Source organism: Fangia hongkongensis FSC776 = DSM 21703 (assembly GCF_000379445.1).
In the GTDB taxonomy this organism is placed as follows: domain Bacteria; phylum Pseudomonadota; class Gammaproteobacteria; order Francisellales; family Francisellaceae; genus Fangia; species Fangia hongkongensis.
The window spans coordinates 1-57,671 of sequence record NZ_KB902245.1 but is presented as its reverse complement, the minus strand read 5'-3'; the positions used below and the strand labels follow the sequence as shown (position 1 = coordinate 57,671).

Annotated in this window: 67 protein-coding genes (1 of these 67 running past the window's edge); 58 read left to right on the top strand and 9 right to left on the bottom strand. The window is 35.9% G+C overall.

What is annotated here, in order from left to right; translation table 11 throughout:
* The 3 genes in view from A37Q_RS0104825 to A37Q_RS0104815 are tightly spaced (at most 42 nt apart) and all read right to left on the bottom strand, a layout consistent with a single transcriptional unit that may run on beyond the window.
* Positions 1–420 carry the 5' portion of a VOC family protein gene (locus A37Q_RS0104825; RefSeq protein ID WP_018299149.1) on the bottom strand. 159 nt of this gene lie to the left of the window's left edge, so 420 of the gene's 579 nt are visible here — the first part of the coding sequence; the start codon lies at positions 418–420; its stop codon lies off the left edge, out of view.
* Between the two features lie 42 nt (positions 421–462).
* Positions 463–1,725 carry an MFS transporter gene (locus A37Q_RS0104820; RefSeq protein WP_083906981.1) on the bottom strand — a complete coding sequence of 421 codons (1,263 nt, stop codon included), beginning with the start codon at positions 1,723–1,725 and terminating at the stop codon, positions 463–465.
* A gap of 32 nt (positions 1,726–1,757) precedes the next feature.
* Positions 1,758–2,246, bottom strand: coding sequence for an autoinducer binding domain-containing protein (locus A37Q_RS0104815; protein ID WP_018299147.1), 489 nt, complete (start codon positions 2,244–2,246; stop codon positions 1,758–1,760).
* Between the two features lie 89 nt (positions 2,247–2,335).
* Here A37Q_RS0104815 and A37Q_RS14645 point away from each other — a divergent pair, with 89 nt between their 5' ends.
* Complete coding sequence (locus tag A37Q_RS14645) at positions 2,336–2,662, top strand: DUF4286 family protein (protein ID WP_169710233.1); 327 nt, start codon at positions 2,336–2,338, stop codon at positions 2,660–2,662.
* Here A37Q_RS14645 and A37Q_RS0104805 read toward each other — a convergent pair.
* Positions 2,655–3,353 carry an SDR family NAD(P)-dependent oxidoreductase gene (locus A37Q_RS0104805; protein ID WP_018299145.1) on the bottom strand — a complete coding sequence of 233 codons (699 nt, stop codon included), beginning with the start codon at positions 3,351–3,353 and terminating at the stop codon, positions 2,655–2,657. The genes A37Q_RS14645 and A37Q_RS0104805 overlap by 8 nt on opposite strands.
* Positions 3,354–3,355: 2 nt before the next feature.
* The gene (locus tag A37Q_RS0104800) at positions 3,356–3,976 is read right to left on the bottom strand and encodes a helix-turn-helix domain-containing protein (protein ID WP_018299144.1); all 621 of its coding nucleotides are present in this window, start codon (positions 3,974–3,976) and stop codon (positions 3,356–3,358) included.
* A gap of 436 nt (positions 3,977–4,412) precedes the next feature.
* Between A37Q_RS0104800 and A37Q_RS0104790 the strand changes: the two genes are divergently transcribed.
* The 25 genes from A37Q_RS0104790 to A37Q_RS0104665 all read left to right on the top strand — a co-directional run bounded on the left by A37Q_RS0104790 (position 4,413) and on the right by A37Q_RS0104665 (position 28,830).
* Positions 4,413–4,649, top strand: a complete 237-nt coding sequence (locus A37Q_RS0104790; RefSeq protein ID WP_018299142.1) for a hypothetical protein — start codon at positions 4,413–4,415, stop codon at positions 4,647–4,649.
* Positions 4,646–4,846, top strand: coding sequence for a hypothetical protein (locus tag A37Q_RS0104785; protein WP_018299141.1), 201 nt, complete (start codon positions 4,646–4,648; stop codon positions 4,844–4,846). The genes A37Q_RS0104790 and A37Q_RS0104785 overlap by 4 nt, the downstream gene beginning before the upstream one ends.
* 298 nt (positions 4,847–5,144) lie before the next feature.
* Positions 5,145–5,456 (top strand): hypothetical protein, encoded by a 312-nt coding sequence (locus A37Q_RS0104775; protein WP_018299139.1) that lies wholly within the window; start codon positions 5,145–5,147, stop codon positions 5,454–5,456.
* Between the two features lie 47 nt (positions 5,457–5,503).
* Positions 5,504–5,902: a hypothetical protein gene (locus A37Q_RS0104770; protein WP_026196529.1), complete on the top strand. Its 399-nt coding sequence runs from the start codon at positions 5,504–5,506 to the stop codon at positions 5,900–5,902.
* Between the two features lie 140 nt (positions 5,903–6,042).
* On the top strand, positions 6,043–7,323 hold the full coding sequence (locus A37Q_RS0104765) for a Kelch repeat-containing protein (protein ID WP_018299137.1): 1,281 nt from the start codon (positions 6,043–6,045) through the stop codon (positions 7,321–7,323).
* A gap of 19 nt (positions 7,324–7,342) precedes the next feature.
* Positions 7,343–8,056 carry a hypothetical protein gene (locus tag A37Q_RS0104760; RefSeq protein ID WP_018299136.1) on the top strand — a complete coding sequence of 238 codons (714 nt, stop codon included), beginning with the start codon at positions 7,343–7,345 and terminating at the stop codon, positions 8,054–8,056.
* A gap of 10 nt (positions 8,057–8,066) precedes the next feature.
* Entirely contained in the window at positions 8,067–8,732 is a 666-nt protein-coding gene (locus A37Q_RS0104755; RefSeq protein ID WP_018299135.1) for a TcpQ domain-containing protein, read from the top strand.
* A complete protein-coding gene (locus A37Q_RS0104750; protein WP_018299134.1) occupies positions 8,732–10,360 on the top strand; it encodes a hypothetical protein in 1,629 nt (542 codons plus the stop codon). Before A37Q_RS0104755 ends, A37Q_RS0104750 begins: the two co-directional genes overlap by 1 nt.
* A gap of 1 nt (position 10,361) precedes the next feature.
* The gene (locus tag A37Q_RS0104745; protein ID WP_018299133.1) at positions 10,362–11,798 is read left to right on the top strand and encodes a hypothetical protein; all 1,437 of its coding nucleotides are present in this window, start codon (positions 10,362–10,364) and stop codon (positions 11,796–11,798) included.
* The gene (pilP, locus tag A37Q_RS0104740; RefSeq protein WP_018299132.1) at positions 11,791–12,378 is read left to right on the top strand and encodes a type IV pilus biogenesis protein PilP; all 588 of its coding nucleotides are present in this window, start codon (positions 11,791–11,793) and stop codon (positions 12,376–12,378) included. Before A37Q_RS0104745 ends, pilP begins: the two co-directional genes overlap by 8 nt.
* Before the next feature lie 15 nt (positions 12,379–12,393).
* Positions 12,394–14,118 carry an ATPase, T2SS/T4P/T4SS family gene (locus tag A37Q_RS0104735; protein ID WP_018299131.1) on the top strand — a complete coding sequence of 575 codons (1,725 nt, stop codon included), beginning with the start codon at positions 12,394–12,396 and terminating at the stop codon, positions 14,116–14,118.
* Positions 14,111–15,337, top strand: coding sequence for a type II secretion system F family protein (locus tag A37Q_RS0104730; protein WP_018299130.1), 1,227 nt, complete (start codon positions 14,111–14,113; stop codon positions 15,335–15,337). The genes A37Q_RS0104735 and A37Q_RS0104730 overlap by 8 nt, the downstream gene beginning before the upstream one ends.
* A gap of 28 nt (positions 15,338–15,365) precedes the next feature.
* Complete coding sequence (locus A37Q_RS0104725) at positions 15,366–15,947, top strand: type 4 pilus major pilin (RefSeq protein ID WP_018299129.1); 582 nt, start codon at positions 15,366–15,368, stop codon at positions 15,945–15,947.
* 16 nt (positions 15,948–15,963) lie between these two features.
* Entirely contained in the window at positions 15,964–17,502 is a 1,539-nt protein-coding gene (locus A37Q_RS0104720; RefSeq protein ID WP_018299128.1) for a prepilin-type N-terminal cleavage/methylation domain-containing protein, read from the top strand.
* Positions 17,503–17,656: 154 nt separating this feature from the next.
* Complete coding sequence (locus tag A37Q_RS0104715; protein WP_018299127.1) at positions 17,657–17,956, top strand: hypothetical protein; 300 nt, start codon at positions 17,657–17,659, stop codon at positions 17,954–17,956.
* 9 nt (positions 17,957–17,965) lie between these two features.
* Positions 17,966–18,709, top strand: coding sequence for a DotI/IcmL family type IV secretion protein (locus tag A37Q_RS0104710; RefSeq protein WP_018299126.1), 744 nt, complete (start codon positions 17,966–17,968; stop codon positions 18,707–18,709).
* 55 nt (positions 18,710–18,764) lie between these two features.
* Positions 18,765–19,406 (top strand): DotI/IcmL/TraM family protein, encoded by a 642-nt coding sequence (locus tag A37Q_RS0104705; protein ID WP_169710232.1) that lies wholly within the window; start codon positions 18,765–18,767, stop codon positions 19,404–19,406.
* Positions 19,396–20,523, top strand: coding sequence for a DotH/IcmK family type IV secretion protein (locus A37Q_RS0104700; RefSeq protein WP_018299124.1), 1,128 nt, complete (start codon positions 19,396–19,398; stop codon positions 20,521–20,523). Before A37Q_RS0104705 ends, A37Q_RS0104700 begins: the two co-directional genes overlap by 11 nt.
* Positions 20,520–21,728 (top strand): DotG/IcmE/VirB10 family type IV secretion system protein, encoded by a 1,209-nt coding sequence (locus tag A37Q_RS0104695; protein WP_018299123.1) that lies wholly within the window; start codon positions 20,520–20,522, stop codon positions 21,726–21,728. The genes A37Q_RS0104700 and A37Q_RS0104695 overlap by 4 nt, the downstream gene beginning before the upstream one ends.
* A 17-nt stretch (positions 21,729–21,745) precedes the next feature.
* Positions 21,746–22,846, top strand: a complete 1,101-nt coding sequence (locus A37Q_RS0104690; RefSeq protein WP_018299122.1) for a thioredoxin fold domain-containing protein — start codon at positions 21,746–21,748, stop codon at positions 22,844–22,846.
* A gap of 2 nt (positions 22,847–22,848) precedes the next feature.
* Positions 22,849–24,051: a hypothetical protein gene (locus A37Q_RS0104685; RefSeq protein WP_018299121.1), complete on the top strand. Its 1,203-nt coding sequence runs from the start codon at positions 22,849–22,851 to the stop codon at positions 24,049–24,051.
* A 9-nt stretch (positions 24,052–24,060) separates the two neighbouring features.
* Positions 24,061–24,852 carry a hypothetical protein gene (locus A37Q_RS0104680; RefSeq protein WP_018299120.1) on the top strand — a complete coding sequence of 264 codons (792 nt, stop codon included), beginning with the start codon at positions 24,061–24,063 and terminating at the stop codon, positions 24,850–24,852.
* On the top strand, positions 24,822–25,448 hold the full coding sequence (locus tag A37Q_RS15800) for a restriction endonuclease (protein WP_018299119.1): 627 nt from the start codon (positions 24,822–24,824) through the stop codon (positions 25,446–25,448). The genes A37Q_RS0104680 and A37Q_RS15800 overlap by 31 nt, the downstream gene beginning before the upstream one ends.
* Before the next feature lie 13 nt (positions 25,449–25,461).
* Positions 25,462–28,020 carry a DotA/TraY family protein gene (locus tag A37Q_RS0104670; protein WP_018299118.1) on the top strand — a complete coding sequence of 853 codons (2,559 nt, stop codon included), beginning with the start codon at positions 25,462–25,464 and terminating at the stop codon, positions 28,018–28,020.
* 93 nt (positions 28,021–28,113) lie between these two features.
* Complete coding sequence (locus A37Q_RS0104665) at positions 28,114–28,830, top strand: hypothetical protein (protein WP_018299117.1); 717 nt, start codon at positions 28,114–28,116, stop codon at positions 28,828–28,830.
* Between the two features lie 46 nt (positions 28,831–28,876).
* Here A37Q_RS0104665 and A37Q_RS0104660 read toward each other — a convergent pair whose 3' ends face one another.
* Positions 28,877–29,500: a hypothetical protein gene (locus tag A37Q_RS0104660; protein WP_018299116.1), complete on the bottom strand. Its 624-nt coding sequence runs from the start codon at positions 29,498–29,500 to the stop codon at positions 28,877–28,879.
* A 143-nt stretch (positions 29,501–29,643) separates the two neighbouring features.
* Between A37Q_RS0104660 and A37Q_RS0104655 the strand changes: the two genes are divergently transcribed.
* The 4 genes from A37Q_RS0104655 to A37Q_RS0104635 all read left to right on the top strand — a co-directional run bounded on the left by A37Q_RS0104655 (position 29,644) and on the right by A37Q_RS0104635 (position 30,868).
* Positions 29,644–29,898: a type II toxin-antitoxin system prevent-host-death family antitoxin gene (locus A37Q_RS0104655; RefSeq protein WP_018299115.1), complete on the top strand. Its 255-nt coding sequence runs from the start codon at positions 29,644–29,646 to the stop codon at positions 29,896–29,898.
* Positions 29,895–30,149: a Txe/YoeB family addiction module toxin gene (locus A37Q_RS0104650; protein WP_018299114.1), complete on the top strand. Its 255-nt coding sequence runs from the start codon at positions 29,895–29,897 to the stop codon at positions 30,147–30,149. The genes A37Q_RS0104655 and A37Q_RS0104650 overlap by 4 nt, the downstream gene beginning before the upstream one ends.
* Before the next feature lie 155 nt (positions 30,150–30,304).
* On the top strand, positions 30,305–30,574 hold the full coding sequence (locus tag A37Q_RS0104640; RefSeq protein ID WP_018299112.1) for a hypothetical protein: 270 nt from the start codon (positions 30,305–30,307) through the stop codon (positions 30,572–30,574).
* 57 nt (positions 30,575–30,631) lie between these two features.
* A complete protein-coding gene (locus tag A37Q_RS0104635; RefSeq protein WP_018299111.1) occupies positions 30,632–30,868 on the top strand; it encodes a hypothetical protein in 237 nt (78 codons plus the stop codon).
* Positions 30,869–30,891: 23 nt separating this feature from the next.
* Here A37Q_RS0104635 and A37Q_RS0104630 read toward each other — a convergent pair whose 3' ends face one another.
* From A37Q_RS0104630 to A37Q_RS0104620, 3 genes are all read right to left on the bottom strand, one after another.
* The gene (locus A37Q_RS0104630; RefSeq protein ID WP_018299110.1) at positions 30,892–32,277 is read right to left on the bottom strand and encodes a replication initiation protein; all 1,386 of its coding nucleotides are present in this window, start codon (positions 32,275–32,277) and stop codon (positions 30,892–30,894) included.
* Positions 32,278–32,814: 537 nt separating this feature from the next.
* Positions 32,815–33,582, bottom strand: coding sequence for a hypothetical protein (locus tag A37Q_RS0104625; RefSeq protein ID WP_018299109.1), 768 nt, complete (start codon positions 33,580–33,582; stop codon positions 32,815–32,817).
* Positions 33,569–33,757, bottom strand: a complete 189-nt coding sequence (locus A37Q_RS0104620; protein WP_018299108.1) for a hypothetical protein — start codon at positions 33,755–33,757, stop codon at positions 33,569–33,571. The genes A37Q_RS0104625 and A37Q_RS0104620 overlap by 14 nt, the downstream gene beginning before the upstream one ends.
* Before the next feature lie 234 nt (positions 33,758–33,991).
* On the opposite strand from A37Q_RS0104620, the gene A37Q_RS0104615 reads away from it, so the two are divergent.
* The 28 genes from A37Q_RS0104615 to A37Q_RS16575 all read left to right on the top strand — a co-directional run.
* On the top strand, positions 33,992–37,117 hold the full coding sequence (locus A37Q_RS0104615) for a hypothetical protein (RefSeq protein ID WP_018299107.1): 3,126 nt from the start codon (positions 33,992–33,994) through the stop codon (positions 37,115–37,117).
* Complete coding sequence (locus A37Q_RS15795) at positions 37,110–37,637, top strand: DotD/TraH family lipoprotein (protein WP_018299106.1); 528 nt, start codon at positions 37,110–37,112, stop codon at positions 37,635–37,637. Before A37Q_RS0104615 ends, A37Q_RS15795 begins: the two co-directional genes overlap by 8 nt.
* A gap of 8 nt (positions 37,638–37,645) precedes the next feature.
* Positions 37,646–38,566, top strand: a complete 921-nt coding sequence (locus tag A37Q_RS0104605; RefSeq protein ID WP_018299105.1) for a type IV secretory system conjugative DNA transfer family protein — start codon at positions 37,646–37,648, stop codon at positions 38,564–38,566.
* A complete protein-coding gene (locus A37Q_RS0104600) occupies positions 38,556–39,722 on the top strand; it encodes a type IV pilus twitching motility protein PilT (RefSeq protein ID WP_018299104.1) in 1,167 nt (388 codons plus the stop codon). The genes A37Q_RS0104605 and A37Q_RS0104600 overlap by 11 nt, the downstream gene beginning before the upstream one ends.
* Complete coding sequence (locus A37Q_RS0104595; RefSeq protein WP_018299103.1) at positions 39,715–40,254, top strand: hypothetical protein; 540 nt, start codon at positions 39,715–39,717, stop codon at positions 40,252–40,254. The genes A37Q_RS0104600 and A37Q_RS0104595 overlap by 8 nt, the downstream gene beginning before the upstream one ends.
* Positions 40,255–40,278: 24 nt before the next feature.
* Complete coding sequence (locus A37Q_RS0104590; protein WP_018299102.1) at positions 40,279–41,364, top strand: hypothetical protein; 1,086 nt, start codon at positions 40,279–40,281, stop codon at positions 41,362–41,364.
* A gap of 14 nt (positions 41,365–41,378) precedes the next feature.
* The gene (locus A37Q_RS0104585) at positions 41,379–42,329 is read left to right on the top strand and encodes a hypothetical protein (protein WP_018299101.1); all 951 of its coding nucleotides are present in this window, start codon (positions 41,379–41,381) and stop codon (positions 42,327–42,329) included.
* Between the two features lie 10 nt (positions 42,330–42,339).
* On the top strand, positions 42,340–42,693 hold the full coding sequence (locus A37Q_RS0104580) for a hypothetical protein (RefSeq protein WP_018299100.1): 354 nt from the start codon (positions 42,340–42,342) through the stop codon (positions 42,691–42,693).
* 19 nt (positions 42,694–42,712) lie between these two features.
* A complete protein-coding gene (locus tag A37Q_RS0104575) occupies positions 42,713–43,147 on the top strand; it encodes a hypothetical protein (protein ID WP_018299099.1) in 435 nt (144 codons plus the stop codon).
* Between the two features lie 20 nt (positions 43,148–43,167).
* A complete protein-coding gene (locus tag A37Q_RS0104570; RefSeq protein ID WP_018299098.1) occupies positions 43,168–43,461 on the top strand; it encodes a hypothetical protein in 294 nt (97 codons plus the stop codon).
* 22 nt (positions 43,462–43,483) lie between these two features.
* Entirely contained in the window at positions 43,484–43,801 is a 318-nt protein-coding gene (locus tag A37Q_RS0104565; protein ID WP_018299097.1) for a hypothetical protein, read from the top strand.
* A complete protein-coding gene (locus A37Q_RS0104560; protein WP_018299096.1) occupies positions 43,801–44,613 on the top strand; it encodes a hypothetical protein in 813 nt (270 codons plus the stop codon). The genes A37Q_RS0104565 and A37Q_RS0104560 overlap by 1 nt, the downstream gene beginning before the upstream one ends.
* Positions 44,614–44,635: 22 nt before the next feature.
* Positions 44,636–45,910, top strand: coding sequence for a ParB N-terminal domain-containing protein (locus A37Q_RS0104555; protein ID WP_018299095.1), 1,275 nt, complete (start codon positions 44,636–44,638; stop codon positions 45,908–45,910).
* 8 nt (positions 45,911–45,918) lie between these two features.
* On the top strand, positions 45,919–46,689 hold the full coding sequence (locus tag A37Q_RS0104550; protein WP_018299094.1) for a DUF4400 domain-containing protein: 771 nt from the start codon (positions 45,919–45,921) through the stop codon (positions 46,687–46,689).
* 16 nt (positions 46,690–46,705) lie between these two features.
* The gene (traD, locus tag A37Q_RS0104545; protein WP_018299093.1) at positions 46,706–49,897 is read left to right on the top strand and encodes a conjugative transfer system coupling protein TraD; all 3,192 of its coding nucleotides are present in this window, start codon (positions 46,706–46,708) and stop codon (positions 49,895–49,897) included.
* Positions 49,898–50,573: 676 nt separating this feature from the next.
* Positions 50,574–51,164 carry a hypothetical protein gene (locus tag A37Q_RS0104540; protein ID WP_018299092.1) on the top strand — a complete coding sequence of 197 codons (591 nt, stop codon included), beginning with the start codon at positions 50,574–50,576 and terminating at the stop codon, positions 51,162–51,164.
* 111 nt (positions 51,165–51,275) lie between these two features.
* Complete coding sequence (locus tag A37Q_RS0104535; protein ID WP_018299091.1) at positions 51,276–51,722, top strand: hypothetical protein; 447 nt, start codon at positions 51,276–51,278, stop codon at positions 51,720–51,722.
* Positions 51,723–51,823: 101 nt separating this feature from the next.
* The gene (locus tag A37Q_RS0104530; RefSeq protein ID WP_018299090.1) at positions 51,824–52,132 is read left to right on the top strand and encodes a hypothetical protein; all 309 of its coding nucleotides are present in this window, start codon (positions 51,824–51,826) and stop codon (positions 52,130–52,132) included.
* Positions 52,133–52,217: 85 nt separating this feature from the next.
* Positions 52,218–52,745 carry a hypothetical protein gene (locus A37Q_RS0104525; RefSeq protein ID WP_018299089.1) on the top strand — a complete coding sequence of 176 codons (528 nt, stop codon included), beginning with the start codon at positions 52,218–52,220 and terminating at the stop codon, positions 52,743–52,745.
* Positions 52,736–53,065, top strand: a complete 330-nt coding sequence (locus A37Q_RS0104520; protein WP_154648620.1) for a hypothetical protein — start codon at positions 52,736–52,738, stop codon at positions 53,063–53,065. The genes A37Q_RS0104525 and A37Q_RS0104520 overlap by 10 nt, the downstream gene beginning before the upstream one ends.
* A gap of 107 nt (positions 53,066–53,172) precedes the next feature.
* The gene (locus tag A37Q_RS0104515) at positions 53,173–53,445 is read left to right on the top strand and encodes a hypothetical protein (protein WP_018299087.1); all 273 of its coding nucleotides are present in this window, start codon (positions 53,173–53,175) and stop codon (positions 53,443–53,445) included.
* Between the two features lie 90 nt (positions 53,446–53,535).
* Positions 53,536–53,868: a hypothetical protein gene (locus tag A37Q_RS0104510; RefSeq protein WP_018299086.1), complete on the top strand. Its 333-nt coding sequence runs from the start codon at positions 53,536–53,538 to the stop codon at positions 53,866–53,868.
* 367 nt (positions 53,869–54,235) lie between these two features.
* On the top strand, positions 54,236–54,478 hold the full coding sequence (locus A37Q_RS0104500; protein WP_018299084.1) for a hypothetical protein: 243 nt from the start codon (positions 54,236–54,238) through the stop codon (positions 54,476–54,478).
* Positions 54,479–54,627: 149 nt separating this feature from the next.
* The gene (locus A37Q_RS0104495) at positions 54,628–54,927 is read left to right on the top strand and encodes a hypothetical protein (protein WP_018299083.1); all 300 of its coding nucleotides are present in this window, start codon (positions 54,628–54,630) and stop codon (positions 54,925–54,927) included.
* A gap of 118 nt (positions 54,928–55,045) precedes the next feature.
* The gene (locus A37Q_RS0104490) at positions 55,046–55,849 is read left to right on the top strand and encodes a hypothetical protein (RefSeq protein WP_018299082.1); all 804 of its coding nucleotides are present in this window, start codon (positions 55,046–55,048) and stop codon (positions 55,847–55,849) included.
* Positions 55,846–56,721, top strand: coding sequence for a phage integrase N-terminal domain-containing protein (locus A37Q_RS0104485; protein WP_018299081.1), 876 nt, complete (start codon positions 55,846–55,848; stop codon positions 56,719–56,721). The genes A37Q_RS0104490 and A37Q_RS0104485 overlap by 4 nt, the downstream gene beginning before the upstream one ends.
* A 5-nt stretch (positions 56,722–56,726) precedes the next feature.
* Complete coding sequence (locus A37Q_RS15790) at positions 56,727–57,476, top strand: prepilin peptidase (RefSeq protein WP_018299080.1); 750 nt, start codon at positions 56,727–56,729, stop codon at positions 57,474–57,476.
* 55 nt (positions 57,477–57,531) lie between these two features.
* Positions 57,532–57,671: HU family DNA-binding protein (locus A37Q_RS16575; protein ID WP_018299079.1), on the top strand; the 140-nt coding region annotated here is incomplete at its 3' end.

Sequence of the window (57,671 nt, the reverse complement as noted above, 5' to 3'; positions counted from 1 at the left end):
CGTGATAGCATCTATCTGATACGCATCATAGTTCTGACGGGAACTAATAAGAGTCGCTAACCTACTTGATTTGATATAATTAAACGACTCTTCAATATTGTTAACTTTAAGTGCTATATGACCCACATTCCCAATTTGGTGTGTTTTTTTATTCAAGTCGCGTTTATCAATAGGTTTGGGGGCGTGATACTGCATTAATTCAAGTGTTAAATTTGTATCAGGGATTTGTAAAAATCGTACTGTTACATCAACCTTCTCTGGGTTATCCATAAAACCAGCAGATTTAGAAAACCCAACATTTTTAAAATGTGGAAACGTTTGAAGTGGCTCAGCATTAAAAAGTTTTTTGTAGTATTGTGACGCAAGTTCAGTATCATCAACAACAATATTAATATGACTAAGTCCTGAAAATTTTATCATTACATCTCCATCTATGTTTAACCAATATACTTAATAGCTCTTTTAAATTGGTTGAATATGATTTGACCTATTGGATGATATATCTTTTATCTCTAATCCACCCTCTAATTTACAAATCCCAAGTGCCGATATGATGCAGATAACACCAAAATATATGATGTGCATATATTGAGATAATCCGCTTAGTGCAACTATAACAACGGGCGTTGTAGCGCCAAAGATTACTAAGGCTATATTATATGTAAAACCTAAAAGGTACGACCTATTGTTTATTGCAAAAATCTTTGATAAATAGCTAGGCAGCGCTGCCATATTTATTGATAAGATGGCACCAAAAATAAATTGACCTAAAAATATTAAGGGGTAATTTTTTAAATACATCAAATAAGTGTGAAGAAAACTAAATGCGAACAGCAATACAATTCCATATAGTTGTAGCTTAAATGGATTACCTAAATCATGAATTTTTCCCCAAAAAGGAATGAATATTATCGTTGCTAAAACACCGATACTTGAGATCATTAGTGAGTTTAATGGTGAGTACCCAAGAGAGTTCAATGTAGTAGATGACATTACTGAAAACATATAAAATCCTACTGCTGAAAATGATATATAAGCAACGGTAGCTATAACCGTATACTTTTCACTTTGCAGTACTCTAAATAGACTTATGTTTGGATTATGCTTAGTCACTTGTGTTCTATCATAAGCTTTGACTCTAAATACCCAAGAAGCAAAAAACATACACGCCGAGAATAAAAATATATAGCGCCAAGCATTCGATGTAGGAGTTATAACACCCATATAACTTAAATAATAAATCAATAGTGTGGCAGCTAATACACCAATTGCTAAAGCTGCATTGATTAAAGAGGGGATAAAATATTTCTTATCTGAACTGGCATGATCATACATGATTACGAAGGATAGTGAATACTCAGCACCAATTGAAAATGATTGGAGCATCCGAACAAATAATAGTATAAATAGACATAGTATCCCTATACTGGAGTATGTAGGAACACATGCCATTAATATTGTACTAACAACCATTATTCCAACTGAGTATTTAAAAATATTATATCGATTATATTTATCAGCTAAGATACCCATTACGGTACCACCTAGCGGTCGACATACATAGGAAATTGAAAATACAGAGACTGTTAGCAACAATGATGTGTGAAAATTTATGTCTTGTGGAAAAAATATTTTAGCAAAAAGCGGAGATAGACCTAAAAATATAATATAATCGAACCACTCAATAGCAGTGAATAAAAGTATTGATACTTGTCGTTTTGTCATGATATACACCTAAATATATACGAATAAAAAATCTAAAATACTAGCCGAGATAAAGCTCGGAGGTCTAACAATGACTGGTTTATCAGCTCTATGTTTCTTTGAAAATCGTGACTAACAAACTTTGGGTTGTTTGTTCTACTTCCAAATGCAATCATTTCGTATAAATTTTCATATTGATAAGACAATGTAATGCCATTAGCAATATCATGATCATAACGCGCATCCATAACCATTTTATTACTACGTGTGTTATGTGATAAGGCATTCCATATAATAGTAGCAGTGCCTTGATCTTGACATAACTCACTCAATTGGCATGAGTCACGAAAATTGTTGTCTTTAAACAGTTTATTCCACTCTAAATGAGAAAAAAAGCTCGTCCTTTTTTTTAAATCCCTATCTTCTACAGTGTATGATAAGTAATTACAGTTGATATTGCCAAGAGCCCTTAATATTTTATAAAAACTCATCTGGATATCTTCGCTAAATGGAATGATCTCATCAACTTGATATGTGTTCATTTTTTTATTATGTCAGGGGTATATTAACATATAAGCGAATGGTATCATACCACCATAAATAAAGTAAATAACGATTAAAGGTATTTATTGTGGTAGTTTATGAAGTTAATTTACGAATAAAAGATGAGATATATTCAGCCTTCATGAATTGGTTAGAGTATCATGCTAATGAAATGTTGAATTTTAAAGGATTTAAAAACTTTAAGATACTTCATGATACTGATAATCAATATGGTCTGCATAACGTTACTGTAGTATATGATGTATCTACAATGGACAATTTAAACACTTACTTAAACCATCACTCAGCAGCAATGAGAGATGATGGCATTTCAAAATTTGGTAACAAATTTTCAGCATCTAGAAGAATCTTGGTATCTAGTGATGCATTATGTTCAGAGCGAGCCACTATATAACATGGTCAATATTTTCTATACTGATGGTTGATACTTTTGCATATTTACTAATATTTAACAAATAGTCTATAGTAAGCACAATATCATCCGTTGGTAGTTTTTGTTTTAAAGTATTGTTTTTAGTCATATCAGTATTCACTACAGCAGGGCATATAGCGCTTACCTTAACGCCATATTTTGACAGCTCTTTTTCCATTGCTTGAGAGTACCCAATAACACCAAATTTTGAAGCAGCATAGCCACCTAGGTTTTCCAATGCTCTTACTCCCGACATGGAGGCGCAATTAAATATATACCCAGATTTTTCTTTCATCATAATTTCAGCAACTGTCTTAGCTATCTCATAAGAAGCAATCAAATTTACATTCATGAGATTCTGTAGATCAGATGTCTTTATAAATACTGTTCCCTCATGCAATACTCCTGCATTATTAAAAAGAACATCTATCTTCAGTCCCATAGTAATATTTTTTATAAATTTGGCAACTTTACAAACATCCGATATATCAAACGCATACTCATGAATATCTATATCTGGGTAGTTATGAACTATCTCATGTTTTGCTGCTATTAAATTCACAGAGCTTCTAGATATAAGAATAAGATTATAATTTTTGCTCGCAAGATAATGCGCTACAGCTAAACCTATACCGCGACTTGCACCTGTTACAATTGCGAATTTTTGAGCCATTTTCACACTTTCATTGCAAGTTTTCTATGCCAAATTATAGCATAGGTTAGATTTATATTTGGGTTAACCATATAGGGTTCTTCCGCAGTTGACATTGGATTCACGGGATATAAAACTATATCATCATCACGTATAGCTATTTTTCTAACAACAGTTTTATTATCTAGTTTGATTATAAAATTATAGTCACGGATGATTGACTTATTTATTGAAACCTTTAATCCACCAACATAATCCCCAATATTATAGTATGGAAACATAGAATCATCAGATATTATCGATATATAGCTGTCTTTCATCTTTTCAAATACTGATATTTCCTCATATAGTGTGTCTGAGACTTTAACCAACTTTTCGGGAAAACTCTCTATTGATTTAGAATCGTGGATATATCTTGGGGGTGCACCCAAAGAAAAAAGTAACCATTGCTCAGAGCATATGACTCCAAACGTTTCTACTCCAGAAACAAGCTTTTCAGCCCCTTTTGAAGAAAGAGATGTTTTATTTTGCTCCCATGATTGTATCGTATGTTTACTGATACCAACCTTTAAGGAAAAATCCTCTCTAGACAAACCACACATCATTCTTATTTGTTTTACACGTTCACCTGATTTTTTTTCCATATCTCACCATAAAAATACCAATAATAGGTATTTATTTTCAATTTAATGTTTACAATACCACTTACAGGTATTATAATACCCCACATGAGTCTAATGATAGATGCTGGATTGCTATCTAACAATGCTTTTATTATAGATATTTTATGAATGTGTTGACCAAATAAGGTGCACTCCGACTCTACATGTTGTTGGCTTACTGGGAGGTTAGAAATCCCCAAATATAACATTACATAAAAATCGCAATTTAAAATATCACCTAATTTTGGGGTGTAAAGTAGGACGGGGGCGACATTGCCGCTGATTTCGGTTGGCGGCGGTGTCCGAAAAAAGTTTAAAGATGCCTCCATTTGCAGGGGCAATGCATCCTATGCTGTCATGTGCGGGGTATTTTTAGCGTGACGGTGTAGGCTCTGCTAAAGAGAGGGAGGATTGAGGTTTGTTACAACAACAGAATGCTGAGATCAAAGTAAGCTTAGAGGTTATCGAGAAATTAATCGCACAGAAATTGAGTTCGGTTTTTGGTTATTTGGCTTACCAGACATCGGCTGATGAATCGCGAGCGCTAATAACCGATGGTCAATTTCCAAAAGATGTAGCCAAAGAAATTATTACTTCATATAAGCTCGATAATTTCAAAAAACCGCACGATTTAATAAATGAGGAATACGTATGACTCTCAACGATGCAATAGATCAGCTACAGGCTCTCAAGACTCGATTTGGTAATATAGATGTATTCCTTCAAAGCGAAAAGATGCAGCTTGGATCCAGTGAAATCCAAGAAGAAATAAAAAGCATTTCAGAAAGATATATAGGCGAATCCACCAAGCCATATGTTCTTATTGTTGGCGAAAACGAATTTGTTGTTTAGGTCGAGATATGTTGGAATCAGCGCAAAACCCATTTAAGCCACAAGAGTCAGACAAATATACTGATTCTAAAAATAATAATCAATCATTGGGTTTTCTGTTTTCAGTGTATGTGAATCAAGTTGCAAGAGGGAGAGCTTAAAATGCAGATTTTAAAGCACAGTTTCAATAAAACAGTCAATTTTTGGTTCTATCGAGATAGCAAACTGAAAAGTAATGCAAAGGTAACATTGAAAATAAAAGCTCCGTGTCCCGAGCATGGACTTACTACCAGCAGAAAATCTAAGTAGAGGTTAAGTGATGGCAAATCAGTATTATGACAGTTTTAAGTGTGTTTTAGAGCAAAGATACAAAAAGTCTTACATTGAAGTACTCCAAGATTTTTCATCACAAGGCTTTACGGTTAATAGGCTCTCTAAAACAACAGGGTTTGATGCTGGAACAATTCGTAAATGGATTAGACGTGCAAATGCTGCACTGACTACTTCTGACAAAATAACATTTAAAACAATGCGCCCTCGTAAAGATAAATCTTGTGACGAAACGGTGCAAGATCACCTTCAAGCTAAGGCAATTAACTTGGGGAATTGTTTAAGTCGAAAATGGGGTTAAAGCCAATAAGCTAACTATTTAGTAAAAAAATAAAGGAGCAAAAAGAGATGTCAATGTTTAGTTATAACGCAGTTGAAGCCGATATTCCCATCGAAACTGGCGTTGTTCAATTTAAGGTTATGAAAGTTGAACAAGATACAGTGAAATCTGAAGGGGATAACTTTGGTGAACAAATGATGGTGGCTCATGTTGTTCTTAAAGACAAAAAAGGGAATACAAAACTATTAAAGAAATATTTCATTTTAAATGACGAATATATTCGCAACTTGGCTTATTTTTGTCAATCGATAGGTATTTATGAAAAGTACAAAACTGGTCAGCTAGCTGAAAGTGATCTTATTGGCAAAGTGGGTAAATGTGAAATTGAGCGCGTAGATCAAGAGGTTAATGGTAAAGAGGTTAAAGTCGTGAGAATTGTCAAATTTATAAAGAAAAACGAAAGTTAATTAAGCATAGCATTTCCTAATTAACCTTATTTAATTTTAGCCCTATGTCGATGGGTTGGGTTTTTGTACCCAAAATTCGGCAAAAACATTAAAAAAAAGAACACAGAATGAACAAAAAATTATGAAAACGGAGAGTAACAATGAAACTTCAAAATACAAAAACATTGCACCGAAGGCTGAAAAAAACTGCATTAACATCACTTATTACACTAGTAGCTGTAACTATCGCTGCATGTGGCGGTGGAGGCGGAGGAAGCAGTAGTGATACGGGTGCTGCAAACCTTCAAGCATCAATAACAAGAATTAATTTATCAGTTAGTAGCATTACATTAACAAACAGTGGAGATAAGGCGACAGGAACGCTCAGTATTACAACCCCGACAAGCAGTAACTTTAATTTTTACAATGGTACTGATGACACTTCATGGTGCACGACAAGCAAATGTCCTCAAGTTTGTCAGCCTATGTCTACTTTAGCAGCTGGTGCTAGCTGTAAAATTTATATCGATGCGACTAATACAGTCAATTATGCACAGTCTCCAGTACAAATCACAAATGCAGTTGTGATTACGGATCTAGCTGATTCAAAGACGTATTCCTATTCACTAGAAAACACAGGAATTCTCTATGCTGTCACTAATAGCAATAATATGTATTATCAAACAAACACAGATACCAATTGGTCAATTGGATTTGAATTACCTTCAGGTGAGACAGCCGTGAATGGTTTTGCTGTTGATCATAATGGCATTCCATATGTTGGAGGTGTCAATAAAGTCTATCGATACAACAATATGAACAACCCTCAATGGGATGATTTAGGATCAGTAGCCTCATCTATTACTAGTTTAAAAGCTATTGGGTTTGATAACGCTAATGTATTATACGCAGGCGGTGTTGGATCTAATCAAGTTTACCAGTATTCAAATAATGCTTGGAGTGCCAACACAACACCTGATTCAAGCGCAACAGCGATCACATCAATTGGCTTTAGCTCCACAAATACAATGGTTGCAGCAACACAAAATTCCTCATCAGCAAAGGTTTATATTAACCCAGTGAGTGTCGGTTGGATTGATATTGGGAGTCCTGATGCTGGGGCAAGCGATATTTATGGCTTTGATGTTTCATCAAATGGCACAGTGTCTGTCACGGTGAATAATCAGAATAGCTGCTACAGCAATGCTACTTCAACAACTTCATGGACAGATGACGGTATTGTTCAAGATGGTAATAAAAGCGTTTATTCATTGTTAACTGATAGTTTGGGGAATGTATATGCTGGTATTGGAGATAACGGAGAAGTTAATAAAAAAGAGGCTGGAAGTTCAAACTGGTTTCCTCTTGTCGCCCCAGAAGCAGGAACGCGTGTTACGCATTTATCAAACGGATCAAAATTAACTGTGACCTTAGATAGTTAAGACTACTCAGGAGAAGAGCATGCATTTAATCAAATATTCAAAGCACTTTATCGTAGCTGCGGCGTTAGTCAGTAGTGCATCAATTTCATGGGCAGCATCTAAGCCAGTGACATTGATTGAAGATGTTTCACCACAATACTTTCAACTTTTACAAAGCGAACAAAACAAATGGGTTTATATCAAACTCAGAGAAATTAGCTACAAAGCGAATGCTGCTAGTAAAAATAGTCTTTTAGAGACCGTATCCAAAATGAGAATATTTGACAGTCAATTCTTAAATAAATCGATTGTATCCTCAATTCAATCAGGTGTGATTAGAAATGGATTGGGACAAGGTATATATACTATTAATGGTCGAGAGAGTTTCATGACTGTGAGCACGAGTTTTCCATATATTAAATCAATACAACTGAATAGTGAAAATAACAAGGCAACCTTTGAGCAAGGTAAGGTTGATTATGGACTTTCCGTTACGGTTACTTCTTCTATTTACAACAGTAATTCGTCATCTATTCGCTTAAATCTTGTCGTGAATTACTCGCAATTAATCAATGTTAAAAAGAATAGGATTGCTGGCACAGATTACTACACTGAATTGCCTAATGTGCATAACGTTAGATATGTCAATAGCCTATCAATCAGTCCAACTGAAAGCATTGTTTACAAATTAGGTACTGCTAAAGATTGGACTAAATATCTCATTATTACAGCCGCAACCAAGCAAGCATTTTAAAGGTTAAATTATGCATTTTATCATCTTAAAGAAATACAGAAGTCAAAAAAGGTTCTCCTCTTATCAGATGGCTGTTTCTCCGTTTAATTCAGATACGGTTTTTAATGAAGTTCTCCCTGTATCTGAGCAGCCGCTGGTAAGAGGTTTTATTCGAAAGTTGAGCTATATATTAGCCACTTGTTTAGCCTTTAGCTTTACGCTCTCCAACTTATCGTATGCAGATGTGCTGATACCTGTTCGTTTTTCTGAATCAGTTAAGTTAGAACTTAAAAGCCCAAATACAACTTTTAATCCTGCTTTTAGTTTTAATCCTGAATCAGCAATAATGGCGATAGCTGAAAATGAGAAGTCAGCTAAAGCATTATCTGAAAAAGATCGTGAAGTCTATTATATGTTTGCTGGTGAAAGTGTCAGGCAAACGATAAATCGTTGGGCTGCTGTTAATGAGTACAAAGTCATTTACCAAACCGATGCAAATTTTATTAATGCGCAAGATACAACTATATACGGTAAGTTCTTATCTCCAAATGGCGCGCTAGAGCAACTGCTTAGGTCATTGAAAAACACATCCAACCCTATAAAGGCAACAGTGAAATCCAATCATGTGATATTAATCCAGCCCGATGAGTACAACACCAGATTATTAATGCCAACATCGAATAGAGGTGATAACTAATGGAGTACAGATTGAAGTATACTTTCAGATCTATTTTATTAGCAAGTATATTGCTATCTGGTTGCTCACTTAATATGAAAGCAACAGAGGATCAAGCAAACCATAATATTCAACATACCACTAAAATTGTTGATCAAGCCACTACGCGTCCTCAAGATAGCTTAGTTCACTTTGATAATAGTATTTTTGTATCTGATAAAGCATTTAAAGTTAAGGCAGCAAAAGAACCATTACCACCCGTGTTTAATGAAAAGTTTGTGTTTAATAGCAATAAGCCAATGACGCTATCAGCTATTAATAACGATATATCACTTCAAAGTGGTTTGCCTATTCGTATGAGTGAGGATGCAGTTAATTATTTAACTAATGGTGATCAAAAAAACGCAAAATCAACTACACAAAACAATAACCTCCCACCTATAAGTGCTAATACCGATAAACTGCAAAAATCAAATATCCCAACAATGTACTTACATTATGTTGGCACCTTAAAAGAGTTATTAGATCAAATTACCTCTAAATTTAACTTATCATGGCGCTACGATCATGAGTCCAATCAAATTGAAATTTTCAGGTTTGAAACCAAGACTTTTAGAGTCGGCATTGTCAGTGGCAAGGCTATCTCTAAAACAGTCATTAAAAATGGCGATACCAGCTCGCTGTCACCGCAAGTCAATTCATTAAGTATTGAATCAGGCGAGGTTGATGAGTGGAAAGTATTAAGTGAAGGGATCAATCGTATTATTGGCGATAATGGCAGCTTAACAGCACTGCCTACTGCTGGCTATGTCTCTGTCACCACCACACCAAAGCTTATGAATCGTGTCGAATCCCTTATTACTCAAATAAACAAAGTCGCTGAAAAGAACGTTGCCGTTCAAGTTGATATTTATGATATTCAGCAAACAAATAGCAGTAATTACGGGCTTGACTGGAATTTAGTGATGAAAGCAAGCTCAAGTGTCTTTAATTGGGATACTCGTGGCATTGCCGATGCGTTGTCTAACCCTCTGTCTTCTACCACGCAAACTGCAACTATTTCAGCAGGACTAACTGGTGGTGCGTTATCAGGGAGTCAACTCGTACTAAATGCACTTCAAAGCATTGGTAAGATTACCTCACATAAAAGACAAATGGCATATACGATGAGTGGTCAGGCAACTCAACTCGATATGAGTACCCAAACTGCTTATGTTGAAAAAAGTGATGTGACTGTGCAGACAGGTTCAGGTTCTGATTATGTCCAAACAAGCATAACCCCTGCCACGATCAATACTGGCTTTAATATGAAAATGACGCCGTTTATTAATCCTAATAATAAAATTCTGCTTCGTATGGCTGTGATCATGGGGAATTTGGATAGTATGCGCCGTGAAAAAACTGGTACTAAAGATGCCGAGGGGTATGTGGAGTTACCATCTGTTTCCTCTAAGACTTTCGCTTATGTTGCTAAATTGAACTCCGGACAAGCTTTGATTATTGCCGCTTTTAATGACGATACAGCCAATATGCAGCAAAACTCAATTGGTGGAGAAGATACATGGGCGCTGGGAGGAAAAAAAGGTACTGCCAAGTCACGCTCAATGACGGTTGTTGTAGTTACCCCATACATTATTGGGGATCACTGATATGCGAGAGGGAAGGGCGAATAATTACGCTATTGGGTTAAAAATAACCTCAAGTAGCAAAAGAGCCTATATTCGATCCAACAAGGGTAAATATGGCATCTACTTGTCAGATATTCAAGTTGCTTTAGTAGGGAATAAAAGCGCCCAAGGGAATTACTCGCTAATTGCCATGCTATTGAAATATCTTGATGGTAGGTCTATTGATAAAACTCAGCAAAACATGTTGGTTCTCAGTCAATCTATTGCAAATCAATGTACGCATACGAATGCAAATATTGATAGCACCAATAAGGAATACTGGCTTGGGTTAGTATTAAAAGGAGACCTAGTTTCAAGTGGATCAATATTAATCAATACAGCGCCTGATGGTGATGATCAGCCTTACGCCTCTGATATGCTTTTATCCAAAGATAATTTGCAATCTCTAACCCCTCTGTTAGTCAGCGAGATCCATAAAATTTTAAATAAGGATGATACGCTTTATCTCGTTTCTGATGAGGAATGTAATGTCGGTATCACATTAAAAAATCAATTGAATACACTCAATATTACAGGGATTGAAACACAAGCGTTATTAACGCAGCTAAATGATTTATCAGCTCAAGATCAAAAAGCATCACTCATAAAACCAATCAAAAGCATTGTATCTTTTAAGCTTATCCTCATTGCTCTGGTTATCTGTGTGGTGAGTTATTTTGGCTACCAACATTATGAAAATGGGCGTCAAGATACCCTTAAAAAAGAGAGGCTTTCTAAACTCCATGCCCAACGACTCATCGCTGAAAAGAAAAAGCTCACTGCAATTCGCGACAACTTTTTTCTGCGTCTTAATACATTGAATGCCGGTGGCGTCATAAAATCACTCGACTCTATTCTTGCAGAGTCCACCTATTTATATCATGGCTGGCAACTCGTTAGTATTAATTTTGATAGCAGTGATATGTCTAATATCAAGCTAACCTACAAACGTCTTGGTTATGGTGATATAAAGGGGCTAATCTCACTTTATTCTCATTCAAACGCAACCAGTCAGCTAGAAGTCGGCGGTGATAATAATGACGGACGTTTCAGTGTCAATTTTGCGTTGCCAACTAAGCATAATGATTTGGATGAGACAACCTTTAAGGATGCAGCAAAGCGCCTAGAGTCAAAAAATAACCTTATAGCTCATTTACAACAACTGGGTTTGAAATATAGCATTACCAAGTCGAATACATCAGATAAAACCAGCTTTCTCAGCTTTGTTCAATCAAGCAAACTCAATAGCGCCATACAACAAATTGAGGTAAGTGGGTCTAGCTTACAATCGTTAATATTGCTACAGAAATCCTTAAGAGAGAATCCTTTTATGACAGCTGATAGCATTAATATTCAGTTCAGCCCAGACACAATGACACGCATTCAACATTTTACATTCAAAGGGGTACTTTATGCCTAAAAAAACTTATATCTCATCTATGTTACTTATTGGTGCTTTACTGAGTATTAATAGCTATGGAGCAACACCCACTAAGACGCCATCAGATAATCCTTCCGATATAAACAAGGATTCATCTATCTATACACAAAAGATGGATGTTTTAACGAGAGATTTACAATTAACACAGGCAGAAAATGCGATCTTAGCGGAAAAACTAAAAGCCGCTAAATTACATTATGATATTAATAATATTGGTGAAGAAAGAAACACTCCCATCACCGCACCATTGAGACAAAATCAACCTGAAATACTACATGCAAATTCACTACAAGTGCAAAGAGCTGAACCTTTCTTTCAATTAGAACGTATTACAGGGGCATTATCCCATCCAAGCGCATGGATTTATTTTAATGGCACAATTGCAGAAGTAAAAAAGGGGGGTAAGCTCGTTGGTAGCTGGTCAGTCAAATCAATATCCCCAAATTCAGTGGTCATTGTGAACACTACATCTAATGAAACAAAACAACTGTATTTAGCGAGTCAAAATACCAATAACAAATATGCAGACTCATCTAAAAATATAAACAGTGATCAATAGGGGAGATATAGTTTTATGCTGATATCACAATTATCTGAAGTCAGGTTAAAGCCCAATAAGCTGCTATTTGAAGATACACTTACAGTAAAAGATAAGCCCTATTTAGCTTGTTATGAATCCACTAATGATCGATTTGTCACACTCATCACACAGGATAAAAAAGATGATGAAGATATTAGTAATTGTGCTAAATCGTTACGTATTAAAGCTAGCGATGAATATGGGCTTCACCACACTAAAACCTACTATGTTAAACCATGCGTACTAACAGAAGTGCGCAATAAAGTGACAGATGGAAAAGTGTTAGATCACGAGAAACTTCGTCGTGAGTTTGACCAGTTACTAACAATGGCAATTCAAAAAGACGCTAGTGATATTCATATCTTTGCCAAACCACTTCGTGCGTATGTAATGTTAAGAGAATATGGTGAGCTAAGACACTATCAAGACTATGATTTTGGCTACATAAATGCATTGCTTTCAGCTATCTATAACGATCTTGGAGAAGAAAGCTCCAAGGATAGTGAGTTTACACCTCACAAAATTCAAGAAACCGTTATTGAGCGCTTCATAGACCATAAAAAATATCGGATCCGTTTTGCCTCGATACCTATTGTTGCAAGTGATGCTGGAATGAACAACAAACTTGTTAACCCATTTAAGGCAACATTAAGAATTTTGCCAATTGACCGACCTGCAATGAAAGATTTTTCAAAGCTTGGCTATCGAAAGGATTTAATTAAAGATATTGAGCGATCAATGATTGCTTCACACGGGTTAGGTATCATATCCGGTGCTGTTAATGAAGGTAAGTCAACTACATTAACAGCTATGATGGAGTATTTGGTAAAGTTTTACCCACATAAGCATATCGTAACCATTGAGTCACCTGTAGAAAATTTTATTCATGCAGATACAGTTGCTCAGCATCCTGTTCACACCTCTGTAGATAAGAGTGAAGCAGAACTACAAAAGTTATATAAAATCTCTCAAAATGCCGCATTAAGAAGCGATATCAATATCGTTTGTCAAAACGAGATTCGCAATGAAGATACCGCCAAGTTTTCACAATTAATTGTTCAATCAGGGCATTTATTTCTATCAACAGTCCACGCACAAAGCGCTCTTAATATTGTTAACCGACTAGAGGCTTTGGGTGTTGAAAGAGATATTCTATGCTCACCAAGTTTTATTAAAATTTTAATTCATCAAGCACTTTTGCAGAAGCTTTGCCCTAGTTGCAAAATTCCTTATGATGAATTTGATCAACAGACATCAATGAGTGACTTCTCAGGGTTGAGAGAGCGCCTTGATAGTGTGCTTAAACATTATCAAATCCAACCCAAATACAAGTCATCAATTTACTTTAGAAATCATCAAGGTTGTTCAAAATGTTCAAAAGGCATTATTGGTCAAACAGTTGTGGCTGAAATCGTTCAACCTAGTAGCCAATTAATTGCACTGCTTGCTAAGAAAGAACACTTAAAAGCCTACATAGCTTGGAGAGAGGGAGGTGGGATTAATATAAAAGAAGATGGCATTTTAAAAGTAGTAAAAGGAGAAGTATGTGCTAGCTCCCTTGAAATGAAATTAGGTGCGATTGATGAAAATACATTAGATGATCTTGTAGATATGAGCAAAATTAAAAGCAACATGCATGACTACTTACAAGAACACCCTATTAGCAAGTTAGGGCAAGTAAAAACAACACAAGCACCAAGAGAGGGTCGTCATGTTTAACAAACATAACCTCAAAAAAATACTGCCTAACGGATTACTCGCTCTACTCTTGATCTTGTTCGGGAAAAGACACGCTGATTTTTATCAGCGTAAAAGCCTATATTCACCCTTGAAGCGCTTGTTTATTCGTATGCAAATTGGCAGCAAAAAGCGTATTGAGTTATACGAAACACTCTCAATGCTGTTAGGTGTCGGAAGCTTTAACAATGCTATTTCTCAAATGATCCGCACGTATGAAAAAAATGCTAGACAGATATTTGGGAAGGAAATTTTAGAGTCAAAGAGAATTATCATTGAAATGCTTGAAGATGTTGCCTTTCGTCATCAAAAATTAGGGATGAATTCAGTTGATGCATTAAGTATTTATTTGCCAAAAAATGAGTTAATGATGTTATCAGGTCATGCGCATGTTTCAGTGGAAACCCTTAACAACACAAAATCGGTAACAACAAAGCTGTCAGATATGCGATCTAAATTGCTAAAACAGCTACTTTCCCCTCTTGTGTATTTAGTTGCCTCATTTGGTATGCTCATGGTAGTTGATATGGGCTTAAGACCTGTGGTTCTCTCAACAGGGAATATGGATAAAATGCCACAAAGCACTCAGTTTTTGATGGGCTTTAGTCACTGGTTTGTTGGTAACTATCAATGGGTTATTGTTGGATGCCTATTTATCTTTGTTATGATTTTGGTTGTGATGATGCGCGTTGTTAATGGGTTTCGCCTTTATGTACTAGATTACATCATCCCGTTTTCTATCTATAAAAGGATACTATCAGTACGGTTTTTGATTTCACTTTCTTTGCTGTTAAAGAAAAACGAAACAAGTGAAAACTCAAGTAACCATGCAGCTAGAACAGGGTTACCTATTCCTGAAGCAATTCAAAATATTGAAAAGTATGCAAATCGCTATACGCGTCACTTTATACAAAAAATGCGTGAGTCATTCTCGCGTGGGGTGTCCTCTGGTGTTGCCTTAGTACAAAGTGGCTTTTTTCCTAAGTCCCTTGTCAGTCTTATTGAGATGTATGGCTATTCAAATCAGCTAGAAAAAGGGATTCACGCACTAGGTCATGAGTATTTAGAAACACAAATTCGTCAAATAGATGCGGCATTTAAAGTAATGAACTATCTATTTATGGCAATTCTTGGCGGCTTTATCCTCTGGTATGTTGATGTAATGCTGTCTCTGAATCAAGCCTTTGCCGTCCACCCATAACCATTTCATTATTTAGAAGGAGAAAGAAATGAGTGAATTAAATAAACCAAGTATAAAGCGCCTAGCTGGAAAAAAATGTGATCCCTTAAAGTCTGAGCGTGGATTAACCATGGTTGAGCTACTGATTGTGATTGGCATTATTGCTGGAATCGTTGCTTTTATCTTCATAAAAAGTATGACTGTACGATCAGATGTAAAAAGTTCAAAAACCGTTGATGCAATCAACATGATTTATCAAGGCGTGGATTCCATGTTTGCCAATAGTGGTGGTGATTACTCAACCATTGCTAATAATGACATTGTAACACTTGCCCCTAAGAATATGATCTACAGTAACGGTGGCAATAGTATTATCGGCACCCCTTGGTATAACAGTAATAACAACTCAACCATTACTGTTGCACCAACAGGAACAAATAACACTCAGTTCACCTTAACGTTGAATGAAATCCCGAATGACAACTGTCGCACGATAGGTTCACAATTTCTAAATGGTGTTGCTGCTGCTGTCTCAGCAAATAGTAATGTCGTTCAAAATGCGACAGCACTTAACACCGCTTGTGATGGTGGATCAGGTGGTAACTCTAATCTTGCATTAACATTTAATTAGTTGGAAGGGCAAAAAGATGGGTCGTTTAAATTTGACAATTGACTCTTGTGAGAAAAATACGCTGAATAAACCCTGTGTTGATGCATCAAGAACTCTCAAAAAACAGCAAGGGTTTATACTCATGTCTTTGATGGTTGCCTTAGCCTTGATATCAATCATTGCGGTAACCTATTATTGGCGTCAAAATATGGATGCTAAGGCGGATAATGCAAAACGTCTTGGCAATCAGATAGCTGAGTATGTTTCAGCCGTACAAGACCGTATGTCAAATGACAGCACACTGGCTGTTGGCACCTATCAGAGTTTAGCATTCTTAAAAAACACAACGTGTGCTGGAGGCAATCAAGGAACTGCAAACGGGGATTATTTGCCTTGTGAGTTTAGTTTCATGCGTTTTCAAAATACATTAATGCGAAATGATCCTGTGACTGAAATTACAGATATGACCTCAGATAAACGAACAGCCACCATACGTATTAATCATATTACCGATAAAGAAGGTAATAACTTTGTTAATTCACCTTATTTAGGGTCTGTTGCCATTAATACCGCTGAAGCGAGAATGGGCAGTGATAAAAATGCTTTGTATCAAGGCGTTAGTGTCTATCACTATGACAAAGATAACGCATCAATTACAGTTGATGTCAGCGTAACGGGTACGAACAGCAAATGGCTTTGTATTGATGGGTGTAATAAAATGGAAGCGAACCTAGCTTTTGATAATACCAAGCCCGTGAATGCGCGTGAAATTCAGGATGTATCGAATATCAAAATGAATAACAGTGGTACCGCTGTCATTAGCAATGCGAATAATCTTCAAATTCAAAGTAATGCGCAAATGCAGAGCATTGCCAGCAATATTTTAAATAGTGCAAGCAATAACTTTGAGGCAACTGCAACGAATCAAGCCTATGTGGGTGGTAATGTCGCCAAACTAGTCGGGAACGCACAAAGTGTTGTGGCAAGCGGTTCTCAACAAGTGACAATAGACCCAAGTCAGATTGTTTTTACTGGAACAACTTTTACCAATAATGTGACAACAACTAATCTCAATTCAGCGACAACGAATATTAATTCTAATACAACCAATATCAATAAAGATAAAGGTACTGTGTATTTGGGGAATCAATCTGGCACAAAGGGAACAGCAAATGTCATTGTAAATGATATGGTGATTCATTCAATGCAGGATCAGAAACTATCGACATTATTAGAAAATGCAAATAAGCCATATTATTCTGGTTTTGCACTCTCACCTACAAGACAGTTATATTTTAATGTCACCACTGGGATGACTGGGCATGCTTTGATTACGGTATATGGATCATCCACGAGTGGAATGTATATTTATGCAAACTATCTGCGCTTATCCGTTAATGGAAGTATATTAAGAAGTATTCAGTTCATGATAACAGGATATATGATGTATCAATATGAGTTTACTGGTTCGCCCAATACGACCTATACCAACTTTGATGTGAATATCTACTCGTCTGGCGCACCAGGTTATAAACCAGGAATGATATATGTTGGCTGGTCATATTATCCATTTTAAGGAGGGGGAATAATGAAGATAAATACAAGTTAACCCTAAACGAATATCAGACATGAAGATTTAAAAGAACTCAGTAGGAATGGGTAGGGTATTTATTGCCTAAAGAAAAAATAATGGCATAAAAATGATTACAAGATGAGGGGAGGGGGAAGTAATGGCAAATCGATATGAGATTCCTTTTAAGGAGCAATTGGAGAAAAAATATCAAAAGCATTTATTGGATATATTGATTGATTTTAGGAATCAAAAAATGAGTATTCGCGAGATTTCTGAGTCAACTGGCTTTCATTACTCAACGGTCAGATACTGGTGCGCTAAATATGCAATAACAATGCATGGTGGTCAAAGATTCCATCCAAAATCTAATACAGCTCCAAAAAAAGAACACCATTTCATTGAACTATTTAAAGCAAAGAAGATCAATTTATTTAATGTACTCAGTCGCAGGTGGTAAGAGGTTACAATGTTTGCAAAAATAAGACAGTTGAGAAACAAGAAAAAACAAGATACAGGCGAAAGTGAATCAACCTCATTTAAAGAGGTTACTCGTGAAGAGCTGGCTCGTAATAAAGCCACCTACCAAAAGGAATATAATAGCGCGGATATTATCGCTGATAAGAGCTATTTTCTATTTTTTGAAACGCTGACATGGATATTTATTGCCATAATTCTTGTGCTGTCTTATGTGGTGGTCACCCTTGCCACTTCTCGACCGGATGTAAAGTTTTTCGCAACTGACGCTAATGGACAAGTGACACAAATTCATAACATCGGTAATGATGCTAATGTTTTATCTAACGCATCGATTCAGCAATTTATCACGACTGCCATCCCTACCGTTTTCACCTTTGATTTTAATAATTATCAATATGTGTTGAATAAGGAGTTACCGCGCTATTTCACCTCAAATGCAGCAAGTGATATACGTGAAATTCTAAAAAAAGAATACTTGCCCAATCTTGTCTCGCAAAAGCAGTTTTTAAATATCTCAGTTGAGTCCTCTTTTATCATTGAAAATGGGATGAGATACGGCAAAAAGACTAATGAATGGCAAATTCAAGTACCAGCGATATTGAGTATTAATAACGGACGCACAACAAAAAATGCCAATATCAAGCTGCAAATGGGTATCACCAGAACCAATACCACACGCAATAATTACGGTCTACAAATCTCGTGGATCAAAATAAACAATGATCGGGGTTGATATGCTGAGATTTTTATTCAACAAAAAGCACAAAGCTAAACAGCATAACCTTGTTATGCAACGATGTGCATTAGAACACCGAAAAGGGGTATTTCTAAAGCGTTATATTGTTGTCATGATTGTTAGCATTTTATATATGCTATGGCTAAATGGATCCTTAAGACAAAGCAATAACTGGGTCTATTACTTCTCGCTGAACAAACAAGGTCAGTTTGAACAAGTTAACCCACTGACAGTACCACAGCCCTTTACACAAGATGAAATTATTGATTATGCAACGGACGTGGTATATCAAATGTTTTCAGTTACACCGAATACGTATAAACATCAGTATAAAGAGCTTTTTAGTTTAGATTTTCATTATCGTGACCACATTCGCGATGTCAAAGACACATTGGATCAATCCGGTATTCTTGAGAATTTAAAATCAGGCTGGATGTATAGTGTTGAAAAGCTTGGTACGCCGGTCGTTAAAACGGCGCTCATTACTGATAATGGACAAAAAGTCTACGCGTGGCAGATTACCTTCACAGGGTTTACTTTATATGGGCGTAATTCAAGCTCTGAAAGTAAGACATCCGGAGATTTACAAATCAGAATTGTCAAAACACCATTTATGGGCGCCCCGAATGAGTTGTCTGTCATTTCTGTCTTTTTAGGGAACTTTAAAGACGTGGGGAGCAAATATGGTTATTAGAAATATAATTGGCTCACTGTTGTTAATCTTTCTTATTGTCGCGTATAGCTTTAGTTATGCTATGGAAGATAACGCCTCAAGTGACACTCAACCACACGATGATACGGCTAAGTCATCAAATTCGTATCGCGAAAAATATGAGGAATTTAAAAAAAATGAAGATGAAAGATATTATGCCTATTTGATATCAGGGTTAAAAGATAAAGATCAATTAACCCCTACTCAAATCAAAGCATTAAAAACGCTAAAGTATCAAATTGAAGCTGCTAAATTTCAAACAAAACCACTTAAAAGAGTACGCCAAACACTTATTTACAGTGAAGATAACCCCCCAACGATCTATATAGGCAAAAGTCAGTTATCTACCATTAGCTTTGTTGATCGTGCTGGGAATCCTTACCCGATTCAAAGTTATGAGGTCAGTGACCCTCAAGCATTTAACGTCTCTCAAAGAGCAAAGGGTAGTTTAAATAGATCAAGTAACCAAAGTAGTAAATACACGCAATTTACTCAGGATAAAAGCAATGTGCCCAACACAGAAAAAACGGAAAAAGAAAACGCTATACCGGCGTATATGCTGAATTCATTAACCATAAGAGGGCAAGCAGATTTTGCTAATGGAAGTGTGGTTGTGTACCTCATTGGTAAAGCAAACCCAATCTATTTAGTACTTGAGAGCAGTGCAAAAGAATATAACTATCAATCGGATATCACCGTGGACGGGTTAACAGCTGCATCTTTGGCACAAACCTCTATCACAGGGGTGAGTTATGATAGACCCAGCAATGAGATTATGATGTTCTTAAATGGCACGCCACCTAAAGGGGCTTTACGCTTTAATATCAGTTTATCTAATTCTGAGGTATGGAAGTTAGGGCGTTATTTTTATCTTAGAACCAAAGCTGAATTGATGTCACCGGCGTATATTACCCGAGCTAAAACTTCAACTGGTTTCAGTGTGTATAAAATCCTTGCCACCTCTCATATTATCAATGTATCTGAGCATGGGAGATTATTAAGCGCCGCTATTGAAGAACCAATCAAAATCTTAACTAATGCAGAAATTCAACACCAATACGGAGAAAATACTATGAATGGGCAAGGGGGCATGGAATGAAGTCAAAGCACAATCAGAGAGTCAAAGCACGAAACTGGCAGTTTACTCTGTCATTTATTTTGGCGGTTTTGATGATTATTCTTGCTGTTTTTGCCTATATGTATTTTTCATCCGATAAAAACATAGGGGATTTTACAACCATTAACTCCCGTGCGCAGCAATCGCAAAGTGACTATGTTAATTCAGCGTATGTTAAAAACAATCGTGAAGAGTTTGAACAAAAACAAGCAGCTATGGCAGCAAAAGAGGGTAGATCACATATTGTGATTGGTTCAATTAATGCTATTGAACCGACAAAAAAACAACCGCCCCGTGTGATGGATGCGTACAAAAAACCTGAAAGTTTTAGCGAGCGGCTAAAGCAAAGAAATCAACAACAAAAGCAACATAATCATATGAGTAATGATGTTCAGAAAAAAGAGGATGGTGATGGCACGGTTGAGTTATCCAAAGCATTTAAAGATGCGTTAAAAAACATCTCTAGTGAAGATAAACAAACTCTAGATCAGCAAAAGACACAGCCTATTACAGTCACCACAGCGGACTATTACAGCACGTCAATGAAAGCAATCATAAAGCCACCTGTAGAGAACACCCCTATACAAAAAATTCTTGCTGGCACGACATTATATGCACTCATCGTTAACACTGTTAACTCTGATTTTAAGAATACACCAGTTGTCGCTAAGATAGAGATTGGCATGTATCGAGGGGCATATCTACTAGGTCAATTTGCAACGGATAATGAGTGGGCAAAGGGTATATCTATTACATTTAACAAAATGATATATAAATCTCAGGAGTACGCTATTAGTGCAATTGCTACCAATGCCGATTATCAACCGAACCTATATGATGATATTGATAACCACTGGTTTCAACGTATTGGCGGCAGTATTGTTGGTTCATTCTTAGGCGGTGTCAAAGGCTTAGCAAAACAATACGAAGGCACCAATCAAAACGTCATTCTTACAGAAGGGGGAGGATCAACACAGTATGGATCTAAACCTGATAGCAAGCAACTAGCAATTGGCTTTGCAGGTGGTGCAGCAGGGGATCTATCCAGTCAACTGGAACCCACCTTTAAAGCGATGTGGAATCGCCCATCAACCGTGACCGTTAATGCAGGTCATGCAATAGGGGTATTGTTCACAAATACAGTCGAATTTACCCATTCATCTAACAGACAAACACATAGCAATTAATCAATATGGAGAGCTACATGATCAACACAAAAAAAATACTATCAACACTCATACTATCAACATTTGCAATAGGCGCTTTTGCAACAGGGTATCCAGCGCCATCACAAAATGAAATTATAAAAAGCGCATCTAACACCAAGAAAATTACCAATAGCATCAATGATGCTCAGCTACTTTCACCGATTAAAGACGCTATACCAAATTTAGTCGTGTTTGATATTCACAACTCACAGATAGGCGATTACAAGGAGGTTGAAAGTAATGCCGGAACGCTATTTGTAGATGGAAAAGGAAACGTGTTAATGGGCGCTAAAAAAGTCATGTTAATTAATTATGATCATAGTGACCTCACTAACATCGAGATGTTGAAAAAAGTAATACATGAAAGCACCGGTTACACTGTCACCGCGTATAACCAAGATGGTGGCATGTATTATTTTAAAGCAGGGGATATCACCATCGTGACAAATAAAAATGTTCTTGATACGCCTTATGCCTTGATGGGCGCTTTTGTAACAACTACACAGTTAGCTGAAATTAAATCACATATTAATAGTAACAGCCAAGTACAGACAACAAAGTCGCCTTCTCCGGTAGTAAACCAAGAGCAATTACAAGCTAAAAAAAGAGCTGGCAGAAAAGCGGTATTAAAGTACATTGATAAAAATTACCCGAATAACCTTATTTATTTTAAAACAGAAAAAGCGGATCCAATCGCAACTTTGACAGTATTTACTGATTATAGCTGTGCGCACTGTCAAGACTTTCATAAGCACCTAAAATCGCTATTAAATGAAGGCTATAACGTCAATTATATATTGATGCCACGAGATCCAAGAAAGGAAGAAGTTGTCAAAAATATGCAGCAGGCACTATGTGCCGTGAACCCAACAAAGACGACTGAGTATTTGTATCAATACCATCGCTTACCAAGTGATTTAAAAGAAAGAGATAACTGTCAGGTTAAGATAAAAGATAATTTGTCCTTTGCTGAAGGTTTCAGTGTTACAGGAACACCTACCATTGTCGCCTCTAATGGATATATGACCTCCGGCTTCTCAACGACATTTGGATTATTAAATCAATTGGGATTAACAAAGGTTCAAAAGGGGGCATAGTCATGCAAAAAATTATTAATACAACAGTAAAAACAGCAATGTGCATCGCCCTTGCATCAACAGGCTATGCTAGTTTATCAATCAGTGACTATCAGCCAGAGAAAGTTCAACTATCAGATGCGCCAAATGGAAATGAAATGGCAACAGTATCTAATATGCCACTCGATATCTATCTCAAAAGTATTTATTCAGGGTACTCTGTCAAGTTTGACCAAATGAACAATATGCCAATCTCTATTCAAGCTTCAGATAAAGTGGCGAATAATGCCCCATCTATTTTGGGTTATTTATCTAAAACTTATCAAATCTCATTTGATCTTAATAACACCACGCACACTATTTCAGTGACACCGAGCAATAATGTTAGTTATCAATCATATCAAGAAGGCTTAAAGGCACTTAATAAAGAAAGAGCTGACCTAGCATTAGATTATCAACAAAAAACAAAAAATTATGATCATCTTGCGAATGAAAATACGGTGCTATATCAGCATTTACAAGCACTATCTCAATCAGGTGATGACCTTGATAATGAACTGAAAAAGCTACTACAAAATGGTGAGCTATCAAAAGAAGATACGGCGAAGATTAAACACGTTCTTAATAAGTGGCAGCTTACGCAAAATAAGCTACCTAAGCACCTTAAAGACATGGATAGTGCGCCTCTAATTAAGCCTGTGAAGCAACAAGAGAGTAAAGTGGCTCCACGCATTATTGATAACCTGTTGGTTGTTTCTCCATTTATACCAGAAACAGAGAAAAAACATATTGAGTCAATCTATACGAAAAATAAAAATCTGGTTGAAGATGAGAAAATTAAAGACAGTGAATTTATTAATGCCTTTATTGCTGAGCTAGACAATAAAGAGCTGCATGTCTATCAGAATACAAAGACCCATAAAACCGCTATTGCTAAAACAACAGAAAATGCCCAACTACTCACGAATGATAAGGTCTTTTATGCCTTTAAAGGTGATAGCGTAAAAGAGATATTCACGAAGTGGGGCAAGAAAGAACATATTGATTTTGACTTATCAGATGTGCCGGTATCAGTGCTTAATATTAAGCTCTCAGAAAATCATATTTATAAAGGGGTTATTCTCAGTTCAAAAGATCAGATTAATGCCGTTGGTGAGCTATTAAAAATGGCAATTACTAGTCTAAAAAATCAAGAAAATGCCAAAGCGATTCAGTCGAAAAAATAAGGGTTGTTTATGTCTGATCATCTCACTGAAATTAAGTGGAATATTTACGAAAATCCTGTGTCTTTTGACTGTGTTGCCAATATTACCATTGAAACGATACGATATATTGACGCGCCTGAAAAAGGGCAAAGTATTCAGGTCACATATCAGAGAAAAAATGAAGATAAAAAGACACTGAATATTCCGCATTATATCAGTAGTTTTTATCCAGTTATTTTGGAAGATAAGCCGAGAGTTATTTTACACGGTTATTTCAATAGCAATACAGGGGATTGTTATTATACGATTGCTACAAGGTTAATTAAAAAACATCAATGTAGTAACCAAAAGACAGATGATTTACAGCAAAGCAAAAAGAAAAAAAGCAAACTAGCAACGGCTTTAAATTTATCGACACTCTATCTATTTAAAGATATTAAATCTATCAGTAAAAAGGTCGCAAGAGTCGCCTATAAACCCACAAGTATCTCTTCTCATGTTGCCAAAGATATGAAATCGGTTAAGCCATTATTTAGCTTACCCGATTACAAAAAAGATCAAGCTTTTTTAGATCGATTTACGGATGAGCAATCACAAAAGCTCACGCGCATGTACACTTGGCTTACGGCATTGTTTCTTTTCATCCCATATCCCTATCTTTGGTATTTCAATCTTTATGGTCAAAGCATGGGGTATATCTTTATTGGCATTATGTATTTTATTGCCTTGATCGCTTTACGCGCAAGATATGAAGCCAAATACAAAAAGCGTACAAAAGTGTTTGAGTTTGTATGGAAGCTTATGACTTGGAGGTTTATGTGATGATTGCGATTGATGAAATACTAACAAAAAAACCATCATCTCCATCTACCCATTCTCTCAAACGATTTATTGCAAAGGCTGTTGAAAATGCATGGTTGAATTTTGTGGTAAGAAAAAGCACTCACAGCACAAATATACGACAAGCGCGAAAAATTATGTGCCTATTAAACAAAGAAGAATTTAGAGCCTCTATGCCTCAATTTTATAATTACATTCGCAAAGTTGATCCTTTAGTCTTTGAAGAGTTGCTACTGTACTGTTTTGCCGTGCGAGGATTCAAGATAAAACGAAATAATAGATACACCGGAGATGGTGGGGTTGATGGGATGGTAGCACTTGGAGAAAATACAAATGTCTATAATGGTGGTAAATGGTGGCTTATTCAAGCAAAACGCTATCAGAGTCATATCAACCCCGAACACATCAATGATTTTAAGCGCGTGATGTCTCAAATGAATTGTGCTGGAGGTCTCTTTATTCATACCGGAAAAACAGGCGGAAAATCTTATTTGCATTTAGGGCAATACAAACACAAGTTGCAATTGATCAGTGGGGAAAAATTGCACCAGTTAATTTGCTATGCATTGGTAAAGTAAAGGGGGAGGGGAAATGAAATTATTTGGAAAAATAAGACGTTTGATATGGGTTACTACTACCACTTTCATATTGATGGTTTTCAGTTTTAGTGGCGCCTATGCTGAGACACCTGATTGGTCACAGTTATTTGAAAATCATGGATTTGTTTATGATGTGATTAAGCTGATTTTTGGTAATTTCATCACTTATTATGGTGGCGGAAGTGATAACGCCGCCGAAATGTACAATATCATCACACATCTAGGGTGGTGGGCGTGTTGGGCTGGGATGATCCTTGCTGTCATTATTGTTGTGATTAAGGCGCTTAACTTTTATCGCGTTGCAGAAGATCCAAGTATGCAAGGGAAAAGCCAACTCACCATGTTTTTAATGCTGGGTGTTGTCATTATGATATTATTTCCAGCTTCACCCAGTGGTTCATTGATGCAGAATGTAGGCGGTATTAAAGTGCCTTTATGGGGTGATGCGTTTGGTAATATGGTTTATAAAAGTACAATCAGTGAAATGCTCAAACCGCCTGAGCTTGCCAATACTGATGTCAATGCCAGTAAGATCGCATCACAGATATTTAGTGCAGAAGTTTGCTCTTTTGGTGTGCAAGCACACTCAGAAGAAAATAATCAGCAATTAGCCGATGTCTACAAAGACGGTAAAATTGTACCAGTTAAGTCAAACTTGGATATTGCTTATGGGCTAAGCGATACCAACGAAATATTATATAAAACCACACAGATGAGTTTAAATGTCTCTGATTATTCACGATTAAGTAAGGTGATGTTCTCCCCTAAAGTTAATACAAACTTTATTGGGCAGGGATTCTCTCAAGCAACTTCTGATGTGTGTGGCACACTGATATTCCCAGAGGAAAAGTCAGGCACAACTGTATTTGATCAAATATCACAAAGACAAAGTGATGACTTAAAAAGAGCAATTATTAATTTAGTGAACAACCTTGCACCGGCAGCGCAGCTTATGCAGGTTGTCAGTGAAAATAATATTAATATGGAAAGTAATGATGACACTACAGCACAAGATGCTATTGCAGAGATAAGAGATCGATATTTGAATGCAGTTCAAAATTATATCAATGAAGTCAAATCTATTCCAAATGATATCAATGTGAATGTGGTAAGTGACAGCAAAATGAAGGCATTTATTGATGAGTCCGGATGGGGATTGGCTGTACTATGGTGGAAGTTACTTGCAGATACGCAGTCCTCTTTTATTCAAAACTCGAGCGCCTTTAATAATTCAATGTCTGCTAAAACCATTCCTGTATGCTCAGATAAATCAAGCTTTGCGCTGTTAAATTATTTCTTTGGGGATAAGTACTGTGTGCCTCAAAGTTATTACGATACGATGGCGCGTAACTTAAAGGTGATGAGTGATAATATTAATGCACAATTGGCAGTTCAATCATCTGCAAGTGGTGGTTTGCAGCAAGATGCGTCAGCAGAGTTTAGTTCAATATGCAGTGCTTCTGGGTGCTCATTTGATACGGTTGATAATTGGTTAGGAAAAATACTTAAGAATAAACTATCAGAGGCTACAAATTCACAGTTATACCAGCAGGGAATAGGAGATAAGCAACTTAATAATATTGTTCAGTATACCAGCCAACAATCCATCTTTGACACTGCCTCTAGACTTGGGTCTTCATTATTTGCATATAGTTCAACCTTTTTTGGTTTAGGGTTTACTATTGAAATGGTTGCATCAGTATTAGACGGTGCTGGTAAAACAATTGCTGGATTTATTGGAAGTGCAATGGTCACTCAAGGCACTGCTGGCTTGCTACATCTGATATCAAATTATCTACTAAATGGAGCTTATATGCTGTGGGCGTTAGCTTGTAGCTTATTAATAATGCTGCCGTTTATGCCATTAATTATCTGGGGTGTATTGTTATTATCGTATTTTATTATGCTGATAGAAGCGTATATTGCGATTCCATTGAGTACGGCTTTATGGGTGGTTGAAGATCAAACCTTTATATCAGGGCGATTAATCCGCACTATTATGATGATATCAGCTTTATTCTTGCGACCATTTTTATTTATTGTGGGATTGGTTGCAGCTTTTGTATTATCACCTATAGCGCTCATGATATGGAATATTCTGTTTTTTTGGGGGAGTAGTTTGTTGACGACTTCTACTTTTTTAACCTCATTATTTTTAATAGGGATTTACACTGCTGGACTCTTAAAGTTTACAATGATCACTTACAATGTCGCCTTTATTATTCCGGATAAGATTTTGCAATGGATGGGATCTGGATTTGGGGATGTATCTGCCTTTGGCTCTCCTGCTGATTTTACCTCAATGTCCGGTGGCGGAGGAATGGGTATGGGTGGCTCAGGTGGTGGTGTTGGGTTTACTGGTACATTTAGTCGTGGGGCACATAATGCTGCAAAAGCATGGTCAGATAAAAAAGAAGAAGCTAAAGCAAACACACCTACTTCTTACGGCAGTAATGCTAATGTAAAAGTAAATGGGCAGTCACAAAGTGACTTAACTAATGCGGTGATCAAAAACGCAAATGTAAAATCGGGAGATTCTTATAACTTTTAAAGAAATCACTATAGGTATTCATAGCCAATAGTAGTTTATTTTAGCTAGATATGAATGTCAGGAATTAATCAATATTTTAAGGGGTAGTTTGACATGAATAAATTAGATGATAATACATTTTATCAATCACAAAGCATTTGGAATGATGATGAGGGAAATGCTTTTAAAATCATATTTGGATACTTCAAAGATAAAGAAACAGCTTATAATTTTCCCGCAACAGTAAGGTTGATTTGGGAATCTGGAGAATTTCATTTTTATGAAAAAGAGACAGTTAAGAGGTCTTTGGTGACAAGTGATGATATTAGATATGAAAATAATATGCAGCTTGAAAACATTGAGACATTGTATGATGTAATTACTGCGGGTCAAGATGACTTATTTTGGAGATCAAATTACACAAAACGTCTAGAATGTAGTAGCAGCGAGGTGATCACAAAAAAAATTGATCAAAGTATCGATGTTGCGTATCAAGAATTATGGCGATTGATATTTGTAATTATGGATAATCTAGCAGAGGTGATCAAATATGGCGGTGAGCTTGAAGTTGTAGGAGACTCACTAGACAATGCGCTTGATTTGTGGAAAAAGTCTATTCATTTAATGCAAGAGATTGAAATATTTTCATATCAAGCTCATGAGCATCATTTAACAATCATGAATAAGATTTTAAATGAGGTATTCAAAAGCATTAATATGAATAGTAGCTACAGATTGATCAAACTAGGTCAATCAAAAAAATATGAAGCGTTAAATGCTATTAATTTAGCACCTAAAGGACTGTTAAATGGGAAATATATTTTTAGGTAACTAATATGAGAATCTTTACCAATATATCAAATGTGATATGAAGGAATTAGCGCTTATTATTATTGTTAGAGCAGTTAATGGTATCAAAACCAGTATACACTTGTTGTTGTCCGGTGTACGCCATATATGTGGTTGTTTGTGAAACGTTATGAGCCGACTGGTTGAGTGAGTTATTAAGAGCAGAGAGCTTATTAAACTGGCGCTGAAAATCTTTGCGAATACTAGGCGTATTCATAATAGTTTCTTTCGCTATATTAATTAAACTATCTCTTTCATATGGCGTCATTTTACGAAAAGATTTTTTGTAAGTAGATAGTCCATTTGATCTTTTTCTAAATTCATCGGTACCAGTAAAAATTAAATAACTTATTCCATGAATTAATAAAAAAAATACAGCATATATTGCTGCTAAAGGAGCACATATAAATGAAATAATATCAACCAGCACTGTTACTACAAATGGAAGGTTATCCGTATATTGATATGTTTCAAGAAAAGCATATTGGTAAAATACAAAGGAAGATATAATGAAAACCCAAGTAAATACTTTCAACGCCAAAGTCCTTTGCCTAAAAAATAACTTATTAATCGCCAGACGCAACATATCATGACCATAGAGTTTGACGCCATTTTTGTCATAGTACAGCTTATTTAAGTCGAACTGTTCCATTATTCTCACTCCCTAATGGTAAGTTTTGTTGCCAGTTTAGCACTTACTTTACTTCATATTAAATGAAATCACAATTTGACATTAAAGTCAATACATTGTACAATCAAATTGAAATTAATAATTTAAAAAAGAGGTTAAAAGTAATGCAAAAAATAACCTATTCTGAATGTCGACAAAAATTCACACGCATGTTGAATAAAGTAAGTGAAGATCATGCGCCATTACTAATTACTCGTGAACGTGGAGAAGACGCAGTTTTAATGTCATTATCTGATTTTAATGCTTACGCTGAAACTGCCTATTTAATGAGTTCAGCAAATAATGCAGCGGAGTTATCAATGGCAATCAATGATTTAGATAATATGAAAAACATTGTTAAAAAGGACATTATCGAGTGATTTTATGTTGGCATGAAAAAGCTTGGTCTCAGTATTTATATTGGCAAGATACCAACAAAAAAACCGCTAAAAACATTAATAAACTTATAAAAGAAATTATGCGAGAACCATTTACTGGAATTGGTAAACCTGAGCCTTTAAAACATCAATGGCAAGGATGGTGGTCAAGGCGTATTGATTCAGTAAATCGTTTGGTTTATAAAGTAGATGGTGATAATATTTTAATAGCACAATGTAGATTTCATTATTGACGAAAAAGGCAACATTAAAATGGCAACAAAAACCTTAATTAAGCTCGAAATAGAATTAGAGGATTTAGAGAAAAAACGTAAATCACTTAATGTTAAAATGAAAATTAAATAAATAAGCAAGTAGCTTAAGCGCAAGGGAAAGGAAAAAACATTAAATGAGAGAAAATAATCAATTTAATACGGCAGAAACACTTGGAATGTTGGTAATATGTATTTTTGTCTTTTTAGGTGCCATAGAATTTATGTATAAAATCAATCCAACAAATCCATATATAGATGTGCCAGCATTAATAGAAGGTGCTAAATCTATTACAACAACTATTCATCAAACTACATGTGATTTTGCAGTGCATGATTTGATTTTTTCAGACACTCAGCTTGATGCAGATTATAAATATATTCTATCTTGCCCAATACCAAATTGAAATGATCAACGATACTTCAAATATATATAAATTAACCAATGTGTAAAAGGAAAAATAATGGCAACTAAAACTCTATCTAAACTTGAAGAAGAACTACAAGACCTTGAAAATAAGCGCAAGATAATCAACGTTAAAATTAAAGAAAAAAAAGACCAAATTGCTCATAAAAAACGGGTTGTTTTAGACAAAAAACTATCAACCCTCAATGATGATCAAATGGCGTTTTTAGTTGAATTGGCTGAAAAGGCGGATAATGAAAAAATTAAGACAGTTAAAGAGCTTTTGGGCGATTAAAAGCATCATATTTTATAAATACATTAAACTTGAGTCTCATCCATTTGTTTTTTAACTTTTTTAATCATAGTTTGTATATTTTTAAGCTCATTTTCATACTGCTCTTTAAGAGCTGAATTATATTCACATACTGGAGACTTAATATCTTTTTTTAAGCTATCATGCTCAAGTTTCAATTTGTGCAATTTCTCTTTAAGCTCATTAGTTTTTTGATTAAGTATATTGCTTTTACTGTCAGTGTTTTCTGTCATTTCAGCAGTGCTGTAGTTGTTAATAATTGCATTGATATACCACGCGACAGGATTTTTTATATCATTACCTTTTTTGAGCTTTACATAATGATAATAATCGTATTTTTCCCACAGTGGCTCAACTCCATATTTTTCAATGAGTTTGTCAATTTCATTTTCCTTAAAATTAAAGGTTTTAATTAACTTTTGTTTTAACTCATCATCTTGGTAAAACTGTTCTAAATCTTTTTCACTGGGGAATTCCAATTTTTTAGCCTTTTGTTTAGTAGTATTGACTCGTAATGTCAGTGTAAAGTTAATTACATTAACTTTCCTTGAACCATCTCGAACACCCTTCGTTTCAACTGTAAATTCCAAATTTGAGTTCTTATTTATCGCTTTAATTGTCCGGCTAAGTACAAATTGATTAAATGACCTATATTCCTCATATGTGTTTGGTTCACATAATATTTCTCTTAACTCACTTAAATATACATTAAAATCTGTTTTTCCATTAATATCTAGATTATAAAAATAAATACGACATAGTGCATATAATCTAGCTGTCTTAACATTGTTGATTGTTTTTATTTTTTCAATTTCTAATGAAGCATACCTTTTCAAATCAACAATATATGGATACATAAAATTAGAGATATAAACTGTTAATTCTTCTGTACTTGGATCATATGATGTGTCATGAAATATTTGAGTTAGGGTAAATCCTTCATCTTCATACCCTTTTATCTGTGCATCGATGTCAATAACTTTTGAATTCATGGCTATCGCTAACTCACGCAATGTCGATTTTTTTTGATTTGACTTGGTAGCCTTGATCATATCCAAATAATCTTCTTTACCAATAACTATAGGCTCTTTAGGTATATTTATAATTTCATTTTTCTTCGATCTTATAGCTTCTGATTTATCACTTATACTTAAGTTATTTTTATTTTTGTATAATTCTCTAATATCACTGCAAATTGATGAGACTTGATGTGCCTTTCTAACTAAATTGCCATCATTAGGGTTTATCTTAGCAATAACACCTAGCATGAATCTAAACTCGTTAATATTCCAAGGGTCGTAATCGACTGCATCGGTATTTTTAACTTTTGAACCCATCTTGCCTTTGATAAGTTCCAATGGCAAAACAGCTACTTTTTTAATTTGAACCATAGCTTTTAACCTTCTCATTAAAGCTAATTTTGCATAATATCACTAGATACATTATGCAATTAATCAGGGTTTTACAAGCTGAATCACTATAAACGCATAAAATATATATTATTTTCATACAGTAGTGATAAAAAATAGAACATAACTGTATGCATTTATGGATAATCCAGCTATTTTTGCATAATTGAAAGCCTTTATTTATACGCAAGAACATAAGTGTATGCATTTTTGAACATAACTGTATGCATAAGAGAACATAAGTGTATGCATTGATGAACATAGACGTATGCATTAATGAACATAAGTGTATGCAAACATGAACATAAGTGTATGCGCTAATCGCAATCAAACCCTTATTATTATTGACTTTTTTTCTCGGTAACAAGATATAACAAGAATATAACAAGAAGTAACAACAACTAATACGCGCACGAGGAATCAGAAAAATATAATTGACCATATGTGATCTAATTTTGTTGTCGTTGTTGTTCTTTTTGTTATTTTTTTGTAGATACATACATCCCTCTCTTAATGCCTTCAGTAAACCAACGTTTTCCCAACCACTTCTTTTTTGCACCCCCAATTGGCGTAGCCTTTACCGACATAGTAAGTAGCGAGTTGCGCTTGAAGATATCTATCTAATTCTGCACGGGCATAACTCATGTACTCGTCATAATGAAAATTAGTTACAGCATCTTTTAACCGAGTATTGAATTGAGTTTGTCGATCAATGAGTTCTTGGGGAGTTTCTTTATCCGCTGATTTGTTTTCGTAGGGAGTGGTGATCACTTTAATGAAATTATCGAAGGCAGATAGGATTTTATTTGCTTTGCTAGTTTGTGCTTCAGTAGGCGTAAATTTTAGAAACTGGCATCGCCCCCATCCTTTGGCATAATCAAACGGCAAAACAAACATCTCAAAATTATTTCCGTACTTTCCACTGTAGAAATCACTAGATTTATATGGCTCTGTGTAGGTGATTTGTCGTGTAGGGAGGTGAAAGCCAGACTCCCACATTAAAAGCTCTAATGCCGCGCCATTTTTGCTTTTTTCTGTGTAATCACCAAGTAATCCCATTTGATCAATACTGTTGATTGTTAAGGGGCTGCTATGTATTTTTTTTGCTGTTTCAGGCACATTATCAAAATAGATTTTAGCGTCAGCCTCATTGTCCGGTACGCTATCAGAGGTTAAAACGCCACATGGATCCCACGGTACATCACCATCACACCCCCAACTAAAAGCGGCATTGATGAGCGCAACCGATAAGAGTAAAAGGATAATTAATTGTCTAAAGCGATGCATTTTGATTACCTTTCAGTGCAAGTGATACCATTTGACCGTTTGGCTTGATGCCAATGTAATTAGCTTTTTTAGAATCCTCAGAGCGAAAAAACAGGGTTGTAATGGTCAATAGGGCAAATATCACTGTTAGGGTGGCAGCGATACCTTGTAACTTTTTATTTTTCCGTTTCAGCATATTAGCTCCAAATTGATCTTAATAATTTCGCTTATATTTTCTATCTATAGCGATTTCTAGATTCACATTCGAACATAAAATGAAATTTTGTGATCTTGTGAATGCGTTGAAAATAGCGGATTAGAAGACGCAAAAAGAAAAAAACAAAAAAAAGTTAAAAAAATATTTTTTCATTCGAATGTGAAAGTAAAAATCCGGATGATGAGTTTTAAGAGGAAAGAATTTTGATTTTGTATGATCAGTTACTTAAAGGCTTTTTTTGGCAGAGACATCACGCTGTTAGACAGTACAAAGATGCAGTGTACCATTTATGGGGCGGATGATGAGCATGAAGCCATTTTATGTGACGATGGTGAGTTATCTACTGTCATTGAGATACAGGGGCATGGATCACCATTAACAGTATCTGATATATCGAATAATGCGCGTTATCTTGCAGATAGTTTAAGTGGATTTTTTAAATCGAAGGATAAGCGTTTAATTGCAACGTACTACAACAACCCCGAGGATAATGATTTTGCTTTTGAGATGAGCAAGCTGTTTGATGAGTATTGTGACACGGTTGGGTTAAACATTAAGGACATTCACCGAGAGGAATTAAAAAAATTATCAAGCTTGACGACAACGAATCGATTTTTACTGACCGTTGAGACGGGTAAAGGAAGTATTAACGCAGTTGAGTATGATCGTTATGAATCTGAGAAGGCGCCTGTGGTGGATGAGTATTTTCAAGCGCTTGGATTTAAGGATCGTTATAACAGCAAGAAGAAGATGAAGCAGTATGGTCAAAACCCACTTCACATGAATGTTGGGGTATTCCATCAACATCAAGATACAGTTGATAGCATTTTAAACGCCCTGAGAGTCACAAAATCAAAATATGAGGTGTTACCTAGCAAATATGCCGTTCGTTTCATGAAGCGGATTTTTGATGCCTTTACACCGCTAAATTGGCAGCCAATCACCACTCCGCAAACAGAGCAAGAAATTGAAGCGGATTATATGCGTTTTATGCGAATTGCTGATAGCTCGCCTTATGCTGGTAAAAATGAGGATTTGTCGGATAAGTTGTTGCCGCCATTGGTGACGCAAATTATCGGCGATGATGCGTTGATTTATGAAGATGGCGTGGTGAGTTTAAATGGTCAAAGTTATAAGGCGATGTATGTTGAAATTCCACAAAAGCAATTAGCGATGTTTTCAGCGTTTATCAAGACCGTCAAAGATATTCCATTTTTGATGAGTTGGTATCTTGAGGCGAATGAAAGGAAGATAGATCAGGCAATTTCAATGGGCACGCTGGTTGGGATGTTTGGATTTTTACCGTTTGGGCAAAGCGCTAAGGACGTTAAAAAGGCGGCTGATATGTTGAAGTTTTATCGCAAAGACAGTGGTAAACCGATGGCGATGTACCGCTTAACGTTTTTAACATGGGCAGAAACGGATGAAGGAAATAAGGGGTGTATTCGTAGAGCCAATACACTTCGCTCTCGTATATCTCAATGGGGAGCTGAACAGTTGGTTAAATCTGAAAAGTATGATCCGGTGCAAGCGATAATTGAAACTGTGCCGGTAATGGCAAAGCCAACCATTGCACGGGCTACGCCTTGTCTGGTCGAGGAAGCCATTTTACAGATGCCATTTGATCGGGTGAGTTCACCTTGGGATGTGGGCACAAATTATTTTCTGTCGGCTTTAGATTTAACGATGTATCCGGTGTATTTAGGCAGAGGGCAAGGTGACTACTCAAGGTCATTGTATTCGGGGGCAACTAGAAAGGGAAAATCCTTTACAAAGAACACGTTATTACTCAACACGCTATTTAAGCAGCCGTATCATAAAATACCTATCTTAGCGATGTGTACGATTGGCTATGATGCCAAGCTTTTTGTGCAGACAATTCAACAATCGCTGCCTAAAGATCAGCAGCATTTAGTGATATATGACAAACCTAAACTCACCAGTGAGTATTGTGTCAATGTATTTGATACGGAATATGGCGCAAGACGAGCAAAAACAACACAAATAAGCATTATTTCGGGGTTTTTAGGGCTGTGTTTCGCTGAAAAAGATGCCGTTGGTGTCTCTGAGGATTTCGAAAGCTTAATTGCTGAGTGTGTTGAAGAAGCATATCGCTATTATGATGATAGCAGTGATTTTGCTAAGGAGTTTACGACCGGTGCGGATCATGAGATAGACGCTTATTTTTTGCAGCATGGCATTCAAAGAAACACCTTGAATACATGGACATGGTGGCGTGCCTTTGATTATTTTCATGATAAGGGAGAGACGCGTCTTGCCTATCGCTGCCAACTACAAGCTATGCCATCAATCAGTGATTTAGTGCATGTGATGAGTGAGAAGCAATCTTTGTTGGAAGATGCCAAGGAGCTGAAAGAAAACAGTAATCGGTTATTTGATATTTTCAAGCGGCGTATTATTAATTTACAAAGTAAATATCCGAACCTAACCGGTGTTACACGTTACAACATAGAGTCAGCAAGAGTCATTGCACTTGATTTAGAAAGTGTCTGTCCTAAAGGTTCCAAAGAAGATCAGCCTGAAAATGCCCAAGATCGTCAATCTGCGATTATGTACCTGTTATATTTTATGTTTTTGACAAGTAAATTTGCTATTGCTCAGAACAAGGACGATTTTTTATCTGATACGCAGGTGGATGAGAAATACAATGATTACCATTTCAATATAATTGAAGATGAAAAGGGAATTCCTGTAATTTTCGATATTGATGAATTTCACCGTGCAGCTAAGGCAAAAAGTTTGCAAACGAATGTTGATCGTATTATTCGTGAAATGGGTAAGTATGGTGCTGAGTTTTCAGGGGCATCCCAGCAGATGACCGATTGGGATCCTACTTTGATTAGTAACATCCCGAATTTCTTTATTTTTTCCATCTCTGATGTTGAGCATAAGTACTACCGTGAGCAATTTGGTTTTAAAGATGCAGATTTTGAATTAGCTAAAAGACATTTAGTGGGTCGTCATACCAAATATGGGCAACCATTTTTACTGTTTATTCAGGATGTTGATGGTAGTGGTGAGAGAATGCTTGTGCCGTTATATCATACTGCAAGTGCCACCAAGTTATGGGCGCTAACAACAAACGCAAGAGACCATAACTTTAGAAGCACTTTAGAGGAAAAGTTATCACAAGCAGGGGTGGAAAACCCCGTATTAATCGCAAGAGAAGTGCTAGTCGAAAAATTCCCAAAAGGGAATATTGAATCAGCACTCAAATCAAGAAAACTTCAGCATCCAAATAAAAGCATTCAAGCCATCACACAAGAGCTATTAAACGAATGTCTACAGATTGTTTTAGAGGAGAAAGTAAATGTTTAAGAAATTGAAATTTAAGAAGGGAAACCCAGTAGGCGCCGTTTTACTATTAATCACGGCAATAACATTGTCAGGTTGTGCAACAAAAGCGCCGCTCAAAGCGCCTAGTGCTTCTAGCGCCCCCTTGTATGCACTTGATACTGTTGCGATAGAGACTGCATCCAATATCAGAGAGCTATCTGAGATACAAACCGCAGCTTTAGCTAGTGAGAGTTCCGAGCAAGAGTGGCGAAGCTTTATGTTCAATCTACAGACAGTACCGGTAGCACTTTCTAAAAAAGAGACGTTTAACTTTGTCGGAACAGCAGAAGATGGGGTGAAAGGCATTGCCGATTTAGCAGGGTATAGTTTTCATGTTGTAGGTTCCCCTCCAGCAGAGCCATTAATGGTGTCGATTCAATCCAAAAATCAAATGTTGATTGATTCTTTAAGAGATATCAATGCCCAGATCAACCACAAAGCAAATGTAATGATTTCACCGAAATCAAAGCTGGTCACACTGACATTTAGGCAAATAGGGTAGGCGTTGTTATGCGGCTAAGAAGACAAAAAATCAGACAATTTTTGACCGGTGCACTATGTGTTAGTGGGTTGGTTGTAGCGACAAATACTTATGCAGACTCTAGTAATATAACTAGACAGACAGTGGATTATACTCAAGGTCAGATCAACGTCAGTAATAACGCCTTTAATACCTTAAGCTATGCAATGGCAGAGGAAAGCTCAAGTGAGCGCAATCATATCACACAGCGCTTAATGATGCTTAAATCTATTGCACTTCGAGTGGGGCAACAATACGGCTATGCCAAACAGCTTGAACATTTACAGCATCAAATTAACAATAAATCAGCCAGCTTAGACCAAATATTCAATTTCAACTTTATTTTAAGCTATGCCAATTATAACCGTCCTGCTATTAATATTTTGCCCCCAGTGATACTCAAGGCAAATCGTTATATTGATCAAAGCAATCAAAGAGGGATTGATACCATCTCAATTTCTGATGTTCACTACAGCATTTACAGTAATGCGCGATTTGTTACGACTGTCCCAAGTTGGAGGGATTATCTCATAAAAGAAATTCCTGCTCCGGAAGTGGTGTCTGATCGTATTTTACCGAAAGATGCAAATGAATCTTTAGCGTGGCAAAGTAACCTTAAGCTTGGCTGGAAGCTAGGGATCCAACAAGCAAACCAAGAAATGGAGTATCGAATTAATCAGTTAAGCCGTGATTACAATGGCATGATTTTATACTTAAAACTTTACAAACAAGGCAAAGTTAATGCTCCAGATGTTGCCTATATGAAGCAATCTGTGGTTGGAGATAATGATTCGATGTCAGTCAACCAGCAGATTTACCGATTAACAGCACAGTCCACATTAGTGACCAATCCAAATCAATGGAAATTTACCCCACAAAAGACATTAGCGGAGGTAAATAATGCTAAGTGAAGCAATCGATATAAGTCAAATACACAATAACACTCCCTATGTGTTGGATATTGAACAACATCAAATTGTACAAGCAAAGTTTTTTAATTCTCTCTTAAAGAGGGCTTCTGATCTAGGCGTATCTGATATCTATATCGAGGTAAAACGTCAGATAAAGTGTCGTTTGCATGGGGTGTTAGAATATTTTACCCACTTTGATTTAACACGCGGTTATGTTAATCAGTTGGCAGAGTTAATCTATGGCGCCTCTGGTGTTTCCTCGCGCTTGGTAGGTAAAGATTTAGATTGTTCATACCAGTTTAAAGCACAGGATAAGCTCTATCGCTATCGTGTCTCAATGGCAAAAGATATTCAAGGGGTTTTTATTCAGTTGCGCCCATTAGAGCCAATCCCCCCAAAGTTATCTGAGATTGGAATGGAAGGTGTGCTTGTTGAGAGTATGACAAGTATTTGTGATGGTGGTAATAATCATGGAATGGGAAAGGTATTTGTTATTGCCGGAGAAACAGGTTCAGGCAAAACCACCTCAATTGCTGCCCTTATTCGCTACCTTATTGAAGAATCACGCCTAAAAAATGATGGACTCGTTATTTACACGGCGGAGGCTCCAGTTGAGTACTCTTATGATGAAATTGATGCTGAGCGTTCAGTGATGCGGCAGTTTGAAATAGGCAAATGCTATGAGAGCTTTTATGATGCAGTAAGAGGGTTTATGCGTAAGTCACCCGATGTAATCAACATTGGCGAAACTCGAGACTATGAAACCTTAGAAGCCATTTTACAAGCCTCTAATACAGGTCATGCCGCTATTACTACGATCCATGCCAATTCAGTGGCACAGATTGTCACAAGAATGATTGATCTCATCCCATCAGCATTACGTGAGTCAGGTGAAATTAAACGCGTTCTTGAGTCAATAGGGGTTGCCGTTTTCCAAAAGCTAGTCAAACGCAAAGTCAGAGATGAATCAAGCAATAAAGGTGGTCGAGTTGCGCTTCGTGAATACCTGATATTTACCCCAGAGGTGCAGGCGTATCTCATTCAACATATCGATAATAATTTTACCCAAGCCGTTCAATACTGCGTTGAACGTTATGGCAGAAGTTACGAGCAGCATAGAGCAGAGTTAATCAAACAAGGTGTGATCGATGGATAACTTTTTAACACTCAGAAATTTCACGCTAGCATTTTCCGCGATGCTGGGTGTTATTTTGTTTGTTGTTACCTGTATCAGGTTAATTGGAACCGAAAGTGGATCTAGTGCAAAAGTCTATTCAAAAGGACAAATAGCATGGATGTTTTTTATATCGATGGTTTTGGTTTCGCTGGTCAACTTCATGGATGTCGGCAGTGTCACGTTATTTCAAGGTAATGCATTTACCGTTGCAGCTGCTGATCCTTGGTTAAATCAGAGTAATCTTGCCAACATCTTATCTCAAATGCACCTTGTCGGTGAAGATGTTGATACGGCGGCAAGGCTCTGGAGCTATTTTATGATGGGTATGAAATTACTTGGATTGGCATTGTTTGTTTGGATCACAGCAAAATGGTATGAGTCTGTGCAAGGAACCTCGAATACAAGTGCCTCAATGATCGTGATTTTTTACTTATTATCCTTTGTGTTTTGGAACTTCGGTGTAGTGATTCAACTAGTTGCTAACACGTTTAACTATGAAATTACGATCTAAAACTGATCACATGAAGAGGGGCGTATGAGGTTAAGACAAAAAAGCAAAAAACTTACCAAACTAGGCTTAATGGCATCACTATTTTTTAGTGCCTGTATTAATGCCAATGCAACAGGGTATCCTGTGGCGGATTTAACCGCAGCGTTAGGGTTACTTCAGCAAACAGAACAAGCGGTAGATCAGTTTCGGCAGTCTGTTAAAGAGTGGACAAAGCAACTTAATGCAGATATTGCTGGAACTTCAGCAGAAGTGGATGCATTAAATAACGGTTTTGCTAATTCAATTGTTAGACAGAACCAAGCATTAAATGATGTGTTTAATAATGAGCTAAAAATGCAAATGCAGCCCTCAAGTGACGCTTGCTCAACCTATTCAGTTTCAAATGCGCTAAACGATGCCATGTGTGATTTTATTTCAAGTGTGGCTGATGCGAGTCAAACGAGAGTAAGTAATTTCTTAAATCAAGACACAACCTACAAACCTCAAATTGCCAGTCAAAACAATGCCAAAAACATTCTGGACGCTGCTTATAAAATCCAAAAAGAAGCGACAGGGGAGTCAGGGGATCCACAAAAGCCCAGTGATCTGGTGGTAAGAGCAGATATATTACTTGGTTCTCAAGGCGATACGTATGATGCGCTCACAACGCAATCAACAAAAACCTTTAACAATATTGTTGTAGGGGCAAAAGTTGTAACCCCTCCACCAAATAAAAACCAAGGCGATGGATTAAATTATGTCGATAATTATTTACGACCAACAGCAATACGCGCAATTGCAGCCAATTCACTCGATACCATTCGGGCGCTAAGAGTCGGTCAAAAAGGTGAAGATGGAAAAATAGATAGTCCTTCTGTGATGCAGCTTATGCAGAAATTCGCGGATGATCACTTTGGTACCCCCGAGGGAGATGAATGGCTCAAAAAGGTCACCAATACACAAAAAAGTGCAGATGATTTTATGTCTGATTCTGCCGTATTACGCTCTATTGCACAGATGCAAGCCTATTCCAATTCACTCAATATGATGCGTTATCGCTCTGAGCTTCGAATGGAAACAATACAAGCGGCGCTTTTAACATTAAAAAATAAAGAAGTTTATGGTAACTAAGAGAGGTAGTTCAAGTGGATCTAAAAGACAAATTTAACCAGAGTGGCAAAAAGCCAAACGATGATAAAAAAAGCGCACCAGATAAAAATAACAATGAGATTGTAGATCAGAAAAATGATGAGGTAACCAAAACATTAGAGTTAGACGACAGGGTAGATAATGACACCATAGGCCACGATGATGTTGAACTATCTCAGGCAGAGAATATGACTGAGAAAACAATTAATAATATACACAAAAAAATGCACCAAAAAGAGAGTGTTGAATCAGCACCTAAACGTGATTTAAGTATCTGGCTGATAATGCTCGCACTGATATTTTCTTTTGGAGCAATGACGTTTTCTCTAGTGAATCTATTTGCCCCAAGTGGTCTCACTACCGCCTATTTTCAACAAGGGGTTAAATTTCTCAATACCAACAGTAAAGAGCGATCAATGGCACTTAAACAAGAAGTTTTAGACAGTAATAAAACATTATCTGAAAATTTTATTCAATCAATGAATGATGTTAAAAAGGCACTGGTGCAGGTCAGTGATAATATCAACCAGCTCAATAAGAACATGACACAGGTACAAACAAACATTACCAGTGAAATAAGTAATCAGAAGCTACCGGATATTTCTCAATTAAACGCCTCAATAAGCAATTTGCAAATGAGCCTAAATCAAATTAAAAGCCAAACAAGTAGGATCACTGATAACACGGTATTTCAACAGAGGGGCGTGAGTAATGAGACCTCACAAAAAAATCAAGGAAACGATTATAAGATCGAATATGTCGGCAATTCACCCAATGGCGCAATTCTTAAAGTTATAGATAAAACAATTCAAGCGAACAAAGGAGAGAAAATCGAAGCAAACTATATCACGGTTAATGCAGGACAAACGACACCATACGGCAAGGTAAGTTTTTTAAATGACGATTCAATTGTCATTGGTGGGAAAAAGATTTTAAAAAATAAATAAAAGGGAAGGTATGAAAAGTTTTATCGGCGATTTAGATTTCAAGAGGTTTATCAAGACATTTGATATGGAAAGTTACCTTAAAGTCTTAGGAATTACATTTTTATATATATTCACAGTTTTTGTATACGCTGGAATATTACTATTTGTAGAAATGGGTGTGGCGTTTCTTGTGTTTTACGCTACCGATAATTTACATCAAACAATCTCGTTTGAAGTATTCAGGACGCTTTGTAGCGCAAATGTTTTTATTGTTTTATTGATCGATTTAGCAAGGGCTATCAGGGGTCTTATTGACCGAGTGAGTAACCATTCAAGCACAAATCAATCGTCATCAAATGATTACAATATTTACCACAACCAATAATCAACAGGAGCAAGTAAAAATGAAAAATAGTATTCAAACCATTAAGCGTATTCAAGCCTCATTCTCGCATGTGATGGCTTATTTGCCACGAAAGGTATCTGTCGCCATATTGCTGTTATTAACATCACCGGCATTATCACTGGCTGATGGGGAAGATTTGAATTCAATGACCGAAAAGTGGCAAGGGTATTTTGGTACCATTAAAAAGTTTTTTTGGTCAGGATTGGCACTGATAGGGGTAGCTGCCTTTATCTACGGTTTTGTGGCATTGGTAAATATCAACCTAAAAGCAGACTATCGAGGGAAGATGACCAATGGTAAAGCAGTTATCATTATGCTCATTGGTATTCTAGCCGCAGGGGGATCACTTATTTTTGGTGTGTTTGCAAACTCTTTAGGTGCAACCGATGCAGTCACTAATGCTACTAGCAATGATTACTCTGGGTTCAATTAATTTTCTGACAGGAGCCTATTATGTCGCATGAAGAAGATATGCGTTCATTCAAAGGAAACCGCTTAAATGAACAAGCAAAAGTGCTGGGGATCCATCCATTAACTTTTATATTGATTCCAGTTTTTGTGATGGTTCCCTCTGCAATCGTCAGAACAATTGTTATTTTCGCTGCAATTTTCGCTATTGTGCTGAGTATCAAAGGGATGCGCTATGCAGAGTTCAGAAGGCTTTTTAGGCGTAAGTTTAAGCATGCAAAAATAGTACGTTCAAGTTGCCCAGTTAATTTCCAAAAATCAAATACAAGCTCTGACTAGAAAAGACAAAGGGAGGGGAAAAATGAGAGTAGGAAAACTACTTATTATAACAGCACTATTAATGATAAATGCAGGGTTTGGGGCATCATGCCATTTCAATACGCCCAATATTAAAACAGATGTATGTCAGACACTAAATTTGGACAATAAAGCCGAGGATAATCCTTTTTTTCTGAAAAATGGTAATGGCTTATGTGGGTTAAATTTTCAGTTGTCAGGACTACCCGATTTCAGTTTGAAAGATGCTTTACCAAATTTTAGCAATGGCGATGCCTGTAAATATTTAAAGTATCTCACAGGTGATGATATTTCACAGAGTATTAAGGATATGATTGGCTGATGAAAAAGCTAGGTATTTTGTTATTAGTGCTATGTATTAAATCAGCATTTTCAGTGCCTACAGTAGATGTGGCTAAAGCAATTGAGCGTACAACCTCTATCGCAAAAAAAGCAGAATCATTTAATGAGTTAAAAACAAAATATATTGATAAATATACAGTCCAAATTCAAAGCTCAAGTAATATCGCAGATGCGTTTAACAATGGTTTTGCTAATGAGGTTATTCGGAATAATCAAGCAAGGATTGATAGCGCAAATCAACATTTAAAACTATCCAGTGAGCCAATGGATATATGTGAGGTATATTCTTTATCAACTGCATTGAATGATTTCGTCTGTGATAGTCTTTCAACGCTTGGAAATAGCAGTAGCCAATTTATTCAAATTAGCCAAAATCATGAAAAAGTGGCGAAAGATGCAGATAGTCACAAAATAAATGATATAAACACAATTAGTGTCACCACATTACCTGCCGTGAATAAAAATGATGATGTTGAAACGCAGAGCGATAGGCTACAAGAGCAGGCATACAAATCGACTGTAAATACCTTAACAACCTCAATTAAATTAGATCAAGAAAATTTATATAACACATTATCAAACCAAGCAAATAATGACTTTGGAACAGATGAAATTAAAAAGATTCAAGAGAGTTATAGTCAATCACAACTTTATCGCAAGATGGCGATAATGTTAGCACAAAACAACTATGCGGATATGTTGGCATACAAACATCAGTTGCAGAATGAACTTTCTATGGCAATGGAATTATTACAACAAGTGAATAACCAAAATAAGACACTAAAAAAATAATCAAGGGAGAAAAGGGAAAGCTATGACAGAGATCTTAGAAAATATGGATGCTGTGAGCGAAAATAAGACAGGAACTGCAACACGTAGAGAGTCAAGCTTAACGACTAAAGTAAGTGGAATGATCTCACGAAAATCCTTCGGCGTTACACGCAACATGGTGACACAAATGCGAGTCGAATCATTATTGAATAGCTTATCGATGCGTGCTTTGCCAGAGGATTTAGCCTTGCTTTACAAGGATGTGCAAAGAGTGACTACGGTCAGTCGTTGTGATGCCTTTGAAGATTACTATTCAAACCACCTACTCAATAAAGTGGAAGTAGCAGGGTGTATCCCAACGATTACCATTGCGTTAAATAAACGTCCGGTGATAAAACAGTTTGATGATCGTTTAGATATGATTGAGTTTGAGCCAAAAAGTGCCTTTGCAAGTGATGGACTAGGGCGGTTGAATACATTTATGCGAACGATAGGCGGCTATGAGCCTACAATAAGAGGTGTAAGTAAACCAAATCAAAGCCGTCTTGAGCGTAGAAAGCTATTACGCTCATTACTATCGAACTTAGAGATTTCAGTGAAAATTATATTTGGAAATGAGCGAGATTTAACAAAAGCTGATATTGGTCAAATATTCAGTGATATTAACTTCACTCAGACGAAGGTTCAGGCAAGACACGCCATGCGCTTAAACTCAACAGACCCTATTATTAACTGGGCAAGAGAAATATCAAAAATGCCAGTGATTAAACATCATGGCGGCATGAATGAAAGCAAAAACGTAGTCAGTAAAAAATCACCACACATCACAACTTTAAGCATAATGGCTCGCTATTGCCGAGGCTTTTTAGGTGGTGACTATTTACAGCGAAAAACCACAGCCTCACTTACGTTGAAGGATGGTAGGGAACTCTCAGGATACGAATTTGAAACAAAGAAACAGTTTGGATCCTATTTTTTTGAAAAATGGGCTACTTATCAAGGCAATCGATTTTACCGTGATAAAACAGGGTATCAAACTGGATCAATGATTATACAAGCAATTGGATTGGTCGGTTATACCATTATTTATAAAAATGAGGTTGTCAAAACAGACAGTGAGATTTTAGAAGAACTGAATCGTTGTGCAAAGATTTTAGCCGCTTTAGATTATGCCAAAAATGCCGTGCATTGGGATCGATGCCGCGTTATGCAAAAAAAAGGGGATGGCTACTTTAATGCTACACAGGGAGGAAGTGGTTTTAGAGTCGGACTTGCAGAATATTTTTGCACACTCGTTGGATATAACCTTGTGTATTAGAGGTAAATATGTCGGAACAAGAAGATCATATTTCAAAAGCAACAAAAAAAGTTCATAAGAAAACTGCATTAGTCACATTTCCTTTTAAGATTATAATAGGGATTGTGAAATTAATGCTATGGGTGCTAAGTATATACCTTGTAGTATATTTTATACTCTGGTCATCTAGTGGTTATGACTACACTTATGCTCTCTTGCAGAAGAATTATGATTATTTAGCTATCCGTGTAAATCAACAAAACAGTGATTTATTATTTATAAATACTTTTCATAGTGCAGCACATTTAGTTCAAGTAACAAGCCTGAAACTCATCGAGTATCTAGGCGGTGCTGCACACAGTGACAATATGATTAAAGGCATGGATAATATTTTGACGTCTTACCAACCTATTGGGTTAGATGGTTCTGGACAATCGATTTTATCATACGGGGCGGTGTTTTTAATACGTGCCATCAGTATTATTTCAATGGCAATATTAATTTCACTCATGAAGCTGATAACCTCACTTTCTTTAATCACTATTTATGTGCTTGCAATAGTGTTAGGCATTTTAACGGGTAACCGTAAGCGATTATACAGACGTATCGTCATCGATAGAGAATCAGGCGCTAAGCATAAAATAGTTAAGTACATTGGCGGCTATCTACCATTGTGTGTCATTGTTTTATATCTTGTGCTGCCATTTAACTTTAGCCCACTTCTGGTGTTTTTACTGGTTGGCATGATTAGTGTAATGCTGTTTTACATGATGGTATCAACGTTTAGAAAGTATTTATAATACGGGGGATTTTGTAATGGTCAAAAATCAATGGATCAGTGGGCTATTTTACCCTTTGAAACTGATGTGGTGTACTTATATCAAGTGCATAGATCGATTAAATAGTTTGATGAAAGGGGTTTGTGAATGGGATATACAAAAACAGATTGAGAATCCTTTCACAAATCTATTTATTTGGCACTTGTTGTGCGGTAGCTTATTAATGCTTTATATGATTTTGTATATGTTAGGGTTTTTCAGTTTGCCGTTTACATATTATGAGTCGCTAATGCATAATATTATTATGCTGACATGGGGTGTCTGTTTTCTACGTTCAGCATATTTAGACTGGCGTTATCAACATCGATTAAGCTTTATTGCGCCTGAAGTATTAAGAAATCAACAAATCCCATTATCGACTGACAGTTTAGCCAATCATCCCAAGAAGCCAGATTTATATGTTGGAACTGGGTATGATTGGACGGTAAAGCATCGTCAGCTTTTATACACTTTACAGTCAGAGAGGAGTAAGGTAAAAAACAAATGGGTTAACTTGATTTATGATGGAAAGCACCGTGCTTATATTGACAATTTCAGGGTGCCAACGAGCTTTAACCCTTTACGCTGGCGAACACATAGCAAGAGCTTATCTGATTTAAGAAAAAAATCTCAATTACTAGATAGTTGTTTAAAATCAGTAGGGTTTCCACTGATTCCCGACTTAGCAGGAAAAGCGCTTTATCATGGGTTAGAGCAATTTGAAAACTATGATATATGGGTTACAGAGTCTGAAAGAGCGGGGCATGGTTGTATTATTGGAACAACCGGCTCTGGTAAAACGGTATGCTTTAATACGCTAATGGCGCAGGATATTAGAAAAGGTCGTTTAGTTATCTATTTAGATCCAAAAGGTGATTTAGATACATTGGTTAACATGTATTGTGCTGCTATTGATGCAGGTCGAGTCGATGATTTTATGGTCATTCACGCCGGACAACCAGAGTTATCTGCGAAGGCAAATTTCTTTTCTAATTTTAGTGACGTAAGTCAAGTTGCTGATAGGATGACATCCAGTTTATCCCAAGGTGGGTCAGGACAAAATTTTACTGAAGAAGCATGGATGGCAATTAGTCAAGTAGCGCATGCACTTCATGAGATAGGCATAAAAATTGATTCTGCCTCACTACGATTTTACGTTTCAAGACCTGTAGAGCTATTAAGACGTTACTGTGAAAAAATATACCCCCCTTTATATCCTGATTTTCATTCAAAAGTAGAAAAATTCACCAAGGATTACATCAATACAGCTAAAAAAGAAAAGCAAGAACTCAGTAAAATGCAAGCACGCAATATGGCGATACTTAAATATGTTCAATTGAAACAAGATGAGTTGAATGATGAAACATCGGGCGTGAAAATTGATCATATTGGCATGTCAAATCGCATTGATTTTGATTTGTATGAAATAAGTAAAAATGATGAAAAACATCGTAGAAAAATGATTAGTAGCGTATTTCCGTTACTCAGCAAAATAAATAATACAAAACAATCAAGTATGTTTTCGTATTACAACAGTGATCTTATAAAGAAAAATGATGATGGTAGCTATTACCAAGATGAAGATGGCAATTGTTATAAACGCCAAGAGTACAACGTTAATGAAATACTGGATAACCCACAAAGAAATAAAATCATATATGTAGGAATTAGTTCGTTATCTAACAAAACACTATCTAAAACAATGGTACGCGCATTCTTACAAGATTTAACAAATTGTGCAGGCGTGTTAAATGATAATGGAAGGCAAGCTGGGAAGGATGGAAAAGGGGCTTATATATTTATTGATGAAATGGCAGAAGTAGCAACGGAATCAGCTATTCAACTGTTGAATAAATCGCGAGGAACAGGGATTAGAGTGGTATGGGCAACACAAACCGTTAGTGACTTAGTGGATGCCTTTAATGGAAAAAAGGAAAAAGCAAATCAGGTGTTAGCAAACTCGCAAGGATTTAAGATCATTTTCAGGTTAAAGGATAAGGATTTAAGTGAAATGATTATCAATATGTTTGATAAGGTTAGCGTCAAAGGGATTGAAGCAGATTCAGGTGTGATAGATAAGAGTATACATGACTTTAGGACATCAAATAGAGATAGTGTCAAGACAGTAGAAACAACACTTATAACTGATGAGATGCTAACGTCACTTCCTAACGGAAATGCTATGTATATTAATGCACAAAATGTAGCATATAAAGTCGCATTTCCTAGGGTGGTTTCTGATATAGATTCTTATGCAGAATATGTTTTAAGTGGTGATATATATAAAGATAAGAACACTAAACAAGGTCAGGATAATATCAGATTCATCATGTCACAGGTTAACGATGTAAAAATATCAAAAGAAGAAGCAGATAAGTACTGCAATGATGATCAGGTCATAGTGGAAAAAATCAATAATATTGATGAGAAAAATGATAATACTAAATCGGAAGAAAGTAACAAGAGTAGCAATAAGAAAATTTCATATTCACTCAGTGAGAGTGATGAAAATAGCGATACAGAGGATTTAATCGTATTGCAAGATAATATGATAAATGAAATTGATGATGATTCTAGTGATGATGGATTTGGTGACTGGGATGATTGGGATGAAAATATAGACGAACATGTAACAAATGATTTAGATGAAAAAAGCATTAATTTTGAGGATGTAGCCATAAATAATAATTTAGATATCAAAGGAGAAAATATGAGTATTGAAAATGATATATTGGATAAAGTTGACCAAAGTAAGTGCGTTGATATTGAATCAAAAAATACATTAAAATCAAATGGAGAAATATATACCAATAATGAATTAAATGCATTGCAAGAACATATTATTGAAATGGTCAATTCAGGAAAATATGACAGAGATATTTTAATTGATATTGATAGATTTGAGGTATGTCTCAGTTTTAAATTTTTGCGCGAGTTTTCAGAAAAAATATTAAATCTAGATAATGTAGATTTATTGATTCCATCTATATCCGTATTTATCACAGGCAAAAAGAAGTTGCGTCATATTGAGAGTAATAAATCCTTTTGGGTAACGTGTATAAAGTATGGAAATATGCAGCGGATGAGATCAAATTTATCTAGTGATAATCTTGATGTTATGATCCGGACATACAAAGAGAAATTTAATGTGGTTGAGTTGGAAGCGTCTGATAATAAAACACTGAGGTGACGCATTATATAAATGTAAGCTAATCGTATCTATAACATGATTTTTTCTTATCCGTAAAAAAGATGGAATTTAAATATTGCTAGACCGTATTGATTTTAGTTTTTTCAGAGTTAATATCATACATAAGCCTAGATATTTCTTGATGTTAATATCAAGGAAAGGCTAAAAGTGTGTAGCCATGTGGACGACATAAATTAAGCTAATCATACTGACAGTGATTATCGTATTTATGAAAGGCAATCTCAACAACGTAGATCCCTCAACAACGTAGGGTTGTTCCACAAAATGATGTGCTTATTACTTCCGACAATGTGAAGTTCATCTCAGCAATGAAACATAAGCAAAAATAAATGCCTTTTGTCTGATAACAACTGATGATAAAAGGTCAAATATGTGCGATGCGTATATATTTAAGAACCGCCCAATCTAATTGGAATGTCAGCGCTAGTTTCACTACATCTTCTTTTATAACAACTTAAAAGGAGTCACTAGCTATAGCATAACAACTTGCTTTAAATTGTAGGAAACGAAAAAGCATCTTTTGTGGTTTAGTCTGCTTTTTGATAAATACACTCAGTTTAAGTTTTAAACTTAATCACCCATTGGGGAAATTTTATTTTCCCAGAAATGGGTGAGTTATATTTCCCTTATCGATTAGCTATCTTTAGGAGGAAATATGAAAACTAGAGTACAACTATCATCGAAAAATATAGCGATGATCAGTTATGTTGTTGATCTTAAATCTCAACAACTAAACGATCTTTTACAATTTGAAGATGAGATAACAGTGCTTAAAATTAAGCAGACTCTAATTTCATTTGTTGGTGCTTTAGAAGGTAAGTCATTTGAAGATATTATCAAATACATTACCGGTATAAACATGAACATTGTTTTTAACTTTGATAGCATTTCATATTTCAATAATAGACATGTGAATGACGAAGTTTTAACACGTTATCTAGAGTCAAAAAATATTGATTGGTTTATTAAAGCTGATAAGTCTGATTTTTTCAATCAGGCATTATTACTTAAGGCGATTAAATTTAACCAAAAAATATTACATAAAATTAGTAATAATTTTCTAATTTCAAAGTTGCAAGAGCATCTTTATAGGCATTCTGTTTTAGAGGGGACAATATTGGATATGTTAATGCATATGCAATATTTAACTTTTGAGATAAATGTATCAATGGATAACCTTGGATTGTTGCCTTTAATTGATCAATTAGAAGTATCAAAGGCGTTCCATGATGCTTGTAAAGTTTGAATATGAATTAAGTGTTTATTAACCCCCATAGGGAGAGAATTTTATCTCCTTCAGGGGGTATGGTTTTCTTCCTGTAATCATCAAATGAATCAAATAATAGGAGTGAATACCATGACAACTGTAATTACATTATCTATTGCAATTGTACTAATAACCTTAATCTTTTGTATTACTTTTTTGGTAAGTAGACTGCCAGATGCATCTAAAGATGTATCTGACAAGCAGAACGAACCAGATACAAATGAGATAGAAAATAACAATGATAAACATGCGTTTGATCATCCGGTCAATAGTGAGTTAAGTGATGAGCAAGTCAAATCACTTATATCACTTAAAGATCAGGTGAAATCATTTAAGTTACAAGTGAAAATTAACGAGTTAGATGAACTTGTCAGTAAATTGAATAGTGCTGATTTTCCTGAAAATGAAAAATTAGCTCTAGCTGATGAGATCGCTGATAAAGTTGATATAACTTTACAAGGTGATAAGCAAGCGCAAGATAAAAAACAAAAATTTAAAGTTATTCAAGGCTGGGGTGCTTCTATGAGAGCAAGCTAGTTAAGAGTGATTAAGATACTATGACCCATATGGGAGGCTAATAATCTCCCAGCAGGGGCATTGTTATTCTCCCTTTAAAACTAATTAATAGGAGAGTAACAATGAAAGTAGAAAAACTAAATGCAAATGACTTATATAACGAAAGAAAAATGCTTGATGTGTGTCTTTTGATTTCAAAATACACCAATGATCATGCTTTTTTTAGTTATGCACCTCATACTAAAAGCTATCGTATTGATATATACGATGGTGGTTTTAGTCAAGTGGTAACAGGTCAACACTTTACTATCTATTTAGGTGAGGAGGATATGCATTTAAATTACGAAGATCATATCAATTTAATTCTTGAATCGCTCAATAAAAAGTTAGATGGTATTGAAATTGGTTCATTACTGCTAACGAACGATTGAGTTTATAACAACCTAAATGGGAGATTAACTGTCTCCCAGATGGGGCATGTTATCTCCCCAAACATGACAAGATAGGAGAGATGACATGCAACATGTAAAATATGATTCAAAGAGGGTGGAGTTTACTATCGAAGCGCTTACAGGTAAATTAGAAAATGGAATCAACCATATGTTCTTAAATAATTCTATGAAAGGTTCAGCTGAGATATTTCATAGCTATTGTAAGTGGATTAGTGACTACAAAAAGGTAGAAGAACTAGGTGATCTTATCCTAAGTACCGTATTTGATTATGATTTTTATTCGGATACTAGAAAGACTATTTTTAATACCGAAAACGTATTGCTGGCAGTAGATACTTTATCGGCAATACTGCATAAATACATAAATGATGCATTGAAAAATGTATCAAGTAGTTATTTATGTGGTGAGGTCAAATTTTCAGATGCCTTTGATTCTATATTTAGCAAAAATATGCACATGTATGAGTTTATCTCAAGTCATGTAGTAAATACTTGCATACTTCATAGATCATATGTCTCTGATAAGAGTAGGAATAGTGTTAGTCAAGCGCATGCTGTTATCCTTGACCAGATCAAGGGGGAATGGCAATGAAGCAAAAATATGATAGACTTTATTTAGTAGATCAATTCGAATTACTTGGGCTAGATAACACTAATGCTCGTAAAGCTGCGGAGGTTGCAACAGGTGTTCGAGAGGAGTTAGAAGATATGATGACAGATGTACAGCGTGATATTTCCTCAAAAATGACGGAATCACAAAAATCACTTATTGCAGAAAGTCGGCGTGAGTTTGACCAGTTCTCTCAGAGTATGGAAAAACGCATGCAAAAAGATAATCGTAATACGATTATTTCTATTCTTCTAGGATGCACTGCAATTGCAGCGTCCATTCTCATTGCTACTTTTCATTAAATAGCAGTCAACTAAATAAATCTTGTAAACCACCCACTGGGAGATTAAAACGTCTCCTAGTGAGGCATGTTTATCTCCCTTTAATCGAACTAATAGGAGATAACCAAATGCAAATATATGATATCCCAGAAAATGTAGATCAATTTTTCGAGAATGGCATAACGTCATATTCAATAATTGATGCAGATGAAGTTGGAGATAACCTATTCAGCATGGATTTGTTCTTAGATGCCGTTGGTTTCAAAGAAGAAAATATAAAATTACATGATGGAACTATGGTTATTGTTACCAATGGAGTCCAAACATTTAGAATTAATGCTGGAGGCTTAGGTGATTTTTATAGTCATGGTTATGATGTGACAGAATATACCGAAGTTTAAAAAATAACCCGATAACTGGGAGACTAAATATCTCCCACTAGGGGCTTTGTTTATCTCCCTTTTAACTAAATTAAAAACGGAGATATAACAATGAAGATAACTGAAAATTTTGTCGTAGATAGAGATCGTTATTATTATGATTATGATCTGTGCTTTGGCGGTGGATATGAGCAATTTGATACAGATCAAGATGCTTACTATTTCGGAGTATGGGTTAATAAGAAGACGAAGACTATTGTCACTTATGCAGAAGGTGATGAAACTATTATGCAGTGTGAAAATACTGAAGAATATAATAATGAAATCAAAAAGCTGTGTAAGTTTTATAAAGAGTATCCTTCTATGTCTGGTATTGATATGGATGGTAATGTGACAAGATATTATCAAAATAGAGAGCATTTTTTCATTAATGATGCTGCTTAATAAATAAACCCCGACCAGGGAGTAACTTTACTCCCAACAGGGGCATTGTTATTCCCTTTTTTAACTTTAAAACTAAAAACGGAGAGTAACAATGAGAGAACATCAACAACTAGGTAAATTACTAGCACTACGACTTCAAAATGTTCTAGCAATAGACCATCAAGAAATGCGATACAACGTTAGTAAAGCTATAAACAAAGAGGCAAAGACTACAGAGAATAGCTCTGAAGTTTTTTCAATTACACCGTATTTGAAACGTCTATGTATATAGTTTCCTAGAAAATTCATCACCCCCAGTCGGGAGTAGCTATGCTCCTGATTCGGGTGTTGTTATTCCCTTTAAGTAATATAAAAGAGGAGTGCAACGATGAATAAGCACAAAACACTTAGCATTGTAAATCAGCTTCAAGAGGCATTAGTGATAATTGAGAAAATATCAGATGAACTTAATAGCGTAGATATTACTGACAACTCTGTCATTAAGCGCTTATTAGGACACATCAATTTTTTCACTCTTACTCATTCAATGACAAATGACAGTTATGTTAAGAAGAAAACATCAACCAATAAGGTTGTTAGTGTCACATATAGAAAAAATTGCTTCAAGTAACAATCAAATTTCTATAAATGACCTTAAAAGCGATCAGTCATAAGTAAGAAAGAAATTGAAGGCAACTTCAGACTCTATCTTGCTTATGTATTGAAAACTGGAAACCTTAAAGCAGTCATATATGGCTTCTTAATCACAGGAGAAAAGAGATGAGTAATAATGAAGCAGTTGCAATTGTTGAAACGAAACCCGTTGCACCGGTCAAGCCAAAAGCACAGGTAAAACCAACAAAGAATGCAAAAGCTGCAAAAAATAATCAAAGAAACAATCATGAAAGCCTAGTAGAGCGAGCATTAACAAATGAGAACATTAAGTTAATTCGTCAAGTTCAAACTAATGTCTTAAGAGAATCTGGAGTCTCACCTTCAAAAATGAAGATTCTAAATGCAGCGCTGAATGCTGAAATTTTAGAAGCTGTGACGAAAGAGATGATTGAAAAATACAAATAACAAAGAACACTCTATATCAATAGATTTTTACTATTGAGGTAATATGCCACTACTTTAATAACCATACTGTTTACACAGATGGGGCATCAATCACTAAACGAGTTAAAGGTGTCTTGGAATGAGAAAACAAACATGCATCAAGGATGTAAATTACTATATAAATAGTATTGCAACAGGTGCAGAGCGATCACGTTATAAGCGCAAAGTAGTGCTTTATGCGATGATCGATGATTTATTACATTTAGGGCTTTTGCCTCAAAAATTATCACAGTTAAAAAATGATTACATCTTCAAGCTCGTTGAATTATGGAGAAATAAAGGGATCTTATCTCAGACCATGCAAGGTCGTATCAGTATTCTTCGTAAAATGATGTCAGATATGTATGACATTGATATTCCCAGAAATAAAGAATTTAATTTTACCAGTATTACATTTTCTAAGCAGTCACAGCTTAAAGTCAGTAAAGACGTATTAGAGCTTGTTCATAACCCACTTAGTAAGAGTGTACTCGCTTTTCAGATTTACTTTGGATTAACGAAAAGGGAGTCGATTAAAATCAACTTAACTACAGCTATTATGTCTGATGATTTAATGATTCACTCTGATTTAGCCACCAACAAAAAAACTCGATTTATTCCAATTTTAACGAAGACACAACTATCTGTAATAGACTATCGTAATGACATACTAGGGTCATACAGGACATTAACAGATAGAATCCCTGAGAACATGCTTGTTCAGCTTGTTAATGCAGAGATATATGATTGTGGGTATGAGATCAATGCACCATTTAGGCGAATCTATGCGATGGAGCGTTTGGCGCAATTGGTAAAACATAAAAGCCAAACGATAGCTAAACGGATGCTGATTGAAGAGCTTGGTTATACTAGTTACGATAAGTTACAGAAGGGGCTTCTATGAGCCGCGCATTAAACGATTTAAATCATAGTATACACAAGTTACTAGAGAGAGAGCAAAAGACCATGTCTTATAGCACAAGGTATGCAAGGCTGAGTCGATTAAAGCTGATTGCTTGTGAGTTACATGATATGGGTTATAAATTGAGAACCATAGGACGGATTCAGCCAAAGCATATATATAAGCTGCTAGAGTATTGGCAAGATAAAGAGCTTTCGGTAGGGCGTATAAAAAACTTAATGAGTGATCTTCGGTTTGTATTTACTTTAATGGAAAAGGAACATCTTATTAAAAGTAATCAAGCGTATGGAATAGGACAGCGTTCATATATTGCTACGCATGATAGGGCAATTGACAGTATAGATTTTACTGGTGTTTTATATGAGCATTTACGGTGCTCTTTCGAATTACAAAAGCACTTTGGGTTAAGAAAAGAAGAATGCCTTAAAATCATTCCCAGTAGAGCCGATAAAGAAAAACGAATATGGCTGCAAGGTAGCTGGACGAAGGGAGGTCGCGAAAGATATATACCAATTTTAACAAAAGAGCAAAGATATTGGCTTGATAGATCAAGAAAGGTTGCAGGATACAATAAGTCACTTATCCCACTTCATAAAAACTATAAGGAACAAACGCAATTATACGATCACATTGTCACACAAAACGGTTGGTCGAATCTTCATGGGTTGCGACATGCTTACGCGCAAAGGCGATATACAGAGTTAAGTGGCTTTTTAAGTCCAATTAAAGGAGGCGAAAAGCCTATAATGGATCATGAAAATAAGAGAATAGATTTAAATGCTAGGGAAGTGGTGAGTTTGGAGCTTGGGCATTCAAGACCGGAAATTTTAGCTAGTTATATTGGGAGTTGGTGATTTTCATGATGTTTATTATTTTGATCTTCATAGCGCTTGTTACTAGCATGATAATCAACGGACTAGTGGAGTATCTCCCTGAAAAGGTTTTGTATAATGCCAAGCTAGAGATGGAAGGAGCATTATTGCCGGATGAAATAACAGACACGAAAGCGCCTGTATTTAAAATAGTATCACCGATATCTGGCTTGTTTTCAGCAAAACCAAACTACCAATCACTTAGCATTTTTTTGGTGATTTTAGGGTATCTGTACTATGTCTATCTAGATGTTGGGATTAGCTGGTTTTCTGCCTGTATTTCAATGCTTGGTGTAGTGTTGATATTGTTAAGTGTTATTGATCTAAAGCACTATATCTTACCGGACATAGCGACTTTGCCATTATTATGGCTTGGGCTGTTAATTAATACGAATGGTTTGATTATACCGCTAAAAAGTGCTGTATTAGGAGCTGTGGTTGGTTATTTAGTCCTGTGGCTTATTTACTATCTTTTTAAGCTTCTCACCGGTAAGGAGGGAATGGGTTTTGGTGACTTTAAATTATTGGCTGCTATTGGGGCTTGGTTTGGCATTGCTTCAATTCCATATGTATTGTTGTTTGCATCCATAACAGGGATATTGTTTGGTGTGATATTGAAAGCGCTGAAAAGAGGTACAAATTTCATCCCATTTGGGATTGGGCTATCGTTTGGTTGGCTATGTTATTACATCTTTTTGTATAGATTTAATTTTTTAGGCTTCCTCAGCTTGTATTGATTGGTATTACAGTATATTTTGAAAGTTCATCAACATAAAATACAAGGTAGGGAACATGTCTAAGAAAGAAGCAAAAACACATACAAAAACTGAGTTTGAAGCAAAAGTTGCTGAAAAAATAAGCTTAACAAAATCAGATTCCAAGAAAGTTGTAGATGCATTTTTAGAAACAGTTACAGAAGTTTTAGCGGCAGG

Excerpts from the sequence above, each read along its gene's own strand:
- A37Q_RS0104725 (WP_018299129.1), top strand. The coding sequence starts at position 15,366 with ATGAGTGAATTAAATAAACCAAGTATAAAGCGCCTAGCTGGAAAAAAA.
- A37Q_RS0104700 (WP_018299124.1), top strand. The coding sequence starts at position 19,396 with ATGGTTATTAGAAATATAATTGGCTCACTGTTGTTAATCTTTCTTATT.
- A37Q_RS0104495 (WP_018299083.1), top strand. The coding sequence starts at position 54,628 with ATGAGTAATAATGAAGCAGTTGCAATTGTTGAAACGAAACCCGTTGCA.
- A37Q_RS0104670 (WP_018299118.1), top strand. The coding sequence starts at position 25,462 with ATGAAATTATTTGGAAAAATAAGACGTTTGATATGGGTTACTACTACC.
- pilP (WP_018299132.1), top strand. The coding sequence starts at position 11,791 with ATGCCTAAAAAAACTTATATCTCATCTATGTTACTTATTGGTGCTTTA.
- A37Q_RS0104660 (WP_018299116.1), bottom strand. The coding sequence starts at position 29,500 with ATGGAACAGTTCGACTTAAATAAGCTGTACTATGACAAAAATGGCGTC.
- A37Q_RS0104515 (WP_018299087.1), top strand. The coding sequence starts at position 53,173 with ATGCAAATATATGATATCCCAGAAAATGTAGATCAATTTTTCGAGAAT.
- A37Q_RS0104575 (WP_018299099.1), top strand. The coding sequence starts at position 42,713 with ATGAAAAATAGTATTCAAACCATTAAGCGTATTCAAGCCTCATTCTCG.
- A37Q_RS0104820 (WP_083906981.1), bottom strand. The coding sequence starts at position 1,725 with ATGACAAAACGACAAGTATCAATACTTTTATTCACTGCTATTGAGTGG.
- A37Q_RS0104805 (WP_018299145.1), bottom strand. The coding sequence starts at position 3,353 with ATGGCTCAAAAATTCGCAATTGTAACAGGTGCAAGTCGCGGTATAGGT.
- A37Q_RS0104550 (WP_018299094.1), top strand. The coding sequence starts at position 45,919 with ATGTCGGAACAAGAAGATCATATTTCAAAAGCAACAAAAAAAGTTCAT.
- A37Q_RS0104510 (WP_018299086.1), top strand. The coding sequence starts at position 53,536 with ATGAAGATAACTGAAAATTTTGTCGTAGATAGAGATCGTTATTATTAT.
- A37Q_RS0104580 (WP_018299100.1), top strand. The coding sequence starts at position 42,340 with ATGAAAAGTTTTATCGGCGATTTAGATTTCAAGAGGTTTATCAAGACA.
- A37Q_RS0104705 (WP_169710232.1), top strand. The coding sequence starts at position 18,765 with ATGCAACGATGTGCATTAGAACACCGAAAAGGGGTATTTCTAAAGCGT.
- A37Q_RS0104540 (WP_018299092.1), top strand. The coding sequence starts at position 50,574 with ATGAAAACTAGAGTACAACTATCATCGAAAAATATAGCGATGATCAGT.
- A37Q_RS0104520 (WP_154648620.1), top strand. The coding sequence starts at position 52,736 with ATGGCAATGAAGCAAAAATATGATAGACTTTATTTAGTAGATCAATTC.
- A37Q_RS0104710 (WP_018299126.1), top strand. The coding sequence starts at position 17,966 with ATGTTTGCAAAAATAAGACAGTTGAGAAACAAGAAAAAACAAGATACA.
- A37Q_RS0104590 (WP_018299102.1), top strand. The coding sequence starts at position 40,279 with ATGAGGTTAAGACAAAAAAGCAAAAAACTTACCAAACTAGGCTTAATG.
- A37Q_RS0104770 (WP_026196529.1), top strand. The coding sequence starts at position 5,504 with ATGTCAATGTTTAGTTATAACGCAGTTGAAGCCGATATTCCCATCGAA.
- A37Q_RS0104655 (WP_018299115.1), top strand. The coding sequence starts at position 29,644 with ATGCAAAAAATAACCTATTCTGAATGTCGACAAAAATTCACACGCATG.
- A37Q_RS0104695 (WP_018299123.1), top strand. The coding sequence starts at position 20,520 with ATGAAGTCAAAGCACAATCAGAGAGTCAAAGCACGAAACTGGCAGTTT.
- A37Q_RS15795 (WP_018299106.1), top strand. The coding sequence starts at position 37,110 with ATGTTTAAGAAATTGAAATTTAAGAAGGGAAACCCAGTAGGCGCCGTT.
- A37Q_RS0104595 (WP_018299103.1), top strand. The coding sequence starts at position 39,715 with ATGGATAACTTTTTAACACTCAGAAATTTCACGCTAGCATTTTCCGCG.
- A37Q_RS0104775 (WP_018299139.1), top strand. The coding sequence starts at position 5,145 with ATGGCAAATCAGTATTATGACAGTTTTAAGTGTGTTTTAGAGCAAAGA.
- traD (WP_018299093.1), top strand. The coding sequence starts at position 46,706 with ATGGTCAAAAATCAATGGATCAGTGGGCTATTTTACCCTTTGAAACTG.
- A37Q_RS0104690 (WP_018299122.1), top strand. The coding sequence starts at position 21,746 with ATGATCAACACAAAAAAAATACTATCAACACTCATACTATCAACATTT.
- A37Q_RS0104635 (WP_018299111.1), top strand. The coding sequence starts at position 30,632 with ATGGCAACTAAAACTCTATCTAAACTTGAAGAAGAACTACAAGACCTT.
- A37Q_RS0104620 (WP_018299108.1), bottom strand. The coding sequence starts at position 33,757 with ATGCTGAAACGGAAAAATAAAAAGTTACAAGGTATCGCTGCCACCCTA.
- A37Q_RS0104600 (WP_018299104.1), top strand. The coding sequence starts at position 38,556 with ATGCTAAGTGAAGCAATCGATATAAGTCAAATACACAATAACACTCCC.
- A37Q_RS0104615 (WP_018299107.1), top strand. The coding sequence starts at position 33,992 with ATGATCAGTTACTTAAAGGCTTTTTTTGGCAGAGACATCACGCTGTTA.
- A37Q_RS0104815 (WP_018299147.1), bottom strand. The coding sequence starts at position 2,246 with ATGAACACATATCAAGTTGATGAGATCATTCCATTTAGCGAAGATATC.
- A37Q_RS0104760 (WP_018299136.1), top strand. The coding sequence starts at position 7,343 with ATGCATTTAATCAAATATTCAAAGCACTTTATCGTAGCTGCGGCGTTA.
- A37Q_RS0104500 (WP_018299084.1), top strand. The coding sequence starts at position 54,236 with ATGAATAAGCACAAAACACTTAGCATTGTAAATCAGCTTCAAGAGGCA.
- A37Q_RS0104730 (WP_018299130.1), top strand. The coding sequence starts at position 14,111 with ATGTTTAACAAACATAACCTCAAAAAAATACTGCCTAACGGATTACTC.
- A37Q_RS0104525 (WP_018299089.1), top strand. The coding sequence starts at position 52,218 with ATGCAACATGTAAAATATGATTCAAAGAGGGTGGAGTTTACTATCGAA.
- A37Q_RS0104745 (WP_018299133.1), top strand. The coding sequence starts at position 10,362 with ATGCGAGAGGGAAGGGCGAATAATTACGCTATTGGGTTAAAAATAACC.
- A37Q_RS0104560 (WP_018299096.1), top strand. The coding sequence starts at position 43,801 with ATGAAAAAGCTAGGTATTTTGTTATTAGTGCTATGTATTAAATCAGCA.
- A37Q_RS15790 (WP_018299080.1), top strand. The coding sequence starts at position 56,727 with ATGATGTTTATTATTTTGATCTTCATAGCGCTTGTTACTAGCATGATA.
- A37Q_RS0104555 (WP_018299095.1), top strand. The coding sequence starts at position 44,636 with ATGACAGAGATCTTAGAAAATATGGATGCTGTGAGCGAAAATAAGACA.
- A37Q_RS0104685 (WP_018299121.1), top strand. The coding sequence starts at position 22,849 with ATGCAAAAAATTATTAATACAACAGTAAAAACAGCAATGTGCATCGCC.
- A37Q_RS0104785 (WP_018299141.1), top strand. The coding sequence starts at position 4,646 with ATGACTCTCAACGATGCAATAGATCAGCTACAGGCTCTCAAGACTCGA.
- A37Q_RS0104490 (WP_018299082.1), top strand. The coding sequence starts at position 55,046 with ATGAGAAAACAAACATGCATCAAGGATGTAAATTACTATATAAATAGT.
- A37Q_RS0104735 (WP_018299131.1), top strand. The coding sequence starts at position 12,394 with ATGCTGATATCACAATTATCTGAAGTCAGGTTAAAGCCCAATAAGCTG.
- A37Q_RS0104715 (WP_018299127.1), top strand. The coding sequence starts at position 17,657 with ATGGCAAATCGATATGAGATTCCTTTTAAGGAGCAATTGGAGAAAAAA.
- A37Q_RS15800 (WP_018299119.1), top strand. The coding sequence starts at position 24,822 with ATGGAAGCTTATGACTTGGAGGTTTATGTGATGATTGCGATTGATGAA.
- A37Q_RS0104665 (WP_018299117.1), top strand. The coding sequence starts at position 28,114 with ATGAATAAATTAGATGATAATACATTTTATCAATCACAAAGCATTTGG.
- A37Q_RS0104625 (WP_018299109.1), bottom strand. The coding sequence starts at position 33,582 with ATGCATCGCTTTAGACAATTAATTATCCTTTTACTCTTATCGGTTGCG.
- A37Q_RS0104640 (WP_018299112.1), top strand. The coding sequence starts at position 30,305 with ATGAGAGAAAATAATCAATTTAATACGGCAGAAACACTTGGAATGTTG.
- A37Q_RS0104570 (WP_018299098.1), top strand. The coding sequence starts at position 43,168 with ATGTCGCATGAAGAAGATATGCGTTCATTCAAAGGAAACCGCTTAAAT.
- A37Q_RS0104720 (WP_018299128.1), top strand. The coding sequence starts at position 15,964 with ATGGGTCGTTTAAATTTGACAATTGACTCTTGTGAGAAAAATACGCTG.
- A37Q_RS0104755 (WP_018299135.1), top strand. The coding sequence starts at position 8,067 with ATGCATTTTATCATCTTAAAGAAATACAGAAGTCAAAAAAGGTTCTCC.
- A37Q_RS0104680 (WP_018299120.1), top strand. The coding sequence starts at position 24,061 with ATGTCTGATCATCTCACTGAAATTAAGTGGAATATTTACGAAAATCCT.
- A37Q_RS0104765 (WP_018299137.1), top strand. The coding sequence starts at position 6,043 with ATGAAACTTCAAAATACAAAAACATTGCACCGAAGGCTGAAAAAAACT.
- A37Q_RS0104535 (WP_018299091.1), top strand. The coding sequence starts at position 51,276 with ATGACAACTGTAATTACATTATCTATTGCAATTGTACTAATAACCTTA.
- A37Q_RS0104750 (WP_018299134.1), top strand. The coding sequence starts at position 8,732 with ATGGAGTACAGATTGAAGTATACTTTCAGATCTATTTTATTAGCAAGT.
- A37Q_RS0104605 (WP_018299105.1), top strand. The coding sequence starts at position 37,646 with ATGCGGCTAAGAAGACAAAAAATCAGACAATTTTTGACCGGTGCACTA.
- A37Q_RS0104565 (WP_018299097.1), top strand. The coding sequence starts at position 43,484 with ATGAGAGTAGGAAAACTACTTATTATAACAGCACTATTAATGATAAAT.
- A37Q_RS0104530 (WP_018299090.1), top strand. The coding sequence starts at position 51,824 with ATGAAAGTAGAAAAACTAAATGCAAATGACTTATATAACGAAAGAAAA.
- A37Q_RS0104630 (WP_018299110.1), bottom strand. The coding sequence starts at position 32,277 with ATGGTTCAAATTAAAAAAGTAGCTGTTTTGCCATTGGAACTTATCAAA.
- A37Q_RS0104800 (WP_018299144.1), bottom strand. The coding sequence starts at position 3,976 with ATGGAAAAAAAATCAGGTGAACGTGTAAAACAAATAAGAATGATGTGT.
- A37Q_RS0104485 (WP_018299081.1), top strand. The coding sequence starts at position 55,846 with ATGAGCCGCGCATTAAACGATTTAAATCATAGTATACACAAGTTACTA.